Raw genomic sequence first — 57,671 nt, forward strand, 5'->3', positions numbered from 1 at the left:
GTGTCATATGGCCTGATTGTTATCGGCTTGAGTTGTGCCATTGTCGCGTTGTTGCTTCCTGTACTGAAACTCTCTGTATTCGGCGGGCTGGGCAATTACTCTGGGTACTTTCTGCTAATGTATGTGTCTACGGCATTGATGACCTATGCGGGTAATGTAGCACGCGGATTGAACCAGATTAAAATCATACCGATATGCGCATCGATCTCAACACTCATCACAGGTATCAGCGCATATCTTTTAATCGTGCGACAGGGAATCGGCATTCAGGGATATTTCATATCTGTTAGTGCCGGTCCGTTGGTCGGTACTGCAATTTATACCATTGTCGGTAAGCACTATAAGTATTATTCTCTTCGTTCGCTTTCCGGTAATGTGCCGTTGATTAAGAATATGTTGGTATATGCATTACCATTGGTTCCCAATACGCTTTTCTGGTGGCTTGGAACAAGTATCAATCGCTTCTTCATTACTGGAATGCTGGGGATTGGTGCATCAGGACTTTATGCAGCAGCCAGTAAGATTCCGAATCTGTTGAATCTGGCATATTCCATTTTTCAGCAGGCATGGCAGCTCTCAACATTCCAGGAATATCGTAAGAGCGACATCGGGAAATTCTTCTCGATGATATTGATTCCGTTGCAAGCAGTTTTGACGGTCGGTGCATCTTTCATCATGCTGATTTCGCAGTTGCTGGCTTCATTTATGCTGCAAAAGAGTTTCTATTCCGCGTGGACGTTGATTCCGGTTGTCTTGCTCGGCTTCTATTTCAGCTGTATGAATACGTTCTACGGAACGGTTTATACCACACTGATGAAAACGAAATACCTCATGACAACCACGATAGTTGGCTCACTGGTATGCGTCATCGCAACAGCAGGGTTGATTCCTGTTCTGGGACTCTATGGCGCAGGAGCAGCCAGCATATTATGCAACGCGGTGATTTATGTAATGCGCATGATAAATTCAAGACGCCTTGTGTCAATCGATGTGAACTATTGCATATTGGTTATTTCCATTGTGCTGTTAGGCGTGCAGATGATGATTACTGCGATGGCGGTTCCATATTATTGGGTTTATGGCGTATTGATATTTCTCGTATTGACTGGCATGCACGGTATGCGTTGTGTGCCTTTGCTTCGGCTTGTTGTAGGCAAGAGAAACAGGTAGGGAGAATGTCATGCAGAGCACAACTATGAATTCTGTATTCCTTGAATGCTATCTTGCGCACAATTTAGGTGACGATTTATTCTTGGAAACTCTCCTCAGGCGTTACCCTGATGTGCATTTCACATGCGTGGTGGATGGTTCCTATGATTGGCTCCTTGAAAGGTACCATAATATTAGTCTCGTAAGGCCTCCGCGCAAGAAGAGTGCATTGGGGGGCAGGCTGTCTTTACTGTCTTCGATTTCATATACGAATGAACTTGCTGCCTTGAAATGTCAGTCAGTGAGGAATTGCGGCATTCTTGTGGTCATCGGTGGCTCTCTATATATACAACCGATCTGGAAACATTCGTTGTTCACTACGGTGTTTTCTCTGCGTGACGTTTTGCAACGCAAACGTTTATATTCATCGGCTGATAAAACTTTTGTTCTTGGAACGAATTTTGGACCGTATCGTAACTCCTGGTACAAGAAGTCATATAGCGACATTTTCAATAAATATGTTACCGATATCTGCTTCCGTGACCAATACTCGTTCCAACTATTTAAGAGTGATGAGCATATAAGGGTCGCTCCGGATATTTTGTTCGGAACGGAATTTCCACGTGTGGAACGTAAGAAAAAGGTCCTGTTCTCTGTTGTTGATCTCGGCAATACGATGAAATTCCGTGATTTATCTTCATGTTCTGCGGATTATGATTCGTGGATTGTTAATGCTGCAAATTGCTATGCGAATTTGGGATATGATATTCAACTGTGTGGATTCTCAACCGTTGAGCATGATGATGTGGCGGTTGCCCGTATCAGTCATCTCCTTGCGCAGGAGTCGATTCAACATGACTGCTTGACATATGATAACGATACATCTCGGATTCTGAGTGCGAAAGCGGAGTCGGAAGTTATCGTGGGAACACGATTCCATGCGTCGATTCTAGGACTTGCTGCTGGCTGTAAGGTGCTTCCAATCATTTACAGCGATAAGACCTCGCATAGTTTGGATGATATTGGATTCGCCTCTGATATAAGATTGGATTTACGTAATTTTAAGTCTGACGATATTTCAATCTGTCGCAAAGTACTTGCAAGAGAGCGCGTGGACATCGGCGAAGTCAAAACGCAGTCTCAACGTCACTTCATCGGATTAGATTGCGTATTAGGGGTCGGCCGATGATGAGAGTTTCTGGAGAGAAGATCGTGAGTGGAATTGTGGGTACCCACTCGCTCATGTGTTTTGAGGTTTGGTGCGATTATGTGTACGCAAATGCATAATGTATCAGGTGGTCACTTGGTAATCAGCGTTATCGTGCCCGTATACAACGTTGAGCGTTGGCTGGATCGTTGTGTAACGAGCATTGTGGGGCAGACTTATAAGAACTTGGAAATCATCTTGATTGATGATGGTTCTACGGATAAGTCTTCGGAGATGTGTGATGCCTGGTCTCGTTTAGATGATCGTATCCGTGTTGTTCACAAAGCCAACGGGGGATTATCATCGGCTCGTAATGAGGGACTTGGTATTGCAATGGGTGCCCGGATTGCATTTGTGGACAGTGATGACTGGATTGATTCCGAAATGCTGGCCACGATGAATAGATGGATGGATGAGCAATCCGCTGTGGATGTGGTGATGTGCGGTACCATCAAAAACTATGAGAATGGGCGTGAGCAGTGCATTGATGGCGACCTGCCACAACGGGTTTTCACAAGTGACCAAGCGCTACACAATTTCCTGTATCGAAGCAATCGCATGGCCAGCGCCGTATGGAACAAACTGTTTGATGCCACCTTGTTCAAGGACGACGAAGGGAAAACCGTAGTTCTCTTCCCTGAGGGCCTCGATAACGAAGATTACTATCTGCTGGCGCATATATACCGAAAGATGCGTGGAATCTATTTCAATCCTCGTGGCTTCTACCATTATTGCATCCGTACTGGATCTATAACTACTGCGGGAATGAATGCTCATAGCTTGGATAAGGGCATCAGTTCCGAACGGTACTGCAATTATCTAGAGAAAAGCGGATATACAGATAAAGTGGCGTTGGCTTATGGCCGCATGCAGGGCTGGTATGACACGCTCTATGATGTATTGAATAAGCAAGCGGATGGCGCAACGATCGCGTATTGCCGACACCGTCTTGCCGATAGAGCGTCGTATGTTTTATCCAGCCCGCAGGTGTCTGTATTGCGCAAGGCCAAAATATGGGCGATGATTCATATCCCGCGGATATATCATAGCTTGACGGTGCTGAAAGGGGAGCAGTAACCCATGAATGAGCCTGTTCGCATTCTGCAGTGGGGCATGGGGCCGAATCTTGGCGGTGTCGATTGCCTGATGATGGATATCTACCGGCATATCGACCGATCCAAGGTGCAGTTCGATTTCCTATGCGATCATGATGCGGACAAGCTGGCCTTCGAGGATGAGATCCTTGCCTTGGGCGGTCGTGTGTTCCGTGTCATGGTATCGCAGCACGAATCCATGATGAAGTCCCGTACTGCATTGATGTCGTTTTTCCGAGACCATCCTGAAATACAAGGCATTCACGTAAACGCGAATTTCCCATACGCGCTTCCTCTTAAATATGCGGCGGAGAACGGAGTGCAGCTTCGTATTCTGCACTCTCATAACGCGGGTACCGCTGCGAGCCATGACCATGATGATTTGGCTCATACATTGATATGGTGTCTTCGGGAATGGCAGACTAGACACCAAATTAGCCGGTATCCGAATTTGTATTGTGCTTGTTCAAAGGCCGCCGCAGAATATATGTTCCCGGGCAAGCCATTCACGTGGGTTCGTAACGGTATTAACACCGTGCATTTCGCTTATGATGAAGTGGTGCGTAGTGCCACGCGCGCTGAGCTACACATTGCACCAAGCACCTCTGTGATTGGATTTTGCGGGCGATTCCGTACACAGAAGAATCCGTTATTCCTGCTGGACGTATTCGCCGAATATCACCGCATGGTGCCTGATTCTTTGCTGATGTTGGTTGGCATTGGTGAGTTGCGTTCACTCATGGATGAGCGTATCGAGCAGCTAGGTATCAAAGATTCTGTGTTATACATGGGGTCGCAGCGCGACGTGTCGCCTTACTACCAGGCCATGGATGCTTTTCTACTGCCTTCGCTATATGAGGGGTTAGGCATTGTGTATGTCGAGGCGCAATGTGCGGGGCTCCCATGCTTTGCTTCTGCCGATGCTGTGCCTCCAGAGGCCAAGGTCACCGATTTGTTGCACTATGTGTCGCTGAAAGAATCAGCTGAGCAGTGGGCGCATGAGATGCGCGATGCCCTTGAAAAGACAGGCGAACGTCGGAATCATGCCGATGATGTGCGTGCGGCGGGCTACGATATTCGCGATGTCGCCGCACGGTTGCAAGACCTGTATCTGAACAGAGCGGGGAGAGCATGATGCCAGAGAATTCCCCGAATCAGCCTATGGTAAGTATCGTCGTCCCGGTCTATAAAGCGGAACGTTTTTTAGACGAATGCATTCGCAGTATTGTTGGCCAGACCTACTCTAACTTGGAAATTATTCTGGTTGACGATGCTTCACCCGACCAATGCCCACGGATATGTGACGAGTGGGCTGAGCGTGATGAGCGGGTATCCGTAATTCATCTGGACAATGGCAAGGGAGCTTCCGGTGCCCGCAATGTGGGCTTGGATCACTGCACCGGCGATTATGTGATGTTTGTGGATAGCGATGACCTACTGAAGACAGATGCAGTTCGTTACAGCGTTAAACAAGTGTTAGTTGGCGATTATGATCTGGTGATATTCGGCAAACACTATATCGATGAGTATGGAAATGTATCGCGCACCAATGTGATTGACCACGATATGGCAGCCATTGCCGATGAATCGGATTATTACACTACATTGTCTTATCTATTGCGCGCTGACTACCTTAACCCACCTTGGGGCAAATTATTCGCGCACAGGTTGGTGGAGCATGTTCGTTTTGATGCGGCGATGTGCTATGAAGAAGATCTTGTGTTCGTGCTTGCTGCTCTTGAAGCCGAGCCTAATGTGTTTACCTCGAGCAAAGCGTTATATGAATACCGGCATCTGGAGAGCGGTATGGCAAGTGTGTTCAAGCGAGAGAAGTCGCTGAACGTGGTCCAAGCGAATCATAAGAAAATACAGTTCTTTGCGGATTACATGAATGATAAGGGGGTATGCGAGAATGTGTCTTTCCATATAGCCAATGACATCGGCTGGGTGATTCCCATGATTAAAGGCGGCAAAGAAATTAGCGCTTCGCAGAAAGCCGATTACGTTATGGAGATGACCGGTGATTCGCAATTGCGGCCTTGCATGATGAAAGCATTGAATCATTCATGGATGACACGTTTGCAGAAAATACTTATCACCTTGAATTGGAAATGGCTATGGGAAATTTATCTACGATAGCAAGGGAGATGCGTTGATGCGTGATCGCCCTCTTGTGAGCATAATAGTGCCAGTATATAACGTTGAGAGGTACCTGAATCGATGTATCAAAAGTATCATCACGCAAGAATATAAAGAGCTGGAAATTATTCTGGTTGATGATGGTTCTCTCGATGGCTGCCCACTGCTGTGCGATAAATGGGCGGAACAAGATAAACGGATCAGAGTAGTACATCAAGCTAATAGTGGATTATCCGCTGCACGCAATACTGGTCTAGAGATGATGTCTGGCGAATATATCGCATTCGTGGATAGCGATGATTACCTTGATTCTAGGTATGTTGATTCAATGCTGTCGGCCATTATTTCCGGGAAAGCAAATATGGCCATTTGTTCCATCTGTATAGAGGATAATAAATCAAGAATATCGGTTGATAATCATCGTATTGCTGATGAAGTGGCATTCGTTAATAGTAAGTATTGTCTAAAGCGAATGCATGGTAACTCTAGTACTGATTATGTAGCGGCTTGGAACAAACTGTATTCTGGTAAGTTGTGGGATACGATTCGATTCCCTATAGGTCGGTTGCATGAAGATGAGAGCACCATATATAAAGTTATCGATAATTGCGATAAAGTAGCTTTAGTTCCACAGCAGCTATACCATTACGTGCAGAATCTTGGTAGTATCATGCACACGGATTATTCCGTCCGCAATCTTGATCGTATTGAAGCTTGGATTCAAAAGTTACAGTATTATCAGAATGCTCGATATCGAGATTTATATGCAATGACATTCAATCAGATTACATGGGATCTTGCACGTGCACGTCAGTATCTTGATTGGAATGATGAAATTGTCCATACACGTCTGCGAGAAATATTCAGACAATTACATCCATTTTCCTTTGATGTGATGATTCATGTTGATGGGTGGAGAAATTCGATTAGGTATATTGCTCTATGTTTCTGTCCTTTTCGATTCTCTTCATTCAAAGCTGTTCTTTCTGGTTTGAAGAAATAAGATTATGATCTGCTAGACACACCTAAGTGTACTTTTCCAGCCTATTGTAACTAATATGCAATTACCATAGCGTTATGGGAAAGCTGAGTAGAGCCGCAAGGCTGGTCAGCGGAGTTCGGGATGGGCTAGCTAGGAATCAGTAAATACGAATAGAAGGATACATGAATCGCGTGTAAAAAACATCCTCGATAACATCCAGTCGTTGAGCGTCATTTGCTGATTATTCCGATGCCTTAGTTATGTTATCAATAGGTCATTGATAACATAAGGTGTCCGCAAACGCTCATCCAGGGTCGGTCGTTCTCGATGCTGAGTAAAAAACGTACTTTGGTCTGACGGACCCGGGGGCTTCACGATTGAGATGAAATTACTTTTTTATCTTCGTAATTAGCTTACGGGTGATAAGAGAGCGCTCTCTAGAGCTAAGAAGAAATATGATGTTTATAAATATAGTGGTTAATGTATAAATAGTGCATGCAATGAATAATGATATCCATGATGTTATTTTTGGCATTAGCATAGAATGAAGAATAAAACAAATTACTATACTAACGATTGTAGAAGTAATGTATTGCAGATAGATGGGGTAAAAAGACCAAAGTGGGAGATTCAGACACCGGGAGGCATAGAGCGGAACAAATGTGAGGTTGGCAACGAATCCCACTATCTGTGGTACGGCGGCCACCATGTATATTCCGGATGAGGGGAATAGATGAACTCCTAAGATTATAAGGGCGAAAGAAACCGCGCCACATGCTAACCATCCTAAAGAATAAGGCCTTAGTTTATTCACAAGAAGTGGAACATTTTGTAACGTGGTGGCGACTCCAGAGAGAAAGAATCCCAACATCGTTAATTGCATAAGAATATTAATCATTTTTGTGTCTTGTCCCGGTTGCCAAATGCGGATAAAATCTTCGCCAATAATGAGAAGGACAACAAAAATAATATTCACGAAAAAACCGCAGATTCGCATACCTGATTTGAGTTCTTGTAGCAGTAGTTCTTTTTGGCCGCGAGCGAAAAATTTGGTTTGTTCGGGAGAAAATAGTCCAGATATAGTTCCCATAAGTCCTGACATTGTAGTGGGGACTAATTGTGCAATGGAAAGAAGCCCCATGAAATGCGGACTAATGAGAAGATTTGTAACAAGAAGGCTTAATCCGTCTTGAAGAATCTGTTGTAGTTTGATTACGCAGTTCCATATGCCAGCCGCGAGCATTTCACGAATGGCGCTCACAGAAAAGCCGTGGCGGATGAAACGAAGTTCAGGCACCAGCTTTTTTGTATATATCCAATTGGCAATGAATGTGATCGCCGTCATTGCACAGGTTCCAAGACCGACATACCATACCATTGGAGGTAATGTTCCAAACATTGCGATAAGTATAAGAACCTTCGCTAGTATTGCAACAATATTCGCTATGCTACTTAGATATAGCTTGTTTTTTATGAATGTTGCCACAGTAAACACTGTGGAAAGAGTGGATAGTAAAAAATTAATGAAGATAAAAGAAAATAGGATTTTCACATCATTAATTAAATGCGGGGAGATGTTAACAACATGCTCCAAATTCCAGATTAAAGGAACCGCTATCATGGTCAGTATTGCAACAATGACAAGATTCGATGATAATGTCGATGTGAAATATTTGTCAGCAGTCGACTTGTCTCCTTTGTGGTACGCGACTGTGATAAAGCGCCCGGATACGGAGTTAAGAGCTAAAGTGAACAATGTTGCGTAGTTAATCATTGTATTAGCTAGGCCAACGAAGCCGTAGGCTTCAGCTCCAATTTGTTGAACGATAAATGGCGTCATTAAAAATCCGATGCCTAGATTCGCAGCGAAAGAAATCAAGCTGGCAAAAAGATTTAAAATGAATTGACGTTTATTGTCCAAAGTTGGTTTCCTGTCTATGATTATAGAGGGTAACGACGAACCAGATGATTGAATTCTTGTTTAAGAAATTTTAAACAATGTTTTGTCCAATACCATCTACGACGGCGACTAATAATGAAGAATTCTGGGAGTAAGTCCGAGTGCATCCCCGTTTTTTTATCATCACGATATTCGTCCAACATTGAGAACCAGCGGCTTGGTAAGCAACAATAAATGTCAGGCTTTTCATAATGACACATGAGAAGTATAATTTGATCGTCATCAAGTAATCCGCAACGTAAAAGATGCTCATATTGGTTTCGTACATCAACATAGAATTGTTGTGCATAATCAGTATCCAATTCGATGCAGTTTCCTTGAATATATGTTTCAGTGCGTCGTATGCAATCAAAAATTGGATCGGATGGCAATTCGCGAATTTGGAAAAGCGCAACTTTGCCATTTGGGCGAGTATAGTTCCAAGTGCGGTCGAACCACTGATTGTCCTTATAGTATTCGCCACCATGGTCAAAGCCAAAATCAATCCAAGCAATTTTATTGGTTGCAGCGACAGTTGAGGCTTGTGCTAGGCACCAGAATTTCGTATACATGACAAAATCGTAAATTGGATTACTTACTTCTGGCTTATCTGGGAATAAGCTATATTTGGGATAGTGTTTTCCGACGTCATGCATCAACGTATACATTGATTTGTCGATATCTTCTAAATCGTTAACGATATAGACTTGTGTATTTGTTCTTCCGAAGGAGAGACGTATTTGTCTAATGCGTTCCGCGTTTTCGGGGGTCGTGTATACGACTAAATCATTGTGTATCCTCGCCCAATGCTGAAAGTATTTGAAGTATTTGTCATCTGACCGTTGGGCTTTCCCTGTCCATTCCCCCCTACCGATTGGGAAGAATGCTGTGACTAAAGTTATTCCATCATGCATAATATGGTACATTCTATCCGGTGCACCCGATTGAATAATGGTTTTGCCGAGCATATTGATCATTCCGTTTCAGCACTTCTGCCTGTTGGACATGTCCGGGCGGATCGCCCTCTCCTTCCACGCGCGGGAGAAGCGCGGCGAGCATGAGCGTTCCCATCGAAGGGTCTTATGGCGTGCGAGGCATCGTCGTAACATCTCGGGTATTCGGCAAGGATATCGCTGCCATCGGGATTGGTGAGCGTGAATGTGTTCTAGTGCAAGGCGGCCAGCACGTGCCGACGAACCCGCGGTCCGAGGGCCATTCCGGGCTTAGATCGCGCATATCCGCGTACTTCGTGACCGTCCCCGATCGACATGCACAACCGTGCTATCTGCACGCGGGACATCCCCTGCCGGTCGAGTCTCCTGATATCTTGCTGAATGGGCATCGGTATCGCCATGATCCTTTCCTTCCCGAGCGCCGGTTGGCTGCAACCGGCAGAATCCGATTCGAATTGCAACTCGGGAATATACAAGCGGCGGCATCGAGGCCTCTCACATCACCGGGAAACGATGACGTTACCCGGGAAAACCATCAGCCCACACTGCGGAAAAACACTGCCTGTCAACAAACATCGAAGCAAAACACTGGAACCGGGTTTGCGCCGGCGTTCCAGGCGGCCCTTGCCGGCCGGCCGCGCCGATTCCCCTGACAGCCTTCTGGCGGTGGACCTGCCCATGCCGACCTCGACCAGACGGTCGAGGATGAGCTTCTTCTCCTTCTTCGAGGCCTTCGCGTATTCGTCCTTGAAACGGTTCGTGAGCCTTCGCCTGGTGGCCATGTCAAGTCTGTCTTCCATAGGCAAGCATCCCCGCCGGGCCAAGCCGACGGGCCGGGATCTCGTGCTCGTTTCTTCAATGACGAGCAAACCCAAATTACACGCTCAAAAAATACGATAAACGTCGATTCGCTTTGAAGTGATGGAGCGCGAGATAATGGTTTTATATATCGAGGTTCATGATTGCATATTTTTCAGTCGGCTGTGTGCCAGAGAAGAATTGGTTGCATAATGCCTTCCCCTCATAAAGATACATGGTAAGAGTAGAGTTTTGTGTATTGAGATAAAATTGAGTCGTCTCGCTCTAGTATCCAGCATGGGAGATGAATATGCCGTTAAAACGGATTTGTTTGATTGCGCCTGGGCTCCTTCCCGTTCCGGCGACGCAGGGTGGCGCTATTGAGACGTTGATGACATCGATTGTCAATCAAAATGAGTTATATAAAGAGCTTGATCTCACAGTAGTCACCACATTCGATGATGAATCAAAACGACTTGCAAAGTCATTGCATTACACGAAATTTGTTTTAATACCATCTACAACAGTATTCGAACGTTTGAAACATCGCGTTAAAAATGTATTCATTCGAAGATTCTTCCCCTCTCAAAGGCTTTCACCATCTGCGTTTTATGATGTTGCCCTACGTAATATCCGTCATGAATCTTTTGACGGTGTAGTGTTTGAAGGCGGACCTTCTAGCGGTATAACGGCATTTGATGATTCGTTTCCCGGTAAAATGTGGTATCACCTACACTACACGCCAACGTTCGATAAACCATTTTCCAGCAGTGCCTCACGCGTCTTTGCAGTTAGTGATTTTGTTGGCAAAGCATGGTGTATGAATTGCACCTCACAGCAAAAAGTGATTACCGTCCACAATGGAATAGATATGAGCCGTTTTAGCCGTCATGTTGATGCTGCGGAGCGCAGAAGAATCAGAAGTTCATTGGGCTTTACTGATGATGATTTTATCGTTATTTTTTGTGGCCGCATTATGCGTGAAAAAGGTGTGTTGGAACTATTGCAGGCCATATCAGAAATCGACGATCAACATGTCAAATTGATGATTGTAGGCAGTGCTGACTTCGGTCCATCCAATAGGACTCCCTATGTAAATGCCGTTGTTGAGAGAGTGTCCCATCTTGGCAATCGTGTTGCATATATCGGCTATGTCCCCAACGATCAATTGTATCGATATCTTAAATCCGCCGATATACAAGTCGTTCCGTCTATGTGGGAAGATGCAGCTCCTCTCGTTCCCGTTGAGGCCATGGCCGCAGGGTTACCTCTTATAGTTACGCGTTCCGGCGGAATCGAAGAATATACATCTCCGGAGTGTGCAGTTATCGTTGAACGCGATGGTCAAATAGTGGAATCTCTTTCGCGAGCTATCGTCTCTTTGCAACGCAATCCTGATCGATGCAACAAAATGTCTCAAGCTGGTCTAGCACGTGCTCAACTGTATGGCATGCGGTCCATGTATCAACAATTTGTTGCTGCATGTAAATAATAGAACAGCTAGCAGCGTGTGGATATTCCATACCATGCTGACGTTCATAGTTATAGGCTTATTGGCGATGGATACACATTCCGATGTCTGATAAGCGGCATCTGTTTGATGAATGGGGTAGACTAAGCCAAAATAGGTCACTAGTGAACTGTATTTTCATTCACAGGTTTCCGCAGTAGGGTGATTGGAGAAGAATGGGCGATAAGAAATTACGATCAGATATCGTCAATCTAAGGGTCGTAGCTATTCTTGCCGTCATATTTGGTCATAGTACAACCATATATTGGTACAATTGGACAGATTATAGGACAACGCAAGAGGCACCTGTTTTCGCACATGTCGGGAATCTTGCTATGTTAGTATTGGGTCTCTGGATGCTGATTAGCGGATTTTGCGTTGGTTTTACGCTTCGTGGAAAAAAGCGATTCAAGGATTTCTTTATTAAAAGATTTAGTCGTCTGGTGATTCCGTATTGGTTGGTTGCGTTAATTTGGATGATTCCTATTCGCTTACTTATTGAATATCCTGGTTATGAAGGGCAATCTTTTCTTTATATTTTATGGAAAAATATCTTCTTGGGATATGATAACGGACAACTTTGGTATCTTCCTACACTGTTCTTTTATTCCTTGATTGCGTGGTTTATTAATTTTTGTCTTAAAAAATTTAAGTGGGCTGATATATTTGCATTTGCTATAAGTGTAATGATGCTTATCTTCTACACAAAGTACACGTGGCATGGGGCATCATTGATGCGGAGTCCAACTTTCTCTCCGTTCTTCCTATATTTCTCGTTCTTTATGCTCGGATTTATTCTTTTTAATCACGAAGCCGCAATCCGAAAATATATGACGAAGCCGTTATTAGTGGTTGGTTTTGTCCTGATGCTCGTAGCCGTTGGTTTCATGTACATGGGGAGGGGCGGGACATTCGTACAGTTAATTGCCGTCTGGCTGTGTCTCGTAGTTGTTTTTTTCCTTATGCCTAATAGGTCAAACAAATTTACAAGGACTCTTGCTGAAGTTAGCTTAGGTGTATACCTGTTCCATGAACCATTGGCCTTTATTTCTTATACATATTGGCCGGATATCAATCCATTATTGATGGTGTCAATTAACTTCTTTATCTGGGGGTCGATTGCATCAATTATATCTTACTTTGTTTTCGTTTTCCCAAAGAAGATTATGGGGAAGAAAGACTGACATGCGAAATAGATTTAAACGTATATTTTTTATTTTATGTTCGATAGTTCTATCGGCGTCTTCACTCTTTTGCTGTTCTACTGTTGCGAATGCTGCTTTAACTACTTCTGACCGTAATATAGATGTATTCATTGGTGATTCCACAACAGACGGGACTGGCCTGCCTGGTTATAAATATGGCGATTATTCCGTTGTTCAGAAATTAGATACTTGGGCAAATCATTTTTGCGAAAAAGATAATGCCCAATGTGAAAATTATGCCCATGGTGGTGCCGGTTTTTTAACCAATTTTAGTTATGATCAACAATATGCCAGGGTGGTTAATGAGATTGATAAAAATAAAATAAGACGTATTTTCGTGGTTGGTGTCTTTAATGATGCAAACTCAGGAAAATCAGTAACAGATATCATTTCTGCGGCACGAGATTTGTTCGGAAAGATTGTGAAAGAGAACCCGGAGGCGCAGGTGAATTTCGTTCCGGAGATAATGCCAAGGAGTCCTGATAATATTCAAGTTCTTGATCAATGGGGTTCTGGAGCGAAAGCGCTGGTCACTGCGATTACGGCTTTTTCTTCGGTAAATGTTCCAGATGATTGGGAACATTGGATAGAGGGGGATGACACTTGGCAGTCCGACAATCGGCATCCCAACGCGAAAGGACATGAGCTTGCGGCAAATTCTGCCGAACAGTGGGTACAAACTACCAATTTGCCGTTAGATCCATCAAAGGATGAAACTGATCAATCCATAAAGGTGAACACTGGAACCAGTGTTCGTAATCATTGGTTGCCTGTAATTGTGGTGCCGGTGGTCATAATTCTATTGATTATTGTCTTCACTGTAATTTTCATTAGAAGGCGTCCTGCGAAACGGTGTCGTCATCGTCGGATGTGATAATAATCGGATAGCTGTTTGATGGCTTCCGGCGTCGTGGTCTATTAACTTTTTATCTCGTGGGATTATAAGAGAATTTGGTTACGATATAAATGTCATAGACCTTAAATTGATATAATGATGATGCAAAGAATAATCAGGTTAGTTGATCATCTTAGATTATTTGGGGTCGGATTGGTCTCTGACCCTACGGACATAGTTTTTTGCCTGGCGCTAGCTCTGCTGCCCGCAGGTGGCACGGTATTCGGATTCTCTATGATGTATTGGAGTCCGATATCTCCTGTGTTATTTGTCCTCCACGTGCTGCTTAACGTGCGATTTGTGCCCCGCGTGTTCTCCCGTTATGGAGCCATAATGCTGTATCCAGCAGCATTGATAGTGGTTTCCGTATATGGATGGGCGAGCATCGGGTTCCATGTGCACACGGCGTTCCAAACACTTGTGGCGCTTCTTTCGGGCATATCGTGCCTTATTTCTCTGGACATTGCGTTTCGGTTGAAACAACTGGATTGGGCTTATGCGATCAGACTTGTTGTCATCGCATATTGGGTGTCTTTCGGAATAGGTGTTCTGGAATTCCTTGCCGTGCACGGACATGCCCCCGCAATTACATGGATTGCACGGCGCATCCTGAAACGTAACTACGTGCCCAACCATGTGCAGTTCCTCTTTGCCGAACCTTCATACGTCGGCATGCATGTATTCGGCGTACTTATGCCACTGTATTGGTTCACCAAGCGTAGGCAAGTCGCCATTCTTACGCTCTCGTATGCCTTCGGTGCGGCGGTTATGGGCGTTGGCGTGCGCATCCTTATTGACACGGTTGTCGCACTGCTGTTGTGGTTGATCGTTGCCGAGAATTTTCATCGTCTGCGCGATATCATCATCACCATTGCCGGTCTTGGCGTAATCGGAATCGGCGGGTCAGTGGTGATGCTGCGTAATCCGCGCGTCGAATCGTTGCTCGCCAACGGTCCGGTAAACGGAGATTTCTCCGCCTTGGCACGGCTGTTCCGTACGCTGGCCCCAGCTGAAGCGTGGAAAGCCGACTGGGCGCATTTCCTTTTTGGATTCGGTATAGGCAACCTCAAAGATGCCATTGCTCGTGGATATGGGGCCGCAGTGCAGGCACTTACGGCCATGGGAGGCAAACCACAGTCAAATGAGGAAATCCGTTTGCTGGGCAATCCTCCCGGAGACCATTACATTTTCACGATGAGCGCTTATGTAGATGCGATTACCGAATTTGGCATACTAATGTGTTTGGCCGGCGTAGTGTTGTTGTTCATGCACATCACCCGTAACGGGGCATGGAACAAGATGACGGTGTGTTGGATGGTCTTGTTGGCATATCTGTATATCCAGTTCGAGGGCTATGCCTTCTATGCGCTGTGGATGTTCATATGGGTTGTTGGTACGCGGATATATGGGCAAAAGAGAGATTCTGGTGAACAATTGAGCGCATCGTAAGCTAATGGTTGAGCGGTTTTGGTAAAACATGTATGTTACGAACAGAGTGAAAGGTGCCGCGTACAGGGGCGCTGTACAAGTGCTGAGAGGTAAGAGAGAGGCATCGCGCATGGCGAGCAGAAAATACAATTGGCCGATTGACGATCTCAACGGCGGAAACGTCGGCCGGCATTCGGGCATGGGGGACCGAGTGTATCTTTTCCCCTCCACGGTGCCCGAGCAAGGTTCCATCCCTGCCCTTGACCCTTCTTCGCTTGCTCCCCGCACTTCTGCGGTGGCGAAGGTATGGAACGCGAAAAAATCGGCCATTATCATTGCCGTGGTATTGGTCATAGCCTTGGCTGCGGCCGGTAGCGGGTTCACCGTATTGCAACGTCGTGACTCCAGCCAGATGGCCTTCGACGCCTGCCAGCAAGCCATAACCATCAATCAAAAGAGCGTCACACGACTCAAGAAGACCGTGGAGTCAACCACCCCGGCCACTCAGACTGCGGCCGATGCCGTTGCAGACCCACAGACCATCGATAATCTGAAGGCGGCGATTGATAAGGTCGGTGATGTCAAGCAGGCGGAGAATAGTTGCAGTCCTGATGCTGAAGCCGATCAGAATCTAGCGGCCGATGCAGCCATCACCGAGCAGACTCGTGCACTTGGTTCGAAGAACGAGGCAATTCTTGATGCGAATGATGCGGTTGCTTCATCCAAGGCGCGCAAGGATGCTCTGAATGCGAAACAGGCGCTCGGCGATCAGCTGGAGCAGCTGCAGAGCGTTTCCACTAGTTCGGCGGTATCTAGTGCCGATTTGCAAACGCGTAAGCAATATTCCGACGCTTTGAACATGACACAGCAGCTGTTGCTGTCGGACCAGATTATGAGCGCAGCTATATATCAGAGTGCTTCGCAGCAATTGCAGGCAGCGGTTGATAAGGTCAACCAGTCGGCTTTGCAGCAACAGCAGTAATCAACACTGCACGGCGGTTCGAGGGTCATCAAGGAAGGAACACGGTCCATGCATATCATGTTTGTCTGCACGGGCAACGTCTGCCGGTCGCCCATGGGCGAGTTGTTGATGCGGCGATACCTCTCTGGTACCTCCATTACTGTTTCGAGTGCTGGCACGCATGCTTTGGTCGGTCATCCCATCGATCCTTCGAGTGGCCGTCTGATGGACAGCGTGGGCATTGATTCGGGTGAATTCCGGTCCCGTCAGCTCACGCGAGAGTTGGCGGAAAACGCTGATTTGATTCTCTGTTTCGAAGAAGAGCAGCGCAATAATATCGTAGATATGGCTCCTGCGGTCGTTCGGCGCACGTTCCTCGTCACTGATTTTGCCAACATGTGTCTGTATTGCGCACAGCATGACTTGGTCAAGGGCTTGACTGTGCAGGAGCGATTGAATTCGGTCATCGAAGCGTCCTCGTTCATTCGCCCCATGATTCCGGCCCCTCGCGATGTGGAGGACCCCTTCACCAAAGATTTCCCTGTATTCCGTAAAGCCGCGAATCAGACCAATAAGGCAATATGGATCATACTCAACAGCATGCGCAAGCATTACCGAGTGAATGGTGCGCCGGCTCGAACCATGATCGAGCATGCGAAGGAAACACAGCCGGTTGCTGCGGAACCCGCTTCTGCGGAACCTGTGGAGATTTCGTTGCCGGTGTTTGCGCCTTACCAGTCCAATGCTGCGGAGACCGAAGTGATGAAGCCGGTACATGTGGCACCGGTAAAGACGGTTCCAGCGCAAATGGCACCGGCGCAGGCCCAGCCCGTGACGCGGTCCGTGGCACAGGCCGTATCGCAGCCGTCGCCAGTATCGGTTATGCCGGAGCAACCCGTAACAGCCCAGCCATCACCGGCTCCTCTCTCTCCGCCTACGCCGCCTAAACCTGCACCACCTCTCACCGTGGTTATGCCGGATGTGCCTAATTTCAATGTGAATGTTACAGGTGGGATCACTCCCACGAGCGGTGAGTGACGACTGCCTCCATAAGAATGTGTACCGGAGCAGCTGTTGCAGCTTGTGAGGAAGTCATTTGCATGGGAATGGAAGAAGGAGACGTTCAGTAATGAGCGACGAAAAGCGTGACACGCCCACGTCATCTTTAACGCAGGCGGGCGATATCGTCGACACGTTCTGGGATATCAAGCCAATCGAATTCCCCCGTCTGGATGGCGACGAGGAAACTTCGACCCTGCCGCCGCAGGATGGCAGTGATACAACCACTCCGTTCGGTGAATTACCGGTGTTTTCTGGCCCTGATCAAACCGACGAATCCACTACTGAGTCGGCTTCTGACAATGCAGGCGCTGATGACTTCGCGGCCGACATGGTGGCACAACCAGTCATCCCGGAACGCAAGATAAACCCGTGGCTTATTGTGACCATCGTGGCTACTGTGGTCATTATTATCGGTCTTGTCATCGGCGGATTGGTGTATTGGAATTCGCTGAAGAAAGATGATGCGCACTCCACCGCGATGTCGCAGTGTCTCTCCTCCAGCGATAATTACACCAAGGCGTCGGAGAAACTCTCGAAAGCGCTGGAAAACAGCAAAAGCGTGCAGGCCATTACCGACGGTCAGGTGGCTGATGCTGCTACGGTAAGCACACTGAAAAGCGCAGTGACAGAGGCGAATTCGATTGGCAAAGCCGCAAGCTGCAACTATATCGCGCCCACGGCTTCCCTGAGCAAATCCGCCAAAAGCAATCGCGCATTGACGGCTAAGCTCGAGAGCAGTGCCAAAGCTGTGACAACTGCCGCCAAAGCCGTAACGAAGAGCCAGGAACAGAAGAAGATCGATACCGCCAAGCAAAAGCTGCAATCTGCTGTTTCTGATGCCCAGCAGACGTTGGCTGACAGTGATGGTGCCGTTTCAGACGAAAGCACGCGCGACTCCCTGCAAAAGGCGCTTGACGATGCGAATGCATTGCTCAAACAGTCCAACCCGAAGGCAGCTGATCTCGAAAAATCGCTTACAAACTTGCAGGATGCTACCAAGGCAGTGAAATCGTCCATGGACGACTACACTGCGGCGCAGCAGCGTAAATCGAGCAGCTCTCAGAACTCCGGCGGCAACAATGGTTATTCCTCCAATAGCGGTACCAGCAACGGGGGGGTAACCACCGATGGGGAGCAGGTCGATCAGGGAACCAGCACTACGCCTACGACTCCGGATACTCCCACGACGCCCACGACTCCGGATACTCCCACTACACCCACGACTCCGACCAAGCCGGATCAGCCGACGAATCCTACGAATCCCACGGATCCTGATCAGCCAACGACACCTACTAATCCGGACCAATCCGGCGGGACTAGCGACGGTGGCTCCACTTCCGCGCAGTGATTGTTAACCTGCGGGTCACAGAGCGGTTGGATTCATGTTGCGTGCATGAACCCAACCGCTTTTTTATTGGGTGTAGACTCTGCTGGCGATATGAGGAATCGTATAACGGGGGGTAAGAATGCGTCATAAGGCTGGTAAAGAGAACGAGACCCAGACCAAGCACACCGGCCGGAACATCGTTATAGCGGTGGTGGTGGTATTGGCGGCATTCTGCGCTTATGCCGCGGCGCTGGTGCATTCGGCTATGGTGATTAAAGACGAAGTCACTCAATCAGTGGGTGTGGTGCGTGATTCTGGCATTGGTGCTGCTTTGGCCGGTTCCGGCCAAGACTCGAGCATGGCAGGTATGACCGCGATCGAAGCGGTAGCTCCTCAATTGCAGCAGCATACGACGGTCGCCCGGGGACAGGCTGATGGATGGGTGTGGCGTAGTGCTTCGATGTTGCCGGTGATAGGTAACGATTTTGCGGCCACCCGTATCGCCACTGATGCGTTGGACACTCTTGCTTCCGACGTTTTGCCAAGCCTTACCGATGCGGCAAATACCATGCAGAAAGCGGGTCTTGCCAATGCGGATGGCAATCTGAATGTCAAAACGTTGACTGAAGTATCGTCGAAAATCAGCAAAAGCAACGATACTCTACAGCGTCAGGTCACTGCGCTGAATGAAGCTCCTGAACCGCATATCGCCCAGGTTCGTGACGCATTGACCAGCGGCAAAGCCACATTGGATAGCGCTGCATCCCAGATCAATGGTGTTGCCAGCACACTTGACAGTTTGGCGGCATTGTTCGGTCATGAGGGTACCCGCAATTATCTGATTCTCTCGCAAACCAATGCGGAAACGCAGGCTGCTGGCGGCGTGGTGGGATCCGTCGGTACGCTGACAGTCAATAACGGCACTATTTCCATGGGACAGTTCTATTCCGACTCCAAGTTCGACCTGACGGCTCCGGTGACCAGCACGGATGAAGTGGACAAGCTCTATGCCATCTCACGGCTTGGGGTTTCCTATGGTGGTGACATTCGCTTGGCCTCCGCGACGCCGAACTTCCCGGCCGCGGCTCAGTATGCCAAAGAAGTGTGGGCGAGGCAGTCGTTTGGCTCGAACAATATCGACGGCGTACTGTCGTTCGATACAGTCGCGCTACAGTCTTTGCTCGGTGTGACCGGGCCTATCACGTTGAGTTCGGGAAAAGTGACGCTTACTGCACAGAACACTGCTCAGTATCTGTCGAATCAGGTGTACATCGATATCACTGATCAGAATGCTCAGGACGCATTCTTTGAGGAAAGCGCTCAGCGGATCATCAATGGCATGCTTTCCGGGCTGAATGCGCATAAGGCGCTATCGCTTGTTGCTACTATGCCAAAGCTCACTGAGAACCGACACGTATACATGTGGTCCTTCGATAAGTCCGATCAGAAAGTCCTGAAGAAAGCAGGCGTGGTTGGCGAGCCGGGCACCGATGCGCAGAATCCGGTCACCGGCGTATACGTCAACGAAATGGGCTGGACCAAAACTGACTGGTACATGAAGAAGTCTGCCACGGTGAGCAAGACTGCCGATAACAAAGACGGCTCTTCCACATATCACGTTACCTACACCACGACCAACACCATGACGGCTGATCAATCCACGAAACTTCCCGCCTATATTACCGGAACATTCCCGTTGGGCATGATGAGTGACTTGGTGAAGCAGTCGGGAGCGTCAGACGAGGAGAAAGCGGCGATTCATGCGGCGATGGAGAGCCTGAGCAAGCCTGGCGTTGTGGGGCATTCGATTGCCATTGCCAAACCGGTAGGTGGCAGCGTGTCCAATATCACCGTCACCAGTGATTCCAAGGACCAGATTCCCGCGCTGCAGAGTGACTTTATGAAGATCAAAGCCGGCAGTACCACGTATTATGCGAATATCGCATGTCTGTTGTCTCCCGGTGCGACGTTCACCGTCGAATACGATGTGAAAACGGCACCCCACGCTGCGCAACTTCAGCTGGATCAGACACCCACCAACAATCTCGCCGCGCAAGTGACGTATACGGATTCCGGGCGTTAGCGTTTAATCAGTGAGGCCGGTGACATGCGCATTCGCATGTCACCGGCCTCACTGATACAAGTCTAAGCTAATGCTCCTCAGTGACCGCCCTGCAATTAGGGTTTCACTTTCGCGAGGCTTGACGTTTCCTCGTTCACGCTCCGCCCTTGAATCCCAGCTGGCGCCAGGCTTCGTAGATGGCGATGGATGCGCAGTTGGTGAGGTTCAGGGAACGCAGGGACGGGCGCATGGGCAGTCGCACCTGCTCGGCCACATGCGGGCCCTCCATGATGTCCATCGGGTCGGGGATGTCACCGGGTTCCGGGCCGAACAGCAGGATGTCGGTCGGCTTGTATTCCACCTCGGTGTACAGCTTGGTGGCATGCGCGGTAAACGCGATGATGCGCGAATTGGGCATCGACTCCACCAGATTGTCGAAATTCGGGTGCAACACCACGTGGGCCATGTCATGGTAGTCGAGGCCCGCACGGCGCAGCTTGGTGTCGCGCAGGTTGAAGCCCAGCGGCTCCACCAAATGCAGGATGGTGCCGGTCACCGCGCACAGGCGGATGGCCGAGCCGGTGTTGCCGGGGATGCGCGGTGAGTAGTAGCACAGGTGCGGTGTTACGGTTTCGGTGGCTGCGGCCTTCTCCGCCGAAAGCATCGCATCCACTACGGAAATCGGGTTGCCGTGCGCATCGGTCACCAGCTCGTCCGGCCCGTAATTCGACTTGCGATAGCCGTATTCGAACATTTTCTCGACTTTGGTCTCGGGATTGGCTGGATTCGGTGTGCTCTGGGGGTTGTGTTTTGCCTCGTTCGTCATAGCTGCTAAGAATAAGAACGATGAACGACACAGCAATTTCTTTGCGATTGGGCGCATGGTGGGAGGCCAATGCGCGCGATTTGCCATGGCGCTTCGGCCGGGCCACGCCGTGGGGCGTGCTGGTATCCGAAGTCATGAGCCAGCAGACGCAGATGAGCCGTGTAGTGCCGTACTGGACCGACTGGATGGAACGTTGGCCCGACACCCGCGCCCTCGCCGAGGCCCCCAAGGCCGAGGTGATCACCGCATGGGGGCGGCTCGGCTATCCACGCCGCGCATTGCGGTTACAGGAATGCGCCCGCGTGGTGGCTGAAGATTACGCCGACAAACTGCCGCGCACGTATGACGAACTCACTGCATTGCCCGGCATCGGCGATTACACCGCCTCCGCGGTGATGAGCTTTGCGTTCGGCGAACGAATTGCCGTGATCGATACCAACATTCGCCGCGTGCTGAGCCGCGTGTTCCTGGGCGTCGAATCGCGCGGGGGAGCGACCAGCCCGGCCGAACGCGCGCTGGCGAACCGCATGCTGCCCAAAGACGAGATTCTCGGGTGCGATGCTGACGTCGCCGATAATGCCGGTAGCGCCGAACATGTCGTGAACAGCACTATCCGTGGCGGCAAACGCTCTCGACTGCATCGTGGCGAGCGCCCATCGGTCACGTGGAACCAGTCGGTGATGGAACTGGGCGCGGTGATCTGCACGGCCAAGTCGCCGCTGTGCGACACCTGCCCGATTGCGGACGACTGTGCATTTCTCAAGGCCGGCCGCCCCGGACTGGGGGAGCGCCGCACCCGCCCACGCCAACGATTCCAAGGCACGGATCGACAGGTGCGCGGTCTGGTGCTCGCCGCGCTGCGCGAGCTTCCCGCTGGAGCCACGTTGCCCAGGGAAGATGCCGACAAGCTTTGGAAGGACCAGATTCAGCTTGCCGCCTGCATCGCCAGCCTTGACGATGACGGCCTGATAGAGATTCTGGACGGCGGCCTGCGACTACCCAGCTGACATTGTGAAAAATGGTGGGCTCCCCAAGCGTGTATGGGCGTGGTGACCGTAGACTGGAAGAGTTATGGCAGTGCAGAGGAACACATCAGGCGCGAGAACGGCACGCGGAGCCGGCACCGGGGCCAATGGGCCATCCGGCGGGCCCTCCCAAAACAACCGTTCCGGCAAGCCGCGCAAGCGCAGGATCAGCAAAAAGCAGCAGGCCATCTATCGTCGTCGGCGTATCGTGGCCGGTACGGTGCTGCTGCTGATAATCGCGCTGATTGTATTCTGCGTGTATAGCCTTGGCCGGGGTATCGGTGCCGTGAACTCGATGATCCACCATGACGAGGTGTATGCGATTTCCCGCGACGCCACGCCGGCGCCGAAGAAAGTCAGCAACGTCAAGGATTGCTCGGCCAGTGATGTGACATTGCAGCTTTCCGCGGCCTCCCAATCCGTGCCGGTAGGAGGATCGCTTGATTTCACCGCGACCATCGTGCACGAGGGGTCAGGCAACTGTTTAGTGGACGGGTCCGATTCCGGCCGTGTGCTCACCATTACTTCCGGTCAGGAAACGATTTACAAGTCCGATGTGTGCCCGGCGGATTCACGTCTGCTGCTGATGGCTAAGGGCGATAAGGACGTTCAGAAGGTCACGTGGAATACCAATGCGAACGCCACGCTCGCCAAATGCACGGATGAGTCAGGTTGGGCCAAAGTCAATGCGGGAACGTACGTGGCGCAGCTGAGTTTGAAGGATCATCCGAAGGTGAAGAGCGATCCGGTGACGTTTACGGTGCAGTAAAAGTCTTGCCTTAGCGCTATTCTTTTGACTTTGCATGAGGTGTGTCATATTGCGGGCATGCCGTCGACAATGAAGCGTCCGCATAGGCATATGGTGGCCATGCCGGCGCTCCCAGGGGAATTACCACATATTAGCGAGCGATAAGGAACGTCCATTGGCTACTGAGTCTACGACGAACACCACCACCATCATCGCACGCGCCGACCAGCATGATATTGACCTGCACAAGGCGTCGGATCGCGTGAACTTCGGTTCCATCAAGGAACCCATCGATGTGCCCTACCTGCTGGGCGTGCAGACCGACAGCTTCGATTGGCTGATCGGCAACGAACGCTGGAAGGCGCGCGTCGAGGAGGACGAAAAGAACGGCACTAACACCGTGGCCCACACCTCCGGCCTCGATGAGGTCTTCAACGAGATCTCTCCGATCGAGAACTTCGCTCAGACCATGAGCCTGACCTTCTCCGATCCGTACTTCGAAGAGCCGCGTCACACCGTGCAGGAATGCAAGGAGAAGGATTACACCTACTCCGCACCGCTGTACGTGAATGCCGAGTTCGAGAACGGCGACACCGGCGAGATCAAGTCCCAGACCGTGTTCATGGGCGATTTCCCGCTGCAGACCCCGCACGGTACCTTCATCATCGGCGGCACCGAGCGAGTCATCGTCTCCCAGCTCGTGCGTTCCCCGGGCGTCTACTTCGACCGCCAGCAGGATCGCACCTCCGATAAGGAAGTCTTCGGCGCGAAGATCATCCCGAGCCGTGGTGCATGGCTCGAGTTCGAGATCGATAAGAAAGACCAGCCGCAGGTGCGCGTGGACCGCAAGCGCAAGCAGTCCGCCATCGTGTTCCTCATGGCCATCGGCATGACCAAGTCCGAGATCGCCCAGGCATTCAAGGACTACCCGCTGGTGCTCGACGCACTGGAGAAGGAAACCCTCGAGACCCAGGACGAGGCCCTCGTTGACCTCTACCGCAAGATTCGTCCGGCCGACACCCCGACCCCCGAGGCCGGCAAGAATCTGCTGGACTCCTTCTACTTCAACACCAAGCGCTACGATCTGGCCCGTGTTGGCCGCTACAAGATCAACCGCAAGCTGGGTGTCGAGGCCGATTTCAACGATCGTTCCCTCCACCAGGAAGACATCATCGCCACAATCAAGTACCTGGTGGCCCTGCACGACGGTGCGGCGACCTTCCCGGGCAAGCGCAACGGCGAAGACGTTGACCTGCGCGTGGACGTCGACGATATCGATCACTTCGGCAACCGTCGTATCCGCCAGGTCGGCGAGCTGATTCAGAACCAGCTGCGTACCGGTCTGAGCCGTATGGAGCGCGTGGTGCGCGAGCGTATGACCACTCAGGACGCCGAGGCCATCACCCCACAGTCCCTGATCAACATCCGTCCGGTGAACGCCACCATCAAGGAGTTCTTCGGCACTTCCCAGCTCTCCCAGTTCATGGATCAGAACAACCCGCTGTCCGGTGTGACGAACAAGCGTCGTCTTTCCGCACTGGGCCCCGGCGGTCTGTCCCGCGACCGCGCCTCCATGGAGGTGCGCGACGTGCACCCGTCCCACTTCGGCCGTATGTGCCCGATCGAGTCTCCTGAAGGCCCGAACATCGGTCTGATCGGCTCCCTGGCAACCTTCGGCCGCGTCAACCCGTTCGGCTTCATCGAGACCCCGTACCGCAAGGTCGTCAACGGCCACGTGACCGACGAGGTCGAGTACATGACCGCTGACCGCGATCTTGACCACGTCATTGCCCAGGCCAACCAGGAGCTCGACGAGAACGGCAACTTCGTGCAGAAGTCCGCCCTTGCCCGAGTCGGCGAAGAAGAGGCGGTCGATGTGCCGGTGAGCTCCGTGGACTACATGGACGTCTCCCCGCGCCAGATGGTCTCCCTCGGCGCCTCCCTGATTCCGTTCCTGGAGCATGATGAGGGCCACCGTGCACTGATGGGTACCAACATGCAGCGTCAGGCCGTGCCGCTGATCGAATCCGAGCGCCCGCTGGTGGGCACCGGCTCCGAATGGCGCGCCGCCAACGACTCCGGCGACGTCATCAAGTCCGAGAAGGACGGTGTGGTTACCTACGTGTCCGCCGACCTGATCCGCGTGATGAACGACGACGGCACCACCAGCTCCTACAAGCTGGCCAAGTTCCAGCGCTCCAACCAGACCACCTGCTACAACCAGCGCCCGATCGTCCACGACGGCGAGCGTGTGGAAGCCGGCTCGGTTATGGCTGACGGCCCCGCCATCCAGAACGGCGACCTGGCCCTGGGCAAGAACCTGCTCATCGCCTTCATGCCGTGGAACGGCTACAACTACGAGGATGCTGTGATCATCTCCCAGCGCCTCGTGCAGGACGACACCCTCTCCTCCATCCACATCGAGGAGTACGAGATTGACGCCCGCGAAACCAAGCTGGGTGCCGAAGAGATCACCCGCGACCTGCCGAACGTCGGCGAGGACGCCGTGGCCAACCTCGACGAGCGCGGCATCATCCGCATCGGCGCCGAGGTCGAGGCCGGCGACATCCTGGTCGGTAAGGTCACCCCGAAGGGTGAGACCGAGCTGACCCCGGAGGAGCGCCTGCTGCGCGCCATCTTCGGCGAGAAGTCCCGCGAGGTGCGTGACACCTCCCTGCGCGTGCCCCACGGCGAGACCGGTACCGTCATCGGCGTCAAGGAAATCACCCGTGAGGATGCCGAGGAGGACGGCGACGAGCTGCCCAACGGCGTCAACCAGATGATCCGCGTCTACATCGCCCAGCACCGCAAGATCACGGTGGGCGACAAGCTCTCCGGCCGCCACGGCAACAAGGGCTGCATCTCCCGCATCCTGCCGGAAGAGGACATGCCGTTCCTGGCTGACGGTACTCCGGTCGACATCATGCTGAACCCGCTGGGTGTGCCTTCCCGAATGAACCTTGGCCAGGTGCTCGAACTGCACCTCGGCTGGATTGCTCACTCCGGTTGGGACATCTCTTTGGATCCGAATCTGGAAGCCGAGTGGAAGAAGCTGATTCCGTCCGGTGCCGAGAAGGCCGAGCCGAACACCCCGGTTGCCACCCCGGTGTTCGACGGTGTCAAGCCTGAGGTCCTGAAGGGCCTGCTGTCCACCACGCTGCCGAACCGCGACGGCGACCGTCTGGTCGGCCCCGACGGCAAGGCCACCCTGTTCGATGGCCGTACCGGTGAACCGTACACCAAGCCGATTTCCGTTGGCTACATGTACATGCTGAAGCTGCACCACCTGGTCGACGACAAGATTCACGCTCGTTCCACCGGCCCGTACTCCATGATCACCCAGCAGCCGCTCGGTGGTAAGGCCCAGTTCGGTGGCCAGCGCTTCGGCGAGATGGAGGTGTGGGCCCTTGAGGCCTACGGCGCCGCCTACACGCTGCACGAGATGATGACCACCAAGTCCGATGACGTCGACGGCCGTGTGCGTGTCTATGGTGCCATCGTCAAGGGCGATAACCTGCCGCCGGCAGGCATCCCCGAGTCGTTCAAGGTGCTCCTGAAGGAAATGCAGTCCCTGTCCCTGAACGTCGAAGTGCTCAACGCCGAAGGCGTGGCCATCGACATGAAGGATGAGGATGACGATCCGGCCAGCTCCGCTGACGACCTCGGCTTCAACATCGGCGCCCGCCCCGACGCGGCCGCCAAGGAAGACCAGAAGGCCGAAGAGCCCGAATACCAGTGATCCCTCGGGCTGCATGCGGTCAATACGCCGCGTGTAGCTCCGCCAACGTGAAATAAATAACGTACAGAGACCTTTCCGGTTTGCACTACCCCTCAGTCAGCCTTGGCTGACAGCTCCCCTGACAAGGGGAGCTTGGGAAGGTCTCAAGAACAGAAACGGATTAACAAGTGCTGGACGTCAACGCATTTGACAAGATTCGCATCGGCCTTGCCACCGCCGATGACATCCGTGGTTGGAGCCACGGTGAGGTCAAGAAGCCTGAAACCATCAACTACCGTACGCTGAAGCCTGAGAAGGACGGTCTGTTCGGCGAACAGATCTTCGGCCCGACCCGTGACTGGGAGTGCGCCTGCGGCAAGTACAAGCGCGTGCGCTTCAAGGGCATCGTCTGCGAGCGATGCGGCGTCGAAGTGACCCGCAGCCGCGTGCGCCGTGAGCGCATGGGCCACATCGAGCTCGCCGCCCCGGTGACGCACATCTGGTTCTTCAAGGGTGTGCCTTCCCGCCTCGGCTACCTGCTGAACGTCACCCCGAAGGACCTGGAGCGCGTGATTTACTTCGCCTCCTACATGGTCACCGAGGTGAACGAAGACGAGCGTCACAACGATCTGCCCGGCCTGCAGGACGAGTTCGATTCCGAGATCAAGCGCCTTGAGCAGCGCCGTGACTCCGACATCGAAGCCCGCGCCAAGAAGGTCGAAGAGGATCTCGCCGCCCTTGAGGAGGCCGGCGAGGCCAAGGGCCCGGCCCGCACCAAGTTGCGTAACGGTGCCGAGCGTGATATGGCTGCCATCCGCACCCGCTACAACGACCAGATCGCCCGTGTGGACGCCGTCTTCGACAAGTTCAAGAAGCTCAAGCCCGGCGACATGGTCGACGACGTGGACCTGTGGCGCGAGATGCAGGACCGCTACGGCGATTACTTCGACGGCTGCATGGGCGCCGAAGCCATCAAGAAGCGCCTGCAGTCCCTCGACCTGGAGACCATCTCCAAGGAACTGCGCGAGGAGATCAAGGACGCTTCCGAACAGCGTAAGACCAAGGCCCTGAAGCGCCTCAAGGTCGTCAACGCCTTCCTGACCACCGGCAACAAGCCGGAGGCCATGGTGCTCGACGTGATCCCGGTCATCCCGCCGGACCTGCGCCCGATGGTCCAGCTCGACGGTGGCCGCTTCGCCACCTCCGACCTCAACGACCTGTACCGCCGTGTGATCAACCGTAACAACCGTCTGAAGCGACTGATCGAGCTCGGCGCCCCTGAAATCATGCTCAACAACGAGAAGCGCATGCTCCAGGAAGCCGTCGACTCCCTGTTCGACAACGGCCGTCGTGGTCGCCCGGTCACCGGTGCCTCCAACCGTCCGCTGAAGTCCCTGTCCGACATGCTCAAGGGTAAGCAGGGTCGTTTCCGTCAGAACCTGCTCGGTAAGCGAGTCGACTACTCCGGCCGTTCCGTGATCGTGGTCGGCCCGTCCCTGCGCATGCACCAGTGCGGTCTGCCGAAGCCGATGGCCCTCGAGCTGTTCAAGCCGTTCGTCATCAAGCGCCTCGTGGACCTGAACTATGCGCAGAACATGAAGTCCGCCAAGCGTCTTGTGGACCGCGGCGACGCCGAAGTGTGGGGCGTGCTCGAGGAGGTCATCTCCGAGCACCCCGTGCTGCTCAACCGTGCACCTACGCTGCACCGTCTGGGTATTCAGGCATTCGAGCCGATCCTGGTGGAAGGCAAGGCCATCCACCTGCCGCCGCTGGCCTGCGCCGCCTTCAACGCCGACTTCGATGGTGACCAGATGGCAGTCCACCTGCCGCTCTCCGCCGAAGCCCAGGCCGAGGCCCGCTCGCTGATGATGGCTTCCGACAACATCCTGAAGCCGGCCGACGGCCACACCGTGACCATGCCGAGCCAGGATATGATCCTCGGTTTGTACTACCTGTCCACCGTGCTGGAAGGCGTCAAGGGCCAGGGCCGCGTGTTCTCCTCGCTGGAAGAGGCCGAAATGGCCCTCGACCGCCACGAGATCGACATGCAGGCCAAGGTGCTCATCCGCCTGCCCGAGAGCTTCGTGCTGCCGAAGAACTGGGAGCCCGGCGAAGTCAAGGTGCTCGACCCGCGCGAAGGCGAGGACGAGGTCGTCAAGGAAGAACGCTTCCACGACGGCACCGTGCTGTTCGCCACCTCCTACGGCCGCATCCTGTTCAACGAGACCCTGCCGACCGACTACCCGTTCGTCAACGAGCAGGTGGCCAAGGGCCGTCTGTCCAAGATCGTCGATGACATCGCCATGCGTTACTCCACCCAGCAGGTGGCCGCCACGCTGGATGCCCTGAAGGATCTCGGCTTCACCCGCGCACCGTGGTCCGGCGTGTCCTTCGCGTTCTCCGACGTGAACGAGCCGCCCGAGCGCGACGAGAAGATCGCCGAGTACGAGGCCAAGGCCGACAAGGTCAACGCCAACTACGAGATGGGTCTGTTGACCGAGGAAGCTCGCCGTCAGGAACTCATCGACCTGTGGACCGAGTGCACCGCCGAAGTGTCCAAGGAAGTCGAGGAGAAGTTCGACCCGACCTCCAACCTGGCCATCATCGTGCAGTCTGGTGCACGAGGCAACATGATGCAGATCAACCAGATTGCAGGTATGCGAGGCCTCGTGGCTAACCCGAAGGGTGAGATCATTCCTCGTCCTGTGAAGTCCAACTACCGCGACGGCCTGTCCGTGCTGGAGTACTTCATCTCCCAGCACGGTGCACGTAAGGGTCTGGCCGATACCGCACTGCGTACCGCAGAATCCGGTTACCTGACCCGTCGTCTGGTCGACGTCTCCCAGGACGTCATCGTGCGCGAAGAGGACTGCGGCACCAAGGCCGGTCTGCCCATCCGCGTCGCCGAGCGCGACAACGACGGCAACCTGGTGCTCGTCAAGGCCGCCGACGGTGGCCCGTACTCCCGTCTGCTCGCCGCCGACGTCATCGACCCGGCCGACGGACAGACCGTGCTGTACAAGCGCGACGACGCCCTGTCCATGGACGTGCTCAACGACCTCGTGGCCCACGGCGTCGAGGAAGTCAAGTGCCGTTCCGTGCTGACCTGCGAGTCCAAGCGCGGCGTGTGCGCCAAGTGCTACGGCTGGTCCCTGGCCACCAACAAGCTGGTTGATGTCGGCGAGACCGTCGGTATCGTCGCCGCCCAGTCCATCGGTGAGCCTGGTACCCAGCTGACGCTGCGTTCCTTCCACTCCGGTGGTGTGGCCGCGGCCTCCGATATCACCCAGGGTCTTCCCCGTGTCACCGAGCTTTTCGAGGCCCGCACCCCGAAGGGTGAGGCCCCGATCACCGAGTTCGCCGGCAGCATCAAGATCGTGGAGAACGATCGCGGTCGCCAGATCATCCTGACCCCGGACGCCGATTCCGGCGCACCGAAGGAAGACGGCGTGATCAAGCCGATCACCTACCAGGTCTCCAAGCGCGTGCCGCTCAAGGTTGCCGACGGCGACCACATCAAGGTCGGCACCCAGCTGGTCGAAGGTTCTGTGGACCCCAAGAAGATCCTCACCATCCTCGGCAAGCGCGCCGCCCAGGTCAACATCGTGGAGGAAGTGCACACCGTGTACCGCTCCCAGGGTGTGGATATCCACGACAAGCACATCGAGGTCATCGTGCACCAGATGACCCGTCGCGTGACCATCATCGACTCCGGCGACACCGACCTGCTGCCGGGTGAGCTGGTGGACAACGCCCGCTTCCGCGAGATCAACCGCAACATCGTCAAGAACGGTGGCCGTCCGGCCGTCGGTCGTCCGGCGCTTATGGGTATCACCAAGGCGTCGCTGGCCACCGACTCCTGGCTGTCCGCCGCATCCTTCCAGGAGACCACCCGCGTGCTCACCGAAGCCGCCCTCTCCGAGAAGGTCGACGACCTCAAGGGCCTCAAGGAGAACGTCATCATCGGTAAGCTCATCCCGGCCGGTACGGGCCTCGCGCGCTACCGCAACGCCGTGGTCGAGCCTGACAAGGCCATCCGCGACACCATCTACCCGAACTTCGGTCTGGGCGGCGATGGTGATCTCGGCGACGCGAGCTTCTCCGACGCCGACCTGTCTGACCTGAACTTCTCGAACCTCGAGTTCGGCGATCTGAAGCTCGGCGACGACTTCAACCCGGATGATTTCTACTCCGATCAGGGCGGTCAGCCTGACATCGAGGAGTAAGTGAGAAGGTCCTAGAAAGGATGCCCCTTCTAGGACTCAGATTTTGCGTTAATCGCAATAAGATGGCCCGGAACTATATCAGTTCCGGGCCATCCGTATATTTGCCATTGTGATTTTCCTGTTGAACAAGAGCAGGCAGCCGCTCGTTGCTTGATTACTCAGGCCTGTTTTTCGGAGAACTGGAAGAACTGGTCTCCGATACGCACCGTGGCAGGCGCGCTGAGCTTGAGCGGTGTGCCCTTGGTGACTTGGGTCTCCTGGCCATTGGTGATGATGTAGGTGCCGTTCAACGAGCCGTAGTCCTCGATCCACAGCGCGCCATCGGTGTCGATGCTGATGGCGGCGTGATTACGGGACGTGGTGCGGGTCGGGTCTTCGATACGCTCCGCCTTGGCATCCTGCGGCACATTCATGGAAGGCTTGCGGCCCAGCAACGTGCTCTTATCGATCACAATGGTCTGGCCGGTGACATCGTTATGCAGCAGGTACGTCTTCTTCGGTGCCTTGGACGTGAACGAGGAGGAGAGCACGGTGCTGTCCCAATCCTCGATGTCGTTTTCGGCGGCGTGCGGTGTGGTGTCTGCCGGAGCGGTGGCAGCGGGCTCAGCGGCGGCGGCCGTGGCGGCAGGCTCTGCGGTAAAAGCGGTATTGGTTGCCGCTTCCGCGGTACGGGGCTGCCCGTAGTCGTTCTGCGGTTCGGCTGTGCCAACTGTGGAATCCGGGGTGCCTTCCACCGGATCGTCAGAATACCAACCCAGTTCAGGTGCTGGAGGGTAGGGAAGTTTGGCCATGATGATGCCGTCCTTTCACTGACGGGAAGCCAGAGCGGCGTTGATTGCCGGGTCGCCGAGCTGGCCCAGCCATTCGATCAGTGCCGGATAGGTGTTGGGATTACGTGCGATGCAGGCGCGTAGTTCAGGCGCGTACTGGGCAATCTGGGCGATTTGCATCTGGTCGGTGGTGGTCAGGGCCTGTTCGGCGGTGAAACCGTAAGGATTGGTGGCCACAGGCTCCTCGAATGCCGCCTGAGCCGCAGGCTGCTGAGCCTGTTCGGCGGCGGGCTGCTGGGCCGCCTGTGCCGTGGCTTTCTGATCCTGAACCGGGCCGCCGAATGCCTCGGCAGTGAACCCGTATTGCGCCAGGGTCTCGCGGGCGCGATCGTCACCGAACTCGGCGATCCAACGCTTCAAGCCGGGATAACAGCGCGGATTCACGGCGACATTGGCACCGAATTCCGGATTCTCGTAGGCGATTTTTGCCAGCAGAATCGGATCCGCGTTCGGATCCTGAACGGCAGCGACCGCAGCATCATAATCAACCATGGGATTACCTCCTTATGTTCGCTCGGTTATGCCGAACGTATGGTCCGTAGTGTTTGTAGTGTTGCGTCTTCAATGGCGCCGATATCCTCACCTTCGTCCAGCCTGAATGCGCTGAACGCATGATGTTCGGGTTCGGTCAATGGCATATCGGCCACAATCACAGTGATATTGTCGGTTCCGCCCGCATCAAGAGCGGCCGCCACCAAGGCGTCCACGGCCTCCTGCGGACTGGAATGCGCCGCGGCGATGGCCGCGATCTGTTCGTCCGGCACCTCGCCATGCAATCCATCCGAACAGATGATGAAGCGGCCGGTCAGATCGGCGACATATACGTCGGGCATGATGCCATCCGGATCACCCAGACATTGGGTGATGATGTTGCGTGGAATGGTCGCCTCCGCCTCTTCCGGCAACATCTGCCCGGAATCGATGGCTTCTTGGCGCTGGGAATGGTCTCGCGTGATGCGGGTCAGCGAAGCGGCGTCCCACACGGGAATGATATCCGTGGCGGGAGCATCGGCATGCGCCAACGGACTGAGATGGTAGGTGCGGGAATCGCCGACATTGACCACATAGGTCTGGTCCGAGAAGTCCTGATCATCGGCGTCACTGAACAAAGCAGCGCTGCGGGCGCTGGCGGAATCCGCATGATCTTGGGGCAGTACCAAACCGGAGCAGGTTGTGCCGGCCACGCCGCCAAGGCGGTCTCCCAGATCGAGAATGTCGTGCTGGGCCCGTGCCAAGGTGTCGTCGATATCCTGACGGGTGCGTGAAGGCATGGCGGCCAATTGTGCGAAATGCTGGGCAGCCAACTGGCTTGCCTGCTCGCCGCCTTTGCCGCCGCCCATGCCGTCACAGACCATGAACACGCCTTGTTGCGCGAATCCGGTGTCTTGGTTGTTTTTGCGCCTAAGACCCACGTCACTGGTCATCGCGATACGGATGGAGCCTGTGGTCATGACGCCTTCCCCTTCTTACGCGTGCGCTTGACATGCGTCGTGTGCGGCTTTGCTGCGTGCCCATTTGACAGTATAGCCACGCTTTTCAGGGAAAGTCGTGTACGTATCCTCCTGAAACGCGGCAAAGAAGCGAGCATTGCCTTGCGTAATTGGTCGACTCCTGTCCAATATGTGGTGGCTTGGCCCGATTCAATGTCTTGCCCCGAGAACGTGGCGTAGTCGGCTTCCCGGCCAAGCTGGATCAAAGCCTGGTCATCTGTGCCGAGTTGACGGGCGATGGCACCGGCCTGATCTCGACGAGTGCCCTTGGCTGTGATGCCGCTTTGCTCGGCAAGCATGCGTATGGCATTCCAACCTGCTGCCACACGGGCTTTCGGACTGCCATGCCGCCGCGCTCGTGCCAGCAGTATGGCCTTGAACATCAGAATCAGACCGCAGGCGATGAGTAGGGTCCACAATGGGCTGCCGTACAGGGCCACCTTGCGGGTCACTCGCCAGAACCGCGCCCAGAACAGGTTGGTCGGCGAATCATCGGCGTCGGCGCCGGCCAATGAGCTTTGGCCCTTGGCTTGCGTCTGATCGCGCAGCGGATCGGTCAACGGCACTGGTGGTTGCCGGACCAGCGTCTGCGGATTCGGCGGCGTCAGGTTCTGGTTTTCATCAGGCATCTTGGTCTCCTTGGGCGTCGGATAGAACGCCACCCATCCCAGGCCCTGCAATTTGATTTCCACCCAAGCGGTGACATCGTTGCCGGTGAATTCGATTTTGGTGCCATTGCCCGAGGTCTTCTCCGTGCGGGCATCGGTGATTTCGCCATCCTCGTTTTTCGGCAGGAAGCCCAGGACCACACGGGAGGGCAGTCCCAGATCACGAGCCATCAGTGCCATGGCGGAGGCATATTGCTCGGAGTCGCCCACCATGGCCGTGCCTGCCAGCAGCTTGTTGATGCGGTAGTTGCCATGGCCGGCATCGGAGGGATAGTCGCCTTCAAGTCCATGAGAGAACCATCCGGAGTCTTTCAATGTGTCGGCCAACGCCGTGGCTGCGGCACCGCCCGAGGACTGCCCGCCGGCAATGGACGTGGCCAGTTTGCTGGCCGAATCGGGAACATCCTGGGCTTCTGGTTGGGTGATGCGGGCCGCAGCCGCACTGCTGATCTGCTTATCGGTGGGATTACGGGCGATAATGCCGGATTCGGTATAGGTGAGGCCTTTACGCGTGCCGGCGGGAATAATGGCGGAATCGGTATCCGTGTTGTAGTAAAACGTGTCATTGCCGTTGTCGGCATCGTTGGCGAAGCTCACGCCAGTGGCCGCTCCCGCCAGCGGCAGCCAGGTGTCGGTCAGTCCCTGATCGACGGTGAAGGTCGCAGTGAAGGATTTACCCTGCTCATCCGCCTTGATCGTGGTGCCCACGCGATGATAATTCGAGGAGTCCGTGGCTTCGGAAGAATCGGACAGGTTCCATACTGTGCCATCGAATCGATCCATCACCGCAAGTTTGACCGGTGTTCCGGCCGGCAGATTATGAACGGTCAGCAACACGTCTTTTTTGTGGTCCTTGATATAGGATCGCATGCCGCTGAGCGGGCTGGTGTAATCGTAGGGGCTTAACGGCGGATCGTAGCGGTCGCGCAGCACGAAACGGTCCTGCGGCACCAGCAACGTGCCCCCGAAAGCAAGGCCGGCAGCGAGCACGACGATGATCAGCGCGGATATCCAGCGCCCCCATTCCAGCAGTTCAAGACGCCAAGACAGCCAGATAATCAGCAGCAAGGCAAAGGCAATACCGCAGATGGCGCGTTGCCAGCCGCTGTCTGTGCCCAGCAGGGCACATACGGCCACGGCCGCCGCAAGGGGCAGCACTCCCACCAGAGACAACCATGCGTTGGCATTAATGGCAAACACGCCGGTGAAGAACGTAAGCCACAGGCCGATGGTCCATACCGCCATCAGCACGCCGTCTTGCGTGCCCAGAGGCGGATCGACGGAAATAATGTACTTGAACGAGCCAAACGTCATTTCCCAACCTGAACTCAAGGTCTTCAAGGTGGGAATCACGTAATGGGACGTAGTGGAACTCAGCGTTACCACCGGGCCGATGATGAATTGGGCAAACGCCAGAAACACGATTTGCCACCACAGTCGCAACGCCGGCAACATGCCCGCCAGAGCGATGATCGCGCCCAGCAAGGTGGCCGGTACAGCGGCAATCGCCCAAGTGGCCACGCCGCCGTACACGTCGATGAGATTGGCTTGCGCCAGCAACATCATCGCCGCTATGAGTACGAGGCTGGCGATTCGTTTGCCCCACGGCTGGCGACTGAGGCCCATGCCGCGAAGCACATTGCCTCTGGTCATCCAGATAACCGAATGTGTGGAGTCGGCCCAGGAGCCGGTGGTGGTGGAGGTCCCGGTGTACGTGCCGGAGGAAGTGCCGGTGTATGTGCCGCTCGATCCGGCGTACGCAGCGGTATTGGTATTGGTGATACTGGACTGGTCGAAGGTCATGCGAGCACCCCCATGATCAGCGGGAGATCATCGAGGTCGCCGATGGTGGCCAATGTGAAGTTGGCGAATCTTCTGATGCCGCGATTGGCGCCGGCGCTGGCCTGCAATACCACGCAGCTGGCCGATCGGGGCAAGGCCAAGGTCATGCGCTTGATTTGCTCGATGTCTTTCAGCGATCCAACAGTGAAAAAATAGAACGAAGCATCAGGACTGTGCTTCAGCGTGCCCTCGGCGAGATTCGGATTATCCTCACGATCAGGCTCTATGGCACTGGCGTTGTCGAGGAACTCCATGGCGTTGCGCGGCTGGCCGTGCGTGTTGCCCGCGTGGCAGAACAATGGACGATCCTGCAGCAGGCATTTGACGCCGATGGAGGAGTGGATGGACACCGCCATCTCGAATTCCTCGCCGTTGACGTATTCGTCCGGGTTCACGCTGATGGTCACCGAGGTGTCGGTGCGGCGCGTGGCCTCATATTGGCGAATCATCAACGTGCCGGTTTTCGCGGAGCTCAGCCAGTGGACGTTACGCACGTCGTCGCCCGGCTCGTATTCGCGCAATCCGTAGAAGTCGAGATCATCATCCACGATCTGGCCGGATGGTTGGCCTTCCAGGTCGCGGGGCACGCCGGCATTCAGAGTATCGAGACGCACGGTACGAGGGTGGATGAATACGGTGATGCGGTCGGCCAGCTCCTTTTCGTGACGCACCAGACCGAACGGGTCTCCCTTGCGGATGCGCAATGGGCCGATGGGCAGTATTGCGCGCGATACGGTACGGAACTCCACATCGGTTTGCTTGGATTGCCCGGGAGCCAGCATGGGGATGTTGAATCGTTCATGCGCATCGCCGATTGGCAGATATCCGCGTGCCGTGGTCGTCGGCGTTCTGCCGGTGTTGTCGATGCCGACGATAACGGATACGGTGTCTCCCACGGTCACGCGATGATTGGATACGACGATGGACGCGTGGAAGCGTGTGTTGCCGAGGGAAAGCACGATTGCCGCGAGCATCATCACCATCGCCACGATGCCGAATACGAGCAGCTCATACCAGCCCAGAAACGGGAACGCAATAAGGCATGCGATGCCTGCGCTCGTTACCGCCCAGCCCAAGGGCGAGACGTAGGATGCGAAGAACCGTCTGATGCGTCTTACCGCGCGCTTGAACATGCGTTCAGCGCGCCGGCGACGGCGTAATGCGGCGGATGTAGATGCCATGGTCGGATACCTTTCCGGGCCCTATCAGGAACCGATGGTGGGGGAGGGAACGTCTTCGAGCACCTGTGCGATCAGGCTTTCCGGAGTCGCGCCATCGAAGGTGGCTTCCGGAGTCAGCGTGATACGGTGTGCGAGCACGGCCACTGCAAGGTCCTTGACGTCATCCGGCACCACGTAGGCACGGCCATCGGCCGCGGCCCAGATACGGGCGCATCGGGTCAGTGCCAAAGCGCCACGCATGGAGGAGCCGACCGTGATCTTCTCGTTGTGGCGGGTCGCCTCGACGAGCCTGACGATGTATTCACGAATCGCATCATCCACATAGATTTCGGTGGCCACCTGACGCAGCCGCATGACATCGTCACCGCTCAGCACCGGGGAAATGGTCTGCGCACGGTCGGTGATATCGACCTGCTTGAGGATATCGACGGACACATCATGGCCCGGGTAGCCGATTGACGTCTTGATAAGGAATCGGTCCATCTGCGCCTCAGGCAGCTTATAGGTACCGAGCTGCTCGATGGGGTTCTGGGTTGCGATCACGATAAACGGCTGCGGCACATCATGTGTGACGCCGTCAACGGTGACTTTCTGCTCTTCCATAACCTCCAGAAGTGCGGACTGCGTCTTCGGCGATGCACGGTTGATCTCATCGGCCAGCACGATGGAGGCGAAAATCGGGCCTTCGCGGAACTCAAATTCTCCGCGCTTCTGATCGTAGAAAGTCACACCCACCACATCCGAAGGCAGCAGATCGGGCGTGAACTGAACACGCTTGAAACCGGTGGAAATGGAATTGGCCAAGCCTCGGGCCAACTGGGTCTTACCGGTGCCGGGGTTGTCTTCAAGCAGAATATGGCCACCGACCATCAGTGCGGTGACGCATTGCTTGATAGGGATGGTCTTGCCGATAACCACCTTGGAGACATTTTCGACCAGCGCATTGAAGGACTGCTGGAAATCCCGGACCTGAGCCGTGGGCTGGGGCAGTAGTCCGGAATTGATGCTGGCGGGCAGTGCCGATGCGGCTGCTTGCGCGGCTTTGCTCGACTGACGCTGCGGCTGGGATTGTGGCTGTGATTGCGCGGTGACCTGCTGCGGGATGGCTGGCGTCGATCCCTTGCGCGGCTTGAGCACGGTGCTGTCATCGCCCGCAGGAATGGAGGCGGCATCAGTAGTAGGAGACGGCTTTTCTGACGGCGCTTGTGACGGCCGCTGCGGCAGGTTAGGCAGCGCAACGGACTGCGGCGCCGACTCGGTGCTTGGGGTCGTGCCGGTGTGTGGTGCGGATGCCAGGTGCGTGGCGTCGGACAAGTGCGTGCTGTCGGATAGCTGCGTGCTGTTGGACAGGCGGGTCGTGTCAGACAACTGCGTCGCGTCATCGATGTTCTCGCTCATGGATGTTCTCCTACTGCTTGTGAATGGTGGTTGACGATATTGGGGTATTGCCGAAACCAAGAATCCAGGGGTTCTTGGCCAAAGTGGTGACATCGGTACCGGATTTGAGCGACTTGGTCCCCTCCGAGGAGTCAGAGGGACGTGTGCCCGCGACGCTGCCTCCGTCCGCAGTGTTGTCGAGACCGGAGTATCCCGGCCCGCCGGTGACTTTGACGCTCCACGCGTAGTTGCCATCGGCGGCCACGGTCAAGTCGGTGACATCCAATTGCTGGCCGGAGTTCCACGTGAACGGTTGGCCATTGATGATGATTTGTACAGTGGCCGACTTGCCATAGACATCAACCGAACCGCCGGTGACGTTAATGACGTGAGCGTTGTCTGACCAGCGCAGCTCCTGCGGTTTGTTGATTACAGCCTTCTTCTCATAGGTGTAAGGAGCGCCATTGTGCGGGCCTCCGGTGACGGCGTCGCTGGTAGCGCCGTTGAACACCTGTTGCACCGATGCGGTGTTGCATTTGGCCCAAGGACTCATTCGGAAGTCGAGTGAGTTCCGGTTAGTAGCTGTACCGGAATCGATGCCATCGGCAGTCACGCTGTAGGACTGCGCATGTCCCTGCTTGGTCCAATGCACGGTGCATGTACTGCCGGATCCGGTGGTGTAGACGTCAGTGGGCGGCTGGACCTTGTACTGCGGGACAAAGCTGCTCTTGCCCGTGCCGGAGGAAGCATCGCGCTGCGGCACCACGGTGGCCGTTACGGTGATTTCCCGGGTGTTCAAATCGTTCTCATTGATATCGAACGTAGCGCCACTGTCACTGCAATCGATGGTGTCCTTGACGTCTCCTCCCAAGGAAATTCGCCGGCAGCCGGCATTGCGGTTATTGCCGAGAGTGACTTTCGCCGTTACCGTGGTGTCGTCGTTCGACAACGCAATGTTCGGCGCATCCGGGTCTCCCCAGATCTTCTCTGACGGCGATGCGGCGGACTCGGCACTCCAATTGATTTTGTTATGGGCTTTGACGGTCGCCGTAATGGCGGTGCCATCGGAAATGTCGTTGTTGTTGAACGTAAACGACAGCTCGGTGGCCGTATTGCCGGTTTCCTTGGTCTGCGGAGCACCTGCACCGGTGACGGTCACTGAATAGTTGTCGACGGCGCTGAAATCACCGCTCGGCGCTTTCCACGTCACCTTGGCGGTTTTATTGCCACCTGTGACCGTAACATCGGTGGGAGCGGACGGCACCTTGTCCGGTGTGGCTTCGACGGCGGTGGACGGCTTGGACCAGCCGACGTCATTTCGCGCGGCGACGGTGAAGGAATAGGTTTTGCCGTTCTTCAGACCAGTGACCTGGCATGAGGTGACGGTACCGCAATCCTTCTCTCCGGTGACGGCACCGGTCCAACTGACCTTGTAGTTGGTGATCGGGCTGCCATTGGCGGCACCGGGCGTCCATGTGAGGCTGACCGCGCTGTCCTGCGGTTCCCCGGCTACGGGGGAGAGCAGTGGCGGCTCGGGCTTGTCGATCACGGACACGGTAATCGATGCGGTGACTTCACGATCCTTGGACTTGGTGCCGTCTTGCACGGTGACGAGCACGGTGTTCGTGGAAGCACCTACATCGGATGCGACGGCGATGGTGATGTTTCCGGAGGCATCGCATCCGGCGATGGCGAGTTTGGCGGCGTCATCCGCCTTGCAGCTGATGACGGTCAGCGAGGAATCGGGGAACGGATTGTACGCGCCGGTAAGCACGTTCACGGCATCGCTGGCACCGGCCTTGATCTTCAACGTCTTGTTGCCGACGCGTGTCAGCGGACGGGTCGAAGACACTACGCGCACGGTCACACCGGCATTCACGGTGCCCGCGCCGTATGCGATTTGCACGGGAATGGACGCGGTGGTGCCAGGAGCGGCATCCTTGGTGGCGGAAACCTGCAAGCTACCGGAACGGGACAGGTTTGCGGTGATTTGCCTGGATGATGAGCTTCCACCGGAATACGTGTATTGCTTTTCGTCGTCATACACGCCGGACGGTGCATGGGTGAGCGCCGTCAGATCAACGGTCTTGGGGTCCGCGCCCGCCTCGACATCAATAGTGGAGGACGAGAACGTGGGCGGCGGCACATCGCGGCCTATCACCGTGATCTGGAGAGTGATCACTGCGGAATTGATGATCTTGGTCTTATCCGATCCCTGCTTGCCATCCACAGCGGTAAAGGTAATGGAGGCGGGGCCTGCGTAGTCTTTTGCCGCAGTGAACTTCAGGGTCTTGTCGTTCACGTAGAAATCGGAGTTGGAAGCCTTGGTGGCGCTGACGGAATCAGCGCTTTCGATATACGGTTCCTTGCCGGCGCCGACGCGGACATAGTCATTGATGTTGATTTCAATGGTCTCGCGCGAGTTGACCTTCAATTCCGGTGCCTTGGGACGCAGCGTGGGCGGAAAGACACCATAGGCCGGTACCTGGATGAACGCGGTGGAGGTGATGTTGTATTTCGTATTGGTCACCGTGTAAGGCACGGCTCGCGCCTGTGACGTCAGGTCGACGGTGATGGTGGTCGAATGCTCGCCGCCCTTGACGTGAGCGTGAGCGCTGGCGGAGGGATGCACGCCGACCTTGAGCTCATTGGCTGTGCCGGAAGGATTGGCGATCCACTGGGAAACATCCACATCCACGGACTTCTTATCGATGGTGGCGGCGGACGGCACACGATAGTCGTAGGCGGTAGGCGGCTCGATGGCGGCACTCGGATCCACGTTTACCGTGAGGGTGGCCGTATCGGACAAGCCGGCCTTGTCTTTGACCGTGTAGGCGATATAGTCGGTGGTGGCGCTGCCGGGCGTGGTGAAGGAGATCATATTGTCTTTCACGCTCACCCCGTCGAGACCTTGGACCTCGACATGCTTGTCGACGGTCAGATTGGTGTTGTCGCCGGAGATGTCGTTCTGCGCGACCGGCACGGTTGCGGCCGTATTGGGCCTCAACGTGATTTCGTCATCCCTGGCGTATACGCCGGAGTCGGACGATCCTTGGAATACGCCCACGCGGATCTGCGCCTGTGCGCGCTGACCGGTCCAATCCTCCACGGCATAGGAGAAGGTGTCGGTGCCGGACGAATCCGGATACGCTTCATAGACCAAGTAGTCGGAACCGACTTCGGATATGCGGCCCAGCGTGGGTGCCTTGTTGCCCAGACCCAACAGCTGATCGTCGTCGCCATCCGTGTCTATGCCGGTCAGTGTGATGGGGATGCGGACCTTCTGCCCGGCGGCAACCTGCGCTTCGGCGTCATGCGGGGTTGGCGCGGCCTTGCTCGCTGCGTCGCTCTTATGCACGGTAATGGTGATATTGGCGGAAGCCACATTACCCAGATTGTCTTCAACCGTATAGGTGATGGGGAAGTTGCCGGTCTCGCTGGATGCTTGGTAGCGGACCGTGTCTCCAGAGACGAAGGCCAGACCCTTGAACGTCCCCTTGTCGTATTGCAGGTTGTTCTTGAGTTTGACCGTGGTGCCATCCGAGTAGGCCACATGGTCAAGCACATCCACGGACACGATGCCGTCGGTACGCACCTGGGCATTGATATTGCTGGCCTTGGGCACTGAATTCGAGGTGGCCAGAGCCGGCGGCTGCAACACGATGGTGCCCTTGGCGGTTCCGGAGGCGTTGGCCACGGTGTAGGTAAGGGCGACGGGCTTCGTGGGCACCTGACGCGCGGTGATATACACGCGCTTATGGCTGACGAGACCAACCTTGATGCCGGAGTCGGCCGGTGCGCTCACCGTGGTGACGGACAGCACACCGCCCATCGGATCGACGTCATTGGTGAGCGGCTCCACAATGGCGGTATTATCCGCGCCAAGCAGGGCGACATCGTTGGCGGCAACCGGTTTGGCGGCCTCGCCGGTGGCGGGCTGCACCTCGACTCGAGCCAATCCGGTGGCCGGAATCGAACCTTGAGTAATGATGTAGGGCACATAATAGGTGCCGGGATTGGTGGCCTTGAACGTCAACGACATATCCGCCGCATTGGTGGTCGTCGAAGCGCCGTTGGGCGTATCCACCTGAGTCAGTTGTGCCGGCTGCAAGGAAGTGCCATGCACATAAGAGGACAGCTTGACGACGGTATCCGTGTTGGGAACGGTGGTTTTCGCTACCGGGTCGATGACCGCGGCCAAGGTGTTCGCGGGCTTGACCGAGAAATACACCATGCCGGTGCCGGTTGCCGTGCCGTCGGAGACGGTGACCTCGACGCCCACACGTCCCGACGCCAGCGCACCGGTGTTGAACGTAAGCTGGCCGTCGGCTCGGGTGGACACCTGCACCTGGTCGGTGTTCTGGGCCACAGCGGAGACCAGAGTGAGCGGGTCTCCATCCGGATCGTTGAAGCTGCTCAGCGCATTGGCGGTATAACTGGCTCCCTGCTCCACATCGATCTCGGGAGGAGTGTCGAACTGTACGGGAGCGTGGTTGCCTCCATCATTCAGGGTTACGGTCACCGTGGCGGAAGAGGTCTGGCCGCGACCATCGGAAATATCGTAAGTAAAGGTAACGGTGCCTGCGGATGCGGCGGAGGCATCGAGTTGCAGATACCGGCCGTCGTAAATCGGCGAAATGGTGACGTCTTTGTTGTTTGGTGCGCCAACCTTGGTGATTTTCAGTACGGAACAATCGGTCTGCTCGTCATTGCGCAGCGCGTCGAGAATCTGTTCCGAACCGGCTCGTGCGCCGATTTCATCATCCTCGGCTTTGATTTGGCCGGATTGTGCGGAACAGGTCTTGGAGAAGTCGTGGTGGTTGTTGGCCGAGTCGTTGTTCTGCTGTTCTTTCTCGGTCTGCTCGGTCTGTATTTTGTTCCACTGTATTTTGATGACTTTGGTGGAATCCTCAGGGTTCCACACATTGCCGTTAACCGTGTCGTTGAGCACCACAAGGCGATGGTTGGTGCGGAACACCAATTCGGAAGTAGTATTGACGGATTCGAGGGTTTGCGGCTTGACGCTGGTATCCGTGGGGGAGCAGGCGCGAATGTAGTTGCTGGCCTTCTGGCTCCAAGCCGAGTACACGCAGCCCTTGGACGATACCGGTCGTGCCGGATTCGCCTTGCCCCCGTTGGCTATGAAATTCGCCTTGGCATTGGACTTCAACGGGATAAGCGCAAGGCCTCTCGGTGATGCCGCGGCCACCCAATCGGACTGTATGTCATCGGTGGGAGGCTCCTGAAGGGTGAGGGTGCCGGTCGTGTCGACATCGACGCGGCCGCCCTTGAATATGACGGTTTTGCCGGTTGCGATTACCGGCGTGCTCCCGATGACGGTAAAGCTTTCAACGGTCTGCTGCTTGCCGTCGGTCAGCGATTCGAGGGTTTTGACGTTGGCGCTGCTGGGATTGTCAAGACGCAGCACCATACCGTCGGATGGACGGTATCCGTAGACTTTGCCATCGTGGGTTACTGCGATGCGCCCGCCCTCGCCCAGCTTTATTTTCGGATCGGAAGTGGTGGGGGTCACGGAATCAAGGTTTTCCGACAAGCCGGTCCACACATTGCCGGTCTTCTCGTTGATCAGGGCTGCGGTATCCCCGCCGACCACAGTGGTGGTGCTGGCTTTGATGTCGGTCTTGACACCGGTGCTGACCGTGGATGCCTTGATGGTGGAGGCTTTGGTCGTTTCGGTCAGGATGGTGTCGCCATTATGCTGTGCGATGTCGAATCGTGGGGCGGAGGAGGAGACGCCGGCGTCGGCCTCCTTGTTCTTTACGTTGAATCGTGCGGCCTTCTGGTTTTTCAGCGAAGTGACCCATACGGTGCCATCGTCCAGTTGCACATGGCGGCGCGTGACGGTGCTCATGATCACCGCGCCGGCAACAAGTCCCAGAAGCAGCAGGAGCGTGATTACGGGAACCGTCCACGTATGCCTTTCGGAGGGCATAAGGCGGCGCAAAGCCGCGCTGATGCGTCGGCGACGATCGTATGACTGGGACGATGTGGCCATCTGAACTCCCTGACCCCTGTTTTCTCTGGTTGCTGGTGTAATGACAACGCTTTACGGTTCCGATACCTGCCGTTCCTGTTGTCCATTTGGTGAATTCGCCGCTGCTGGGCGCACGTCTGATGCGATACGCAATGCCAAGGTGGCATGCCCGGCAGTGGCGAGCGGATCATTCTTGCGGCTTGGCCGCACAGGCGATGGCGGGGCTGACGGACATCTGGCGGTTCTTGCGCACAATGGACACCTGAATGCAGGTCTGCGAGCCTTCCTGCGCGTTGACGGTCACCGTGGGATCTGACGTTGTGACGGTTTGCGCGCTCTGGTCGGTATTGCTGCCCTGCACTATGGCCCACGCATAGGTATCACCGCTTTGCGGGTCTGGATTCGTCCAGGTGAACGTCACGGATGACCCATCCGCCGCATAGGTGCCGTTCAGATTCTCCGGGGAAGGAATCTGGGCGTTCGCGGTATCGGTGATCACGTCATCCTGATTATTGCGGTTGTTGTCATCATCCTTGGTGCCGGGCGTCGCCACCTGTTTGGTATCTGATCCGGTGGCGCTGTCCATGCGGGGAACGACCACGAAGGCGAATATCAGTGCCGCTGCGGTGATCGCCGCAAGTATACCGACGGTAATACCCACCGGTTTGACCCATCGCCGTGACGAACGGGTGATCTGATCTCGCTGGTCCGTGGCCCGGCGCCGACGCTCGATGTCTTTGGGATAGGCCGGCATCCCTTCCACGGTAACGGGAGTGGCATGCCCGAAATATGCGAATTGCACACGCTGCATGGCACGTGCGAACTCCAACGCGGAGTAGTACCGCTGGTCGGGGTCCTTGTTCAGGGCCCGGCGCAGCACCGCTTCCACATCGGCCGGCACGTCGGGGCGGTTGAGGCGAGGCAATGGCTGGTTGACGATCAGCGAAATCAGTTCCGATTGCGAACGCGGGTGATAATCGTGCTGGAATGGCGAGCAGCCGACGAACATGGCGTACAGGGTGGCCGCCAGTGAATAGATGTCGGCGGCTTCCGAACCATTGGTCAGATGCTGAAGCACCTCAGGCGGTGCCCACGGCGGCGAGAATCCGGTTTCGGTGCGGTCATACACATCGGTGGAGATACCGAAATCACCCAGAACAGGCAAGCCCTGCGAGGTGATGAGAATGTTGCTGGGCTTGATGTCGTGATGGATGATATTGCTGCGATGCGCGGTGAACAGCGCGCTTGACAGCTTGATGCCGAGGTCGAGTACCTGCTCGCAGGTCATGGACCGGGCCTTCATGATGCTGTTGTAGGTGCCGCCCGGCGCATATTCGATGACGATGTAGCCATGGCCATCGGAGGTGACGCCGGCACCATATACCGGCAGAATGTACGGGTGGGATGACAGCTTGGCCATGAAGTTGGCCTCGCGGTTGAACAGGGCAGCGGCCCGTGGGTCAAGGGTTTTGGCGCTGGCCTTTACCGCCACCGGGCGTGCGGGCATACGCTGGTTATATAGGTACACCGTGGCGGTGGCACCGCTTCCCAACATCTGGACGAAATCATATCCGGGCAGCTTCGGCGGTCTCATCGGAATGTTGTCCATCTGTTCCCTCCCTCCTTGGAAAATGCGCTCTCCCTGCATTCGTTCTACAGGATACCGTCAAGGGTACGATTCTTCGTCGGGTTCGGTAAAATTTTTCCCTCTGTGACGGTCGGGTTTAGGCTGGAGCCATGATGACGAGACTTGAACCTGGAACAGTGCTGGACGGCATCGACCGTGATGGAGCGGCGAGGCTGATTGTCGGCACGCCTGGAAGCGGCAAAACTGAATTCGCCTTATCGGTGTTGATGGCGGGGCTGCGCCGCTACGGTGGCACGCAGGCGGTGATGGCCGTATCCGGCCGTGTGGCCGCCGACGCATTGGGCAATCGGGTGATTCGTGAGCTCGGGTTTTCCGTGCAGGCCAGGCCGGTCACCACGCTGGGTGCCGTGGCATTCCGGGCCATATCGGCTTCGCGCGAGGGAACTGGATTGCCGTCGCCTCGATTGCTGAACGGTGCGGAACAGGATGCTTTGCTGCGTCAAGTCATGGCCGTGCATCTGCGCCATGCCGTAGCGGGAGATGATTGCGGCACCTGTGATTTGCTGCGCGTCTACTTTGCCCAGGATGACTGGGCGAGACTCATACGCGATGCCGGTGCCGGCGAGATGCCCGGCTCGGCCGCTTCCGCACAATCAAGCCTCTCGCAACAAGGGTCGGATTCGCCGTCTCCGACGTCGGCAGGCGGCTCGACCAGCGCGGATAGGTTCACGCGAGGTATTTCAGATGCGTTTATCAGCCAGTTGCGCGATATGCTGGCCCGATTGGATGAGCTCGGTGTAGGCGTTCACGAAGAGCCACGTCTCTTGGACGCCGTGACGGAGGACGCGCGATTGTCGGTGCAATGGCGTTTGGCTTTCGCGTTGCGCCGTGAATATATTGCAGCCCAAAGCGCGGTATATCCGGGGCAATACCGTTTGGATGCCTCGTATTTGCTGGTGGCAGGCGCTCGTGTGGTGCGTGAGGCATTCGCCGCCGATCACGCGGATGATTCCGACCGGCCTATGTGTGTGGAGGCGTTGGGCTTGCCCCGGCTGCTGGTTGTGGATGATGTTCAAGACACCACGCTGGCCGGCATGCGCTTCTTGGAGGAGTTGGGGAATGCCGGCGTCAAGTTGGTGCTGGTCGGCAACCCGGATGAATCGGTGCAGACCTTCCGCGGATCGTATCCGGAATATCTGATGCGCCGTGCCGTGGAAGGGCGGCTGAAGGCCAAGGAAGAACAGCTGGTTGGCGGCAGTGCCGTCGCTGATCAGTCGCACATGACGATGGCTGATGTGATCGCGTCTCGTATTTCGCTGTCGATTCCCTCGCCGGAAGACGAGCCGCTGCCTCCGGCCGAGCGTCCCGGCAAGCTGACCGCCATACTGGGCGGAGTCGATGCAGCGAATTATCAGGCGGACGGCACGGTGACCGCCGGCCTGTACCGATCCTCACGTGAGGAGCTGGATGATGTGGTCTGGCGCATCAAGCGGGCGCATCTTGACCGGCATATTCGGTGGAACGACATGGCGGTCATCACCCACGACAATGCCGCCGTGCGGCTGTTCGGCGAACGACTGCGCCGAGATGGTGTACCGGTGCGGTATTCGTCGGTCACCCGTCCTTTGAAGGACGAGACTTTCGTGCAGGGATTGTTCGCGCTTGTGGAGCTTGCCCGATTGCGTGCCGAGGGGATGGCGGAATGCCAGATGACGTTGGCTTCCTGCGCGGCATATATAAGGACTAGAGTGGCCACGTTGATGAACGGCCCGTTGGTGAGTGCCGGGGCCAAACCCGGTCAGGGGCGTCCCGCAAGGCTTGCGCCGATCGAATCGGCCATGGGGTCGTTGGAGTCGCTGGCGCATCTCGCCACGGATGATGCCATGCTGACCTCTCTGACGACGGCATGGGAAACATTGCGTGAAACATACCATGAAACACGGCGTGAAACAGGTCGTGAAACATCCTCGTCAGTGGTTTCGACGTCAGCGGTTTCGTCGTCAGTGACTTCGTTGCCAGTGTCTGTCGAAATACTCGGTGAACCGTCCGGCGATGACTTGGCCTTTGGCGTTGACGCGCTGTACGTGATGCTTGCCATTGATGATGCCGCCGCGCCGGCGCAGGCTGCGCTCGCATCCATCCACGCGGTGCTCGGCAACGACCCTCAGGCCCGCGCTTTTGCGAACCTGTGGCATCTGGTGGGCAGCGTTGCTTCCGGCTTGGAGCGGCTGCCGGCAAGCCAGCGCGTACAGCCGCGCTATGCGCTGTCTGTTGCGTGGAACGCCACCGGTCTGGCACCGGTCTGGCAGCGTGCGGCATTATTCAACACGGCAGAGGGGCGTACGGCCAATGACCGGCTGGACGCGGCAATGCGCCTGTTCCAGTTCGCCGATGATTCCACCGCCAGTCGAGACATCACGTCATTCATGGCACAGGTTCGGGGCATGGAAGTGCAGGCCGATTCCTTGGCCCACATAGGACCGGTGGAAGACGCGGTGACATTGACTACGCCGGCAGGCGCGGCCGGACGCCACTGGGAATATGCGTGGATACCGGTGGTCCAGCAAGACGTGTGGCCGAACCTCGCCGGGCGCAACACCATGTTCGGTGGTGAAGACCTTGCCGAGCTCGTGCTGAGGGGAGCGCTTGAAGAAAGCGACAAAACCGGGCATGATCCGCGGTTCGCGGCTGTATTGTCGGGCGAGAAGAAGAGTTTCCTGGTCGCGCTGACCCGTGCACGGCGAATCATGATCAGCGCGGTATGGAACGACAGCATGAGCCCCTCGGACTTTCTCTTCGGGTATCTGCCGGAATACTATCCGCGCAACCGGCAACAGGCGCCTTTCACCACAGTGGGGGCACATGCGGGATTCGCCGAATATGATCTGGCCGGATTGGACGCCGACCCACGTGGGTTGGTCAGCGCCGCCCGCGCGGTTCTGGCCACTGCTCAACCGCAGCAGGCTGCCGCAAAGGACGCCGCGATTGCGTTGACACTCCTGTTAGAGCATGGTGTGCGCGCCGCAAATCCGCAGAGCTGGGCGTTTGTGGAATCGCCGGCCCAATCGGATAGCGCGTCATCTGGCGGTGCGTCATCTGGCGGTGCGTCATCTGGCGATACCTCATCTGACAGTGCCTCATCCGACAGCGCGTCATCTGGTGGTGTACAGCCTGACGGTATCCAAACAGGGAAAGGCAAGACGGATGCGCAGGCCGCGCCCATGGTCACCTTATCTCCATCGGCGGTCGACAGCCTATGGGCGTGCCCGGTGTGCTGGATGCTGGAGAACCGGTTCGCCGGTCCTCGCCCCATCTCCGTGGCCACCAGTTTCGGAACCCTCATCCATGCGGTTGCGCAGCAAGGCAGCGAGGAAGGGCTGGACCATCTTTCCCACAATGCCCAGGCGTTGGCCGCACTGGGCTTGGACTCCACGGCCGGCGCGGAACGTCGCATCGAGGCTGTCTCGGCACGGCTTAATGCCATCTATCAGAGCAAACGTCCTGATCCGAATGCCATAGCCGACACCCGGAACCGCTATGAGGCCACCCGTAAGGACGAGTCCGCGGCGGATACCCTGCGCAACATCGCCGATTACTTTGTGCGCAGCGACGCCGATCCGGAAACGTATCTTGGCAAGAACTCCAGCAACTTCAGCATTGGCGCATTGGCCGGTGCCGAATGCGAACGGGAGTTTGCCGCACGATTCGATGTGCGTGACATACTCGACGCATACAATGCCGTGCCCGGCCTGCACCCAATCGGTCGGAACACGCTGGTCCGTCTGATGGGAGCACTGGTCGGAGGGTGGCCGGAAGGCATGGACGAGCATCTGACCGTGAGACTGTCCGGGCGCATCGACCGTATGGAAACCCGCGTACTCGCAGACGGCGGCGAATGCATTCGCCTCATTGACTACAAAACAGGCAGAACGCCCACGGTCAAACAGATTTTCAATGATTTGCAGCTCGTGTGCTATCAGCTTGGCCTCGTGTTCCCCGAAGACGGGCCGCGCGGTGCCAAGGCACTTGCCGCAATGCCGCATATCAGCCAAAGCGTGCTATTCCATGTCGGGCAGAATGCGGCACCAGCCAGAAGCTACGCTCCGGAAGGTGCCTTCCAGCCGCCGCTGTTCACTGATGGCTCGTTGAATGCCGAACCGTTCACGCCCCGATACTGGTATAAAGACCCCAACCGTTTCTTCGACATACCCGCCATAGATCCGGCTACTCCTCCCGAAGGTGTGAGTGCCGAAGCGTGGGCGCAATTCGCCGCGCTCGCCGGTACGCAGACGTTATGGTCGCTGACCATGATCGCCCGCGTATTCTATGCCGCGGCGGCCAGCAGATCAGCCATCATCGAGGCCCATCCGCAAGACACCCATATCGGATTCTGCCGTATGAAGAACGTCTGCCCTGCCTGTGCAGGCCAGATCGACACGATTTTCGAAACGAGGCAAGCATGAGCACGTTCACTCCCAGTGCGGAACAGGCCGCCATCATCGATGCGCCAGTCGATGCTGACGTATTGGTGGTTGCCGGTGCCGGTTCCGGCAAAACCTTTACGATGACCCAACGCATCATCGCGCTTATCAATCGAGGTGTGGCACCTGAACGCATCCTGGGCCTGACCTTCACACGCAAGGCCGCAGGCGAACTGCTGGAACGCGTCTCCGCCGCAGTGGCCGGTGATATGGCGGGCTCTACGACCGCCACGGTGTCTGATCGGGCATTCCTCAAGCCGGCCATTTTCACGTATGACGCCTTCTTCCAGACCATCGTGCGCCAATATGGACTGCTTGTCGGATTCGATCAGAACACGCAACCATTGAGCGCAGCCGGAGCGCTTCAACTGGCCACCGAAGTCATCGACAGTCACATGGATCTGGCGTTCAGTGAGGATTTTGGCGCCTTCTCCAGTTTGGCGAACCGTGTTCTGGCGTTGTCGGATGCCATTGGCAGTGCCATGATCGGTGCCGGCTGCACCAGCTTCGATGATGCGATCAATCGAGTACGGCAATGGGATTCGGCATTCATCAATCGATTGCAACAAGCCGTTGCAGATGAACCCATGCCCGAGGACGAGCCGAAAATCCCCAAGATCAAACGACTGAAGAAAGATACCGACGCCAGCTGGCAAGCCAAGCTCGATGACCGTGCCGAACATTTGCACGCCCGCTGCACCTATCATTGCGGTGCGCTGCTGGAGACCACACGCAAACGCGATATTCTGCTCCAGCTGGTGGAGGCCTATGCCCAAGCCAAGCGGGAACGCAATATGGCCGAATTCTCCGACTTCACCATTGCCGCGTATCAGCTTATCGAGCGCTTCCCCTCCATCGGAGAGCGTACGCGCCGCAGGTACAGCCACGTGCTGCTCGACGAATATCAGGACACCTCCACCACGCAGGCCGCTCTGCTGGCAGCACTGTTCCACGTGGATGCGTCACAGAGGTCCGCCGTCAACGCGGTGGGTGATCCGTTCCAGTCGATTTACGCATGGCGTGGTGCCAGCCCTGGTGCATTCCGTATGTTCCAGCAAGATTTCCACCTGTCTGCCGGATACAAGCCATTCCCGCTGTCCGTCACCAGGCGAAACAGCCGTATAGTGCTCGAAGCCGCCAATAATCTCACGCTGCCGTTGCGCTCCAATCCGTCGCGTCCTTCCAGCTCATTGATGCGTGAGGTCGATGTCTCATCGCTCGACCCCATGCCTGATGCCCCCGAAGGAACATTGGGAGTACTGGGCTTCGCCACGGCCGGGCAGGAGATCGACGCCGTAGTGCGTTTCTGCAAGACGGCCATCGCACGGCACCGTTCCGCAGCCGAACAACAGGAACAGATGCCGGGCGAACAGAAAGCGCCGGTCGCCGTGCTGTTTCGGTCCAAATCACATATGCCCGAATATCAGGCGGCATTGGAACAGGCCGGATTGACCACATTCGTGGTCGGCTATTCCGCGCTGTTGGAACGTCCGGAAATCCGCGATCTGATGGCGTTGCTGCACGTGGCCGCCGACCACACCGATACGGGATCGCTGATGCGCTTGCTGGCCACGCCACGATTCACCATGTCCGCAGCGGATTTGACCATGTTGGCCCGTTTTGCTGAAGAACAGAACACGGAACAACGCTTCCAAGCATTGGTGCAGGCCGGCCTTGCCCAACCGGATACACCAGCGAATGAATGGGCGGCTGTGGTGCGTGAGTACCGCGATCAGGTGGCCAATGCGGTATTCCTGCCAGACGTATTGCTACGCGGCGACCTGGTAAAACTGCTTGAACGGTTGAGCGCACACGGGCGCAACGCCATAACCCGGGCCGCGGTGATGCTCCGTCAGGTGCATGATGCCGTCGGGCGGCCACTGGGCGACGTGATTCGCGCCGGCATAGAAGCGTTGGATCTTGACATCGACACCGTATTGGCCGGTGTGCTGCATAATCCGCAGCACCGCGCCAATCCCGCTTTGGCGCATATGCCTATGGATGCGATTGTGGATTTGGTGGATACGTACACGCAAGAGATTGCCGCTGAGCAAACTCCCTCGTTGCATGGGTTCATCACATGGGTGGATCATCTGGCTTCGGTGGAGGATGAAGCCGCCAGTCTCCCCGACGCTCCGGTGGATGTGGAACTGATGACCGTACACCAGTCCAAAGGGTTGGAATGGGATGCCGTTGCGGTAGTGGGGCTTACCGCCGTCGGATTCCCCAGCAATCAGGGCGACCATCTCAAGATCGTGCTGGACGAGCACCATACGGGAGGCACCGAGCAAGGTCACTGGACCGCACCCGAATATCATGAGACCGCCGACTCCTGGCTCACCAACCCCACCGCCGTACCCGTGCCTATGCGTGCCGATGCCGGCATTCTGCCGCGATTCCCCCATGATACCGATGTGGAAGCCGACCCCATCGCATCGTTGGCGGCTTTGGATGATGTGGAGCTTATTGATGATGAAGTGTTCGGCTCCATGCGCGAATTCGGCGATGGCGTGGAAGAAGTGGATGCATCCGGCTGGTATTTGACGCAGGCGGAGGAATATGGGCGCCGGCTGCATGCCGACGAACGTCGATTGATGTATGTGGCGCTTACCCGTGCGCGAGAAGATGCCCTGATGACCTATTGCGCCTATACGGGCGAATCCGGGCGGGACCCGTCAGTGGTGCCCAAAGGCTCTCGCGCCGCTCAGCCATCCAATTTCTGGCTTGAAGTGCATGACGCGCTCCAAGCCCGTGAACATGCGATATCGGCTCAGGACTGTGTGGAACGGCTGCAAGCCGCCAATGCCGGGAAGCCCATGCTGATCTCGGCGCAAGGCGAAGCGATTGCCACTCCCGAAGGGTTCTTTATCGGAGAGCATGCCGCGGCATACGGTGACGCCGTGGTGGGGGAGGCATGGCAGACGCCGATTACGCAGACGGATGCCGCTGTCGAATTGCCGTGGCCGGCTACCCTCAGCGACGCAGTGCATGAACAGCTGTCACGTGGCATCGATGTTATCGCCGCAGATTCCTCGTCACTTGAGCAGCACCAAGACGCCGGTCCACTGCTGCAACGGGCGCAATTGCTGGTGGACGACGCCGATTTGATGGCCGATGCCGCCAGCGGCCAGTCGCTTGATGAGGCAGTCAAAGCCAAGGCGCAACGCGTTCTGGCTGCAGGACGCCAGAACGTGACAAGCCTGCAAGCCCGCGTAGGTGGCATGAACGAACGGGAGGAGCGCCTCTACTGGCGTAGCATTATCCGCCCGATTCCGCGCATATCGTCTCCGGCGGCCGAGGCCGGCACGCAGTTCCATGCGTGGGCTGAGCAATTCATCAATGCCGGTAAGCCGGATGAAGCGGTACTGGCATATGAAGCCGAATCAAGTATGCCGCATACAGGTCAGGATGCGGGATTCGTTTCCCGGGAAGCCATGTTGGCCGATTTGGCCGAACGGGAGCGGCAATGCCGCAAGCCATCCACACGGCAGCCCGCTGTCCCACAGCCCACGGCTCAACAATCCGCATCCGCCGTATCCGCCGCCTCCGCCACTTCCATAAGTAGCGACAATGCCACCGAGTCCAAGCTGGTGGCGTGGCAGCGCAGACTGGCCGAATCATCGTGGGCCAAGCGCATCCCGGCGTGGACGGAGCGTGCCATCGTCGTGGACGTGCCGGGCGTGGGCCTGGTCAATGGCAAACTCGATGCGGTATTCATCGGTGGACTTGACCCGTCCAGCACCACCGCACGCTTTACCGTGGTCGACTGGAAAACCGGTCGTCGGCCCACCAAGCCAGACGACATCACCCGCAAACTCGCCCAGCTCGACATGTACCGACTGCTGCTGGCAGCGGTCGAAGGTGTGGAATTGGACAGTATCGACGCCACTCTCTACTATGTCAGTGAGCCCGACGAGGGCTTGCGCGAGCTTCACGCCCGCGCGAAAACCAAACAGGAAATCCTTACCGAGTTGAGCTCCGGCATTCCCGAACAATCTGACAACGACTGAGCCCAAAGGCTCATGACCTGTACAGCATCGGACGGCCTTCACCGGCGGAGAGACCTTATGCATCGCAAGGCATCTCCGACGATGAAGACGACTGGCCACGTACCGGTCCGCGGTTGAAACGCGCCGCGTGACGTTGCTTGGGAACCGCTACCCCTCGGATGGCACGTGTGGGCGGGCGCACGTGCCGGACAACGCACCAGTAAGGAGTTATTGTGTCCACGACTCGCGCGGTTTCGAAGTCGTTCGCTGCCCACTCGCCCTATCGGCGCCTGTTCATGCTGCCCGGAGCCAAGGCGTTCTGCCTGTCCGGTGCGGTGGCACGATTGCCGATCTCCATGATGAGTCTCGGCATCGTTCTGGCGCTCAACCATCTCTACGACAATTGGACCATCGCCGGCACCATGAGCGCCGCCTATGTGCTGGCCATGAGCTGCGTCACCCCGTTCTACGCCCGCGCCTTCGACCGTTTCGGCCAAGCCCGCGTGGGCCGGCTTGCGCTCGCCGTGCAGATCGTGGCCATGCTCGCCTTCGCCTTCGCGGCGTTGGTGCGCGTGCCGATTCCGCTGCTGTTCGCTTTGGCCATCATCATGGGTCTGACGCAGTTCTCATTCGGCGCATTGGTCCGAACCCGTTGGTCCTATGCGTTGCGCGGTGTGGAAGATGGCGAACAGCTGCTCAACACGGCCTACGCCATGGAAGCCGCCATTGACGAGATCGTCTTTATTCTGGGGCCGATTCTGGCGGCTTGGCTGGCCACCTCCGTGCATCCGGTATCCCAACTGTTCGTGCCCACCGTGGCATGCGGCATCGGCGGCACCATATTCTTCTCGCTGAAATCCACCCAGCCGCCGGTCATCGTGGAACAGGTCAGCGTGGCCGCGCACGATGACGGCAGCCCCGCTGCAAGCGAAGATGCCGACCAGCTGACCCTGCGCCAACTCAAACGCAGCGGTGCCAAGCCCAAGAGTGTATTGCTCTATGCCGGCGTACTGCCGTTGCTCGCCGTGTTCATCGTGTTCAATATGAGCTTCACGTCCTTCGACGTGTCCATTACCGCCACCATGAAATCCATGGGACTTGAGCCCTTCCTCGGTCTGCAATTGGCGATGTTCGCGGTCGGCTCGTGCATCGGCGCGCTGGTGTTCGGCTCTTGCCAACTCAAAGGCTCCCATTGGGCGCATATGGTGATGTTCCTGTCGCTGCTGACCGTCGGCTACGTGTTCTTCCGGTTGTCAATGGACAATCTCATCCTGCTGGGCGTCTTTGAAATCCTCGCCGGCCTGACCGTCTCGCCGACGTTCGCCACCGGCAACCTCATCGTCAAGGATCTGGTGCCGGCGGAATCCCTGACCGAAGGACTGAGCTGGGTAACCACCGCAGGCACGGTCGGCACGTCGATCGGCTCGTCCGTGGCCGGCATTGTGCTTGACGCCTCCAACCCTCATGTGGGCATGATGCTGCCATTCATCTTCACGCTGGCGTCCGTGCCATTGGCGTTGGCCGGATGGGCCTTGGCCAAGCGGCGTGGGTGAAACGGGATCGGGCTACGCCCGATGGATGGTTGGCGGCTTCGCCGGGGTCTCTCCCTCAGTCCGCTTCGCGTCCAGCTCGAACGCAATTAATGATGGCTTTCAGCCAACTGAATTATTGCTCACTGTCGTTCGCCCTCACCTAAAAACGCCTCCGGCGTTTTCTTCACGGTTCGGCTCATCAGAGGGAGCTCGACTTCACGGTTCGGCTCGTCAGAGGGAGCTTGATTCTGTGGACGGGGTATTGGCGTGAGGGGCCTGCGGTGATAGGCTGATTGCCGATTGGAAAACGTCCCGGGTACATTGCCGGGCAGGTACGGGTAGACAGGGAAGAAGACATGATCAAGGTTTCGGTGGTCGGAGCAAAGGGCCGCATGGGCTCGCACGTGGTCGAAGCGGTGAACAACGCCGAGGATACGCAGCTGGCGCTCGCATTGGATGCCGGCGACGACCTGACCCAGATCACCACCGACAACACCGATGTGGTCGTCGAATTCACCGTGCCGTCCGTCAGCCTGAACAACGTGCTGACCCTGATCGGCCAAGGCGTGGACGTGGTGGTCGGCACCACCGGCTGGACCGACGAGAAACTCGCCCAGGTCAAATCCGCCATCGCCAACGGTCCGAAGCCCGAAACCCAGAAGGTCTTCATCGCACCTAACTTCGCGATCTCCGCCGTACTGGCCGACTACTTTGCCACCAAGGCCGCGAAATACTTCGAATCCGCCGAAGTCATCGAACTGCACCACCCCACCAAGGTGGACGCCCCCTCCGGCACTGCCATCCACACCGCCCACGGCATCGCCGAAGCGCGCAAGGCCGCAGGACTCGCCCCCGTGCCGGACGCCACCGAAACCGATGGCGGCTCACGCGGCCAGGTGGTCGACGGCATCCACGTGCACGCCGTGCGTCTGCGCGGCCTCAACGCCCACGAGGAAGTGCTCTTCGGCAACGCCGGCGAGCAGCTGACCATTCGGGCCGACAGCTTCGACCGCACCAGCTTCATGCCCGGCGTCCTGCTTGCCGTGCGCAAGCTCGCCGGCGACGCTCCGGCTGGCCTGACCATCGGCCTCGACCACTTCCTCGACCTGTAATCGACCCGCAGTCGACCAGTAGTTGCCCCCGCATTTCAGGCAGGGAAGCGCGCCGGGACGCGCATCACGGCATTGCCACCGGCTCCGGCCATAATGCCACGCATTCAGCAACAATCAAGGTACGTAGTATAAGAGTCCACAATGGGAAGTACGGTAAACACTATGAGCGAGCATGACATGCACCTTCTTGATTCAGCACCTTTCGGCCGCATTCTGCCGGCTATGGTCACCCCGATGAAATCCGACGGCAGCGTCGATTTCGCCGCCGCGCAGAAGCTCGCCAAATACCTCGTCGCCGATGGCGCGGATGGTCTGGTGGTCAATGGCACCAC

At 56.1% G+C, this 57,671-nt stretch carries 34 protein-coding genes and 2 pseudogenes (2 of these 36 cut by a window edge); 23 read left to right on the plus strand and 13 right to left on the minus strand.

Annotated elements, in window-relative coordinates:
- The 6 genes from AB5287_RS02535 to AB5287_RS02560 all read left to right on the plus strand — a co-directional run.
- Positions 1-1,170, plus strand: partial view of an oligosaccharide flippase family protein gene (locus AB5287_RS02535; RefSeq protein ID WP_007055206.1) — the 3' portion only. Its footprint begins 240 nt before the window's first position; 1,170 of the gene's 1,410 nt are visible here — the last part of the coding sequence; its start codon lies off the left edge, out of view; it ends in the stop codon at positions 1,168-1,170.
- 10 nt (positions 1,171-1,180) lie between these two features.
- The gene (locus AB5287_RS02540; protein ID WP_368220585.1) at positions 1,181-2,338 is read left to right on the plus strand and encodes a polysaccharide pyruvyl transferase family protein; all 1,158 of its coding nucleotides are present in this window, start codon (positions 1,181-1,183) and stop codon (positions 2,336-2,338) included.
- A 114-nt stretch (positions 2,339-2,452) separates the two neighbouring features.
- Entirely contained in the window at positions 2,453-3,433 is a 981-nt protein-coding gene (locus AB5287_RS02545; protein ID WP_131225936.1) for a glycosyltransferase family A protein, read from the plus strand.
- Positions 3,434-3,436: 3 nt separating this feature from the next.
- Positions 3,437-4,585, plus strand: coding sequence for a glycosyltransferase (locus AB5287_RS02550; RefSeq protein ID WP_007055185.1), 1,149 nt, complete (start codon positions 3,437-3,439; stop codon positions 4,583-4,585).
- On the plus strand, positions 4,582-5,589 hold the full coding sequence (locus AB5287_RS02555) for a glycosyltransferase family 2 protein (protein WP_204994460.1): 1,008 nt from the start codon (positions 4,582-4,584) through the stop codon (positions 5,587-5,589). Before AB5287_RS02550 ends, AB5287_RS02555 begins: the two co-directional genes overlap by 4 nt.
- A 16-nt stretch (positions 5,590-5,605) precedes the next feature.
- Positions 5,606-6,592 carry a glycosyltransferase family 2 protein gene (locus tag AB5287_RS02560; RefSeq protein ID WP_080715971.1) on the plus strand — a complete coding sequence of 329 codons (987 nt, stop codon included), beginning with the start codon at positions 5,606-5,608 and terminating at the stop codon, positions 6,590-6,592.
- Between the two features lie 367 nt (positions 6,593-6,959).
- On the opposite strand, the gene AB5287_RS02565 is transcribed toward AB5287_RS02560, so the two are convergent.
- The 4 genes and pseudogenes from AB5287_RS02565 to AB5287_RS02580 all read right to left on the minus strand — a co-directional run bounded on the left by AB5287_RS02565 (position 6,960) and on the right by AB5287_RS02580 (position 10,245).
- A complete protein-coding gene (locus AB5287_RS02565) occupies positions 6,960-8,492 on the minus strand; it encodes a lipopolysaccharide biosynthesis protein (protein ID WP_032738666.1) in 1,533 nt (510 codons plus the stop codon).
- Positions 8,493-8,512: 20 nt separating this feature from the next.
- On the minus strand, positions 8,513-9,478 hold the full coding sequence (locus AB5287_RS02570; RefSeq protein ID WP_157822291.1) for a WlaTC/HtrL family glycosyltransferase: 966 nt from the start codon (positions 9,476-9,478) through the stop codon (positions 8,513-8,515).
- Positions 9,479-9,704: 226 nt separating this feature from the next.
- Positions 9,705-9,864: pseudogene (locus AB5287_RS02575) on the minus strand (IS21 family transposase); the annotation flags it as partial.
- A 99-nt stretch (positions 9,865-9,963) separates the two neighbouring features.
- Positions 9,964-10,245, minus strand: coding sequence for a hypothetical protein (locus tag AB5287_RS02580; RefSeq protein ID WP_032738663.1), 282 nt, complete (start codon positions 10,243-10,245; stop codon positions 9,964-9,966).
- Between the two features lie 320 nt (positions 10,246-10,565).
- Here AB5287_RS02580 and AB5287_RS02585 point away from each other — a divergent pair, with 320 nt between their 5' ends.
- The 8 genes and pseudogenes from AB5287_RS02585 to AB5287_RS02620 all read left to right on the plus strand — a co-directional run bounded on the left by AB5287_RS02585 (position 10,566) and on the right by AB5287_RS02620 (position 20,732).
- On the plus strand, positions 10,566-11,753 hold the full coding sequence (locus AB5287_RS02585; RefSeq protein ID WP_081291984.1) for a glycosyltransferase family 4 protein: 1,188 nt from the start codon (positions 10,566-10,568) through the stop codon (positions 11,751-11,753).
- A gap of 194 nt (positions 11,754-11,947) precedes the next feature.
- Positions 11,948-12,955 carry an acyltransferase family protein gene (locus AB5287_RS02590; protein WP_368220590.1) on the plus strand — a complete coding sequence of 336 codons (1,008 nt, stop codon included), beginning with the start codon at positions 11,948-11,950 and terminating at the stop codon, positions 12,953-12,955.
- A gap of 1 nt (position 12,956) precedes the next feature.
- A complete protein-coding gene (locus AB5287_RS02595) occupies positions 12,957-13,850 on the plus strand; it encodes an SGNH/GDSL hydrolase family protein (protein WP_080824234.1) in 894 nt (297 codons plus the stop codon).
- Positions 13,851-14,204: 354 nt separating this feature from the next.
- Positions 14,205-15,320 carry a hypothetical protein gene (locus AB5287_RS02600; protein WP_007058856.1) on the plus strand — a complete coding sequence of 372 codons (1,116 nt, stop codon included), beginning with the start codon at positions 14,205-14,207 and terminating at the stop codon, positions 15,318-15,320.
- Positions 15,321-15,429: 109 nt separating this feature from the next.
- A complete protein-coding gene (locus AB5287_RS02605) occupies positions 15,430-16,281 on the plus strand; it encodes a hypothetical protein (protein WP_061870217.1) in 852 nt (283 codons plus the stop codon).
- 48 nt (positions 16,282-16,329) lie between these two features.
- Positions 16,330-16,908: pseudogene (locus AB5287_RS02610) on the plus strand (phosphotyrosine protein phosphatase); the annotation flags it as partial.
- Between the two features lie 481 nt (positions 16,909-17,389).
- Positions 17,390-18,670 carry a hypothetical protein gene (locus AB5287_RS02615; RefSeq protein ID WP_032738660.1) on the plus strand — a complete coding sequence of 427 codons (1,281 nt, stop codon included), beginning with the start codon at positions 17,390-17,392 and terminating at the stop codon, positions 18,668-18,670.
- 118 nt (positions 18,671-18,788) lie between these two features.
- Entirely contained in the window at positions 18,789-20,732 is a 1,944-nt protein-coding gene (locus AB5287_RS02620; RefSeq protein WP_032682488.1) for a DUF4012 domain-containing protein, read from the plus strand.
- Positions 20,733-20,865: 133 nt separating this feature from the next.
- Here AB5287_RS02620 and AB5287_RS02625 read toward each other — a convergent pair whose 3' ends face one another.
- Entirely contained in the window at positions 20,866-21,537 is a 672-nt protein-coding gene (locus AB5287_RS02625) for a tRNA (cytidine(34)-2'-O)-methyltransferase (protein WP_007058488.1), read from the minus strand.
- A 20-nt stretch (positions 21,538-21,557) separates the two neighbouring features.
- Between AB5287_RS02625 and AB5287_RS02630 the strand changes: the two genes are divergently transcribed.
- From AB5287_RS02630 to AB5287_RS02645, 4 genes are all read left to right on the plus strand, one after another.
- Complete coding sequence (locus tag AB5287_RS02630; protein ID WP_065453041.1) at positions 21,558-22,544, plus strand: A/G-specific adenine glycosylase; 987 nt, start codon at positions 21,558-21,560, stop codon at positions 22,542-22,544.
- A 64-nt stretch (positions 22,545-22,608) separates the two neighbouring features.
- Positions 22,609-23,331 carry a hypothetical protein gene (locus tag AB5287_RS02635; RefSeq protein WP_007057770.1) on the plus strand — a complete coding sequence of 241 codons (723 nt, stop codon included), beginning with the start codon at positions 22,609-22,611 and terminating at the stop codon, positions 23,329-23,331.
- 154 nt (positions 23,332-23,485) lie between these two features.
- Positions 23,486-27,049: a DNA-directed RNA polymerase subunit beta gene (locus tag AB5287_RS02640; RefSeq protein ID WP_007053735.1), complete on the plus strand. Its 3,564-nt coding sequence runs from the start codon at positions 23,486-23,488 to the stop codon at positions 27,047-27,049.
- 167 nt (positions 27,050-27,216) lie between these two features.
- A complete protein-coding gene (locus AB5287_RS02645; RefSeq protein ID WP_007051319.1) occupies positions 27,217-31,254 on the plus strand; it encodes a DNA-directed RNA polymerase subunit beta' in 4,038 nt (1,345 codons plus the stop codon).
- A 158-nt stretch (positions 31,255-31,412) separates the two neighbouring features.
- Here AB5287_RS02645 and AB5287_RS02650 read toward each other — a convergent pair whose 3' ends face one another.
- The 8 genes from AB5287_RS02650 to AB5287_RS02685 all read right to left on the minus strand — a co-directional run bounded on the left by AB5287_RS02650 (position 31,413) and on the right by AB5287_RS02685 (position 46,246).
- On the minus strand, positions 31,413-32,045 hold the full coding sequence (locus AB5287_RS02650; protein WP_015512360.1) for an FHA domain-containing protein: 633 nt from the start codon (positions 32,043-32,045) through the stop codon (positions 31,413-31,415).
- A gap of 15 nt (positions 32,046-32,060) precedes the next feature.
- Positions 32,061-32,576: a hypothetical protein gene (locus AB5287_RS02655; RefSeq protein WP_007051317.1), complete on the minus strand. Its 516-nt coding sequence runs from the start codon at positions 32,574-32,576 to the stop codon at positions 32,061-32,063.
- A 26-nt stretch (positions 32,577-32,602) separates the two neighbouring features.
- Positions 32,603-33,535, minus strand: coding sequence for a PP2C family serine/threonine-protein phosphatase (locus tag AB5287_RS02660; RefSeq protein WP_007056411.1), 933 nt, complete (start codon positions 33,533-33,535; stop codon positions 32,603-32,605).
- A complete protein-coding gene (locus tag AB5287_RS02665) occupies positions 33,532-36,045 on the minus strand; it encodes a transglutaminase domain-containing protein (RefSeq protein WP_131266601.1) in 2,514 nt (837 codons plus the stop codon). Before AB5287_RS02665 ends, AB5287_RS02660 begins: the two co-directional genes overlap by 4 nt.
- Positions 36,042-37,265, minus strand: coding sequence for a DUF58 domain-containing protein (locus AB5287_RS02670; protein WP_023658110.1), 1,224 nt, complete (start codon positions 37,263-37,265; stop codon positions 36,042-36,044). Before AB5287_RS02670 ends, AB5287_RS02665 begins: the two co-directional genes overlap by 4 nt.
- A gap of 24 nt (positions 37,266-37,289) precedes the next feature.
- Complete coding sequence (locus AB5287_RS02675; protein WP_058102120.1) at positions 37,290-38,663, minus strand: MoxR family ATPase; 1,374 nt, start codon at positions 38,661-38,663, stop codon at positions 37,290-37,292.
- Positions 38,664-38,673: 10 nt separating this feature from the next.
- A complete protein-coding gene (locus AB5287_RS02680; protein ID WP_368220599.1) occupies positions 38,674-44,658 on the minus strand; it encodes a tandem-95 repeat protein in 5,985 nt (1,994 codons plus the stop codon).
- 166 nt (positions 44,659-44,824) lie between these two features.
- The gene (locus AB5287_RS02685; RefSeq protein WP_007057781.1) at positions 44,825-46,246 is read right to left on the minus strand and encodes a serine/threonine-protein kinase; all 1,422 of its coding nucleotides are present in this window, start codon (positions 46,244-46,246) and stop codon (positions 44,825-44,827) included.
- 131 nt (positions 46,247-46,377) lie between these two features.
- Here AB5287_RS02685 and AB5287_RS02690 point away from each other — a divergent pair, with 131 nt between their 5' ends.
- From AB5287_RS02690 to dapA, 5 genes are all read left to right on the plus strand, one after another.
- Positions 46,378-50,688, plus strand: a complete 4,311-nt coding sequence (locus AB5287_RS02690) for a PD-(D/E)XK nuclease family protein (RefSeq protein WP_196024640.1) — start codon at positions 46,378-46,380, stop codon at positions 50,686-50,688.
- Positions 50,685-54,716, plus strand: coding sequence for an ATP-dependent DNA helicase (locus AB5287_RS02695; protein ID WP_015512353.1), 4,032 nt, complete (start codon positions 50,685-50,687; stop codon positions 54,714-54,716). The genes AB5287_RS02690 and AB5287_RS02695 overlap by 4 nt, the downstream gene beginning before the upstream one ends.
- A 212-nt stretch (positions 54,717-54,928) precedes the next feature.
- The gene (locus AB5287_RS02700; RefSeq protein WP_368220600.1) at positions 54,929-56,248 is read left to right on the plus strand and encodes an MFS transporter; all 1,320 of its coding nucleotides are present in this window, start codon (positions 54,929-54,931) and stop codon (positions 56,246-56,248) included.
- Between the two features lie 335 nt (positions 56,249-56,583).
- On the plus strand, positions 56,584-57,339 hold the full coding sequence (dapB, locus tag AB5287_RS02705; RefSeq protein WP_007053724.1) for a 4-hydroxy-tetrahydrodipicolinate reductase: 756 nt from the start codon (positions 56,584-56,586) through the stop codon (positions 57,337-57,339).
- A gap of 162 nt (positions 57,340-57,501) precedes the next feature.
- On the plus strand, positions 57,502-57,671 hold the 5' portion of the coding sequence (gene dapA / locus AB5287_RS02710) for a 4-hydroxy-tetrahydrodipicolinate synthase (RefSeq protein ID WP_007053723.1). It continues 736 nt past the right edge of the window; only the first 170 of its 906 coding nucleotides appear in the window; it begins with the start codon at positions 57,502-57,504; its stop codon lies off the right edge, out of view.

Source organism: Bifidobacterium sp. RTP21102st3_E2_RTP21102_210122 (assembly GCF_040916945.1).
Classification (GTDB): Bacteria; Actinomycetota; Actinomycetes; order Actinomycetales; family Bifidobacteriaceae; genus Bifidobacterium; species Bifidobacterium longum.

Bases quoted from the DNA above. Each gene is read 5' to 3' on its own strand.
- AB5287_RS02540 (WP_368220585.1), top strand. From the start codon at position 1,181: ATGCAGAGCACAACTATGAATTCTGTATTCCTTGAATGCTATCTTGCG.
- AB5287_RS02550 (WP_007055185.1), top strand. From the start codon at position 3,437: ATGAATGAGCCTGTTCGCATTCTGCAGTGGGGCATGGGGCCGAATCTT.
- AB5287_RS02555 (WP_204994460.1), top strand. From the start codon at position 4,582: ATGATGCCAGAGAATTCCCCGAATCAGCCTATGGTAAGTATCGTCGTC.
- AB5287_RS02560 (WP_080715971.1), top strand. From the start codon at position 5,606: ATGCGTGATCGCCCTCTTGTGAGCATAATAGTGCCAGTATATAACGTT.
- AB5287_RS02570 (WP_157822291.1), bottom strand. From the start codon at position 9,478: ATGCTCGGCAAAACCATTATTCAATCGGGTGCACCGGATAGAATGTAC.
- AB5287_RS02580 (WP_032738663.1), bottom strand. From the start codon at position 10,245: ATGGCCACCAGGCGAAGGCTCACGAACCGTTTCAAGGACGAATACGCG.
- AB5287_RS02585 (WP_081291984.1), top strand. From the start codon at position 10,566: ATGAATATGCCGTTAAAACGGATTTGTTTGATTGCGCCTGGGCTCCTT.
- AB5287_RS02590 (WP_368220590.1), top strand. From the start codon at position 11,948: ATGGGCGATAAGAAATTACGATCAGATATCGTCAATCTAAGGGTCGTA.
- AB5287_RS02595 (WP_080824234.1), top strand. From the start codon at position 12,957: ATGCGAAATAGATTTAAACGTATATTTTTTATTTTATGTTCGATAGTT.
- AB5287_RS02600 (WP_007058856.1), top strand. From the start codon at position 14,205: ATGCTGTATCCAGCAGCATTGATAGTGGTTTCCGTATATGGATGGGCG.
- AB5287_RS02605 (WP_061870217.1), top strand. From the start codon at position 15,430: ATGGCGAGCAGAAAATACAATTGGCCGATTGACGATCTCAACGGCGGA.
- AB5287_RS02615 (WP_032738660.1), top strand. From the start codon at position 17,390: ATGAGCGACGAAAAGCGTGACACGCCCACGTCATCTTTAACGCAGGCG.
- AB5287_RS02620 (WP_032682488.1), top strand. From the start codon at position 18,789: ATGCGTCATAAGGCTGGTAAAGAGAACGAGACCCAGACCAAGCACACC.
- AB5287_RS02625 (WP_007058488.1), bottom strand. From the start codon at position 21,537: ATGACGAACGAGGCAAAACACAACCCCCAGAGCACACCGAATCCAGCC.
- AB5287_RS02630 (WP_065453041.1), top strand. From the start codon at position 21,558: ATGAACGACACAGCAATTTCTTTGCGATTGGGCGCATGGTGGGAGGCC.
- AB5287_RS02635 (WP_007057770.1), top strand. From the start codon at position 22,609: ATGGCAGTGCAGAGGAACACATCAGGCGCGAGAACGGCACGCGGAGCC.
- AB5287_RS02650 (WP_015512360.1), bottom strand. From the start codon at position 32,045: ATGGCCAAACTTCCCTACCCTCCAGCACCTGAACTGGGTTGGTATTCT.
- AB5287_RS02655 (WP_007051317.1), bottom strand. From the start codon at position 32,576: ATGGTTGATTATGATGCTGCGGTCGCTGCCGTTCAGGATCCGAACGCG.
- AB5287_RS02660 (WP_007056411.1), bottom strand. From the start codon at position 33,535: ATGACCACAGGCTCCATCCGTATCGCGATGACCAGTGACGTGGGTCTT.
- AB5287_RS02665 (WP_131266601.1), bottom strand. From the start codon at position 36,045: ATGACCTTCGACCAGTCCAGTATCACCAATACCAATACCGCTGCGTAC.
- AB5287_RS02670 (WP_023658110.1), bottom strand. From the start codon at position 37,265: ATGGCATCTACATCCGCCGCATTACGCCGTCGCCGGCGCGCTGAACGC.
- AB5287_RS02675 (WP_058102120.1), bottom strand. From the start codon at position 38,663: ATGAGCGAGAACATCGATGACGCGACGCAGTTGTCTGACACGACCCGC.
- AB5287_RS02680 (WP_368220599.1), bottom strand. From the start codon at position 44,658: ATGGCCACATCGTCCCAGTCATACGATCGTCGCCGACGCATCAGCGCG.
- AB5287_RS02685 (WP_007057781.1), bottom strand. From the start codon at position 46,246: ATGGACAACATTCCGATGAGACCGCCGAAGCTGCCCGGATATGATTTC.
- AB5287_RS02690 (WP_196024640.1), top strand. From the start codon at position 46,378: ATGACGAGACTTGAACCTGGAACAGTGCTGGACGGCATCGACCGTGAT.
- AB5287_RS02695 (WP_015512353.1), top strand. From the start codon at position 50,685: ATGAGCACGTTCACTCCCAGTGCGGAACAGGCCGCCATCATCGATGCG.
- dapB (WP_007053724.1), top strand. From the start codon at position 56,584: ATGATCAAGGTTTCGGTGGTCGGAGCAAAGGGCCGCATGGGCTCGCAC.